This window comes from Bradyrhizobium sp., assembly GCF_035935975.1.
Classification (GTDB): Bacteria; Pseudomonadota; Alphaproteobacteria; order Rhizobiales; family Xanthobacteraceae; genus Bradyrhizobium.
The window spans coordinates 56,732-98,720 of the sequence record NZ_DASYWN010000012.1 but is presented as its reverse complement, the minus strand read 5'-3'; the positions used below and the strand labels follow the sequence as shown (position 1 = coordinate 98,720).

39 protein-coding genes and 1 riboswitch (1 of these 40 only partly in view) are annotated in these 41,989 nt (G+C 64.1%); of the genes, 8 read left to right on the top strand and 31 right to left on the bottom strand.

Going from position 1 to position 41,989, the window contains the following annotated elements; all coding sequences use genetic code 11:
• Window positions 1–803: 803 nt before the first annotated feature.
• Window positions 804–1,871 carry a Cj0069 family protein gene (locus VGR99_RS05635; RefSeq protein WP_326897322.1) on the top strand — a complete coding sequence of 356 codons (1,068 nt, stop codon included), beginning with the start codon at window positions 804–806 and terminating at the stop codon, window positions 1,869–1,871.
• 153 nt (window positions 1,872–2,024) lie between these two features.
• Here VGR99_RS05635 and VGR99_RS05630 read toward each other — a convergent pair whose 3' ends face one another.
• From VGR99_RS05630 to VGR99_RS05600, 7 genes are all read right to left on the bottom strand, one after another.
• On the bottom strand, window positions 2,025–2,606 hold the full coding sequence (locus VGR99_RS05630; protein ID WP_326897321.1) for a hypothetical protein: 582 nt from the start codon (window positions 2,604–2,606) through the stop codon (window positions 2,025–2,027).
• Window positions 2,607–2,668: 62 nt separating this feature from the next.
• Window positions 2,669–4,909 (bottom strand): TonB-dependent receptor, encoded by a 2,241-nt coding sequence (locus VGR99_RS05625; protein ID WP_326897320.1) that lies wholly within the window; start codon window positions 4,907–4,909, stop codon window positions 2,669–2,671.
• A 110-nt stretch (window positions 4,910–5,019) separates the two neighbouring features.
• A riboswitch (cobalamin riboswitch) is annotated at window positions 5,020–5,217 on the bottom strand.
• A gap of 75 nt (window positions 5,218–5,292) precedes the next feature.
• On the bottom strand, window positions 5,293–5,562 hold the full coding sequence (locus VGR99_RS05620) for a hypothetical protein (RefSeq protein ID WP_414645089.1): 270 nt from the start codon (window positions 5,560–5,562) through the stop codon (window positions 5,293–5,295).
• A 128-nt stretch (window positions 5,563–5,690) separates the two neighbouring features.
• Window positions 5,691–5,948 carry a hypothetical protein gene (locus VGR99_RS05615; RefSeq protein ID WP_326897319.1) on the bottom strand — a complete coding sequence of 86 codons (258 nt, stop codon included), beginning with the start codon at window positions 5,946–5,948 and terminating at the stop codon, window positions 5,691–5,693.
• Between the two features lie 92 nt (window positions 5,949–6,040).
• Window positions 6,041–6,253, bottom strand: coding sequence for a hypothetical protein (locus VGR99_RS05610; RefSeq protein ID WP_326897317.1), 213 nt, complete (start codon window positions 6,251–6,253; stop codon window positions 6,041–6,043).
• A 308-nt stretch (window positions 6,254–6,561) separates the two neighbouring features.
• Window positions 6,562–6,768: a hypothetical protein gene (locus tag VGR99_RS05605; protein ID WP_326897316.1), complete on the bottom strand. Its 207-nt coding sequence runs from the start codon at window positions 6,766–6,768 to the stop codon at window positions 6,562–6,564.
• 106 nt (window positions 6,769–6,874) lie between these two features.
• Complete coding sequence (locus VGR99_RS05600; RefSeq protein ID WP_326897315.1) at window positions 6,875–8,611, bottom strand: adenylate/guanylate cyclase domain-containing protein; 1,737 nt, start codon at window positions 8,609–8,611, stop codon at window positions 6,875–6,877.
• A gap of 334 nt (window positions 8,612–8,945) precedes the next feature.
• Between VGR99_RS05600 and VGR99_RS05595 the strand changes: the two genes are divergently transcribed.
• Window positions 8,946–11,132, top strand: coding sequence for a lytic transglycosylase domain-containing protein (locus VGR99_RS05595; RefSeq protein ID WP_326897314.1), 2,187 nt, complete (start codon window positions 8,946–8,948; stop codon window positions 11,130–11,132).
• 75 nt (window positions 11,133–11,207) lie between these two features.
• On the opposite strand, the gene VGR99_RS05590 is transcribed toward VGR99_RS05595, so the two are convergent.
• From VGR99_RS05590 to VGR99_RS05580, 3 genes are read right to left on the bottom strand one after another with little or no spacing between them, the layout of a single operon-like run.
• On the bottom strand, window positions 11,208–11,561 hold the full coding sequence (locus VGR99_RS05590; RefSeq protein ID WP_326897313.1) for a hypothetical protein: 354 nt from the start codon (window positions 11,559–11,561) through the stop codon (window positions 11,208–11,210).
• Window positions 11,558–11,746 (bottom strand): hypothetical protein, encoded by a 189-nt coding sequence (locus VGR99_RS05585; RefSeq protein WP_326897312.1) that lies wholly within the window; start codon window positions 11,744–11,746, stop codon window positions 11,558–11,560. Before VGR99_RS05585 ends, VGR99_RS05590 begins: the two co-directional genes overlap by 4 nt.
• Complete coding sequence (locus VGR99_RS05580; protein ID WP_326897311.1) at window positions 11,743–12,135, bottom strand: hypothetical protein; 393 nt, start codon at window positions 12,133–12,135, stop codon at window positions 11,743–11,745. Before VGR99_RS05580 ends, VGR99_RS05585 begins: the two co-directional genes overlap by 4 nt.
• A gap of 798 nt (window positions 12,136–12,933) precedes the next feature.
• Here VGR99_RS05580 and VGR99_RS05575 point away from each other — a divergent pair.
• The 3 genes from VGR99_RS05575 to VGR99_RS05565 all read left to right on the top strand — a co-directional run bounded on the left by VGR99_RS05575 (window position 12,934) and on the right by VGR99_RS05565 (window position 16,067).
• Window positions 12,934–14,916, top strand: a complete 1,983-nt coding sequence (locus VGR99_RS05575) for a PAS domain S-box protein (protein WP_326897310.1) — start codon at window positions 12,934–12,936, stop codon at window positions 14,914–14,916.
• An 8-nt stretch (window positions 14,917–14,924) separates the two neighbouring features.
• The gene (locus tag VGR99_RS05570) at window positions 14,925–15,584 is read left to right on the top strand and encodes a response regulator transcription factor (RefSeq protein ID WP_414645090.1); all 660 of its coding nucleotides are present in this window, start codon (window positions 14,925–14,927) and stop codon (window positions 15,582–15,584) included.
• Window positions 15,585–15,680: 96 nt separating this feature from the next.
• Window positions 15,681–16,067: a response regulator transcription factor gene (locus VGR99_RS05565; protein WP_326897308.1), complete on the top strand. Its 387-nt coding sequence runs from the start codon at window positions 15,681–15,683 to the stop codon at window positions 16,065–16,067.
• A gap of 155 nt (window positions 16,068–16,222) precedes the next feature.
• Here VGR99_RS05565 and VGR99_RS05560 read toward each other — a convergent pair whose 3' ends face one another.
• The 3 genes from VGR99_RS05560 to VGR99_RS05550 form a co-directional block, all read right to left on the bottom strand.
• Window positions 16,223–17,455, bottom strand: a complete 1,233-nt coding sequence (locus tag VGR99_RS05560; protein WP_326897307.1) for a cyclopropane-fatty-acyl-phospholipid synthase family protein — start codon at window positions 17,453–17,455, stop codon at window positions 16,223–16,225.
• A 99-nt stretch (window positions 17,456–17,554) separates the two neighbouring features.
• A complete protein-coding gene (lpxD, locus tag VGR99_RS05555; RefSeq protein ID WP_326897306.1) occupies window positions 17,555–18,580 on the bottom strand; it encodes a UDP-3-O-(3-hydroxymyristoyl)glucosamine N-acyltransferase in 1,026 nt (341 codons plus the stop codon).
• 252 nt (window positions 18,581–18,832) lie between these two features.
• Entirely contained in the window at window positions 18,833–19,705 is an 873-nt protein-coding gene (locus VGR99_RS05550) for a transporter (protein WP_326897305.1), read from the bottom strand.
• 681 nt (window positions 19,706–20,386) lie between these two features.
• On the opposite strand from VGR99_RS05550, the gene VGR99_RS05545 reads away from it, so the two are divergent.
• Together VGR99_RS05545 and VGR99_RS05540 are read left to right on the top strand one after the other, a co-directional pair.
• A complete protein-coding gene (locus VGR99_RS05545; RefSeq protein ID WP_326897304.1) occupies window positions 20,387–20,707 on the top strand; it encodes a hypothetical protein in 321 nt (106 codons plus the stop codon).
• A 216-nt stretch (window positions 20,708–20,923) separates the two neighbouring features.
• Entirely contained in the window at window positions 20,924–22,453 is a 1,530-nt protein-coding gene (locus tag VGR99_RS05540; protein WP_414645088.1) for a DUF459 domain-containing protein, read from the top strand.
• On the opposite strand, the gene VGR99_RS05535 is transcribed toward VGR99_RS05540, so the two are convergent.
• The 16 genes from VGR99_RS05535 to VGR99_RS05460 all read right to left on the bottom strand — a co-directional run bounded on the left by VGR99_RS05535 (window position 22,440) and on the right by VGR99_RS05460 (window position 39,314).
• The gene (locus tag VGR99_RS05535; RefSeq protein ID WP_326897303.1) at window positions 22,440–23,411 is read right to left on the bottom strand and encodes a tripartite tricarboxylate transporter substrate binding protein BugD; all 972 of its coding nucleotides are present in this window, start codon (window positions 23,409–23,411) and stop codon (window positions 22,440–22,442) included. The genes VGR99_RS05540 and VGR99_RS05535 overlap by 14 nt on opposite strands.
• Window positions 23,412–23,498: 87 nt before the next feature.
• On the bottom strand, window positions 23,499–24,740 hold the full coding sequence (locus VGR99_RS05530) for a threonine synthase (protein WP_326897302.1): 1,242 nt from the start codon (window positions 24,738–24,740) through the stop codon (window positions 23,499–23,501).
• Window positions 24,741–24,879: 139 nt separating this feature from the next.
• Window positions 24,880–26,301, bottom strand: coding sequence for a dihydrolipoyl dehydrogenase (gene lpdA, locus VGR99_RS05525; RefSeq protein ID WP_326897301.1), 1,422 nt, complete (start codon window positions 26,299–26,301; stop codon window positions 24,880–24,882).
• A gap of 17 nt (window positions 26,302–26,318) precedes the next feature.
• Window positions 26,319–26,552, bottom strand: a complete 234-nt coding sequence (locus VGR99_RS05520) for a hypothetical protein (RefSeq protein ID WP_326897300.1) — start codon at window positions 26,550–26,552, stop codon at window positions 26,319–26,321.
• A gap of 8 nt (window positions 26,553–26,560) precedes the next feature.
• Window positions 26,561–27,901, bottom strand: a complete 1,341-nt coding sequence (locus VGR99_RS05515; protein ID WP_326897299.1) for a pyruvate dehydrogenase complex dihydrolipoamide acetyltransferase — start codon at window positions 27,899–27,901, stop codon at window positions 26,561–26,563.
• Window positions 27,902–27,963: 62 nt separating this feature from the next.
• Window positions 27,964–28,416: a nucleoside deaminase gene (locus VGR99_RS05510; RefSeq protein WP_326897298.1), complete on the bottom strand. Its 453-nt coding sequence runs from the start codon at window positions 28,414–28,416 to the stop codon at window positions 27,964–27,966.
• Between the two features lie 2 nt (window positions 28,417–28,418).
• On the bottom strand, window positions 28,419–28,721 hold the full coding sequence (locus VGR99_RS05505; protein ID WP_092181243.1) for a DUF5076 domain-containing protein: 303 nt from the start codon (window positions 28,719–28,721) through the stop codon (window positions 28,419–28,421).
• Between the two features lie 3 nt (window positions 28,722–28,724).
• Window positions 28,725–30,107 (bottom strand): pyruvate dehydrogenase complex E1 component subunit beta, encoded by a 1,383-nt coding sequence (locus VGR99_RS05500; protein WP_326897297.1) that lies wholly within the window; start codon window positions 30,105–30,107, stop codon window positions 28,725–28,727.
• Window positions 30,108–30,136: 29 nt separating this feature from the next.
• Window positions 30,137–31,159, bottom strand: a complete 1,023-nt coding sequence (gene pdhA / locus VGR99_RS05495) for a pyruvate dehydrogenase (acetyl-transferring) E1 component subunit alpha (protein WP_326897296.1) — start codon at window positions 31,157–31,159, stop codon at window positions 30,137–30,139.
• A gap of 253 nt (window positions 31,160–31,412) precedes the next feature.
• On the bottom strand, window positions 31,413–32,765 hold the full coding sequence (locus VGR99_RS05490) for a glycerophosphodiester phosphodiesterase family protein (RefSeq protein ID WP_326897295.1): 1,353 nt from the start codon (window positions 32,763–32,765) through the stop codon (window positions 31,413–31,415).
• Between the two features lie 173 nt (window positions 32,766–32,938).
• Window positions 32,939–34,456, bottom strand: a complete 1,518-nt coding sequence (gene adh / locus VGR99_RS05485) for an aldehyde dehydrogenase (RefSeq protein WP_326897294.1) — start codon at window positions 34,454–34,456, stop codon at window positions 32,939–32,941.
• Window positions 34,457–34,764: 308 nt separating this feature from the next.
• The gene (locus tag VGR99_RS05480; protein WP_326897293.1) at window positions 34,765–35,724 is read right to left on the bottom strand and encodes a helix-turn-helix domain-containing protein; all 960 of its coding nucleotides are present in this window, start codon (window positions 35,722–35,724) and stop codon (window positions 34,765–34,767) included.
• A gap of 219 nt (window positions 35,725–35,943) precedes the next feature.
• Window positions 35,944–36,261 carry a septum formation initiator family protein gene (locus tag VGR99_RS05475; RefSeq protein ID WP_326897292.1) on the bottom strand — a complete coding sequence of 106 codons (318 nt, stop codon included), beginning with the start codon at window positions 36,259–36,261 and terminating at the stop codon, window positions 35,944–35,946.
• A 155-nt stretch (window positions 36,262–36,416) separates the two neighbouring features.
• Window positions 36,417–36,968, bottom strand: coding sequence for an NAD(P)H-dependent oxidoreductase (locus VGR99_RS05470; protein WP_326897291.1), 552 nt, complete (start codon window positions 36,966–36,968; stop codon window positions 36,417–36,419).
• 287 nt (window positions 36,969–37,255) lie between these two features.
• Window positions 37,256–38,254: an MBL fold metallo-hydrolase gene (locus VGR99_RS05465; RefSeq protein WP_326897290.1), complete on the bottom strand. Its 999-nt coding sequence runs from the start codon at window positions 38,252–38,254 to the stop codon at window positions 37,256–37,258.
• Between the two features lie 109 nt (window positions 38,255–38,363).
• Window positions 38,364–39,314, bottom strand: coding sequence for an AraC family transcriptional regulator (locus VGR99_RS05460; RefSeq protein WP_414645087.1), 951 nt, complete (start codon window positions 39,312–39,314; stop codon window positions 38,364–38,366).
• Window positions 39,315–39,442: 128 nt separating this feature from the next.
• On the opposite strand from VGR99_RS05460, the gene VGR99_RS05455 reads away from it, so the two are divergent.
• Complete coding sequence (locus VGR99_RS05455; RefSeq protein WP_326897288.1) at window positions 39,443–40,180, top strand: SDR family oxidoreductase; 738 nt, start codon at window positions 39,443–39,445, stop codon at window positions 40,178–40,180.
• Between the two features lie 29 nt (window positions 40,181–40,209).
• Here VGR99_RS05455 and VGR99_RS05450 read toward each other — a convergent pair whose 3' ends face one another.
• Together VGR99_RS05450 and eno are read right to left on the bottom strand one after the other, a co-directional pair.
• A complete protein-coding gene (locus VGR99_RS05450) occupies window positions 40,210–41,349 on the bottom strand; it encodes a zinc-binding dehydrogenase (RefSeq protein ID WP_326897287.1) in 1,140 nt (379 codons plus the stop codon).
• A gap of 32 nt (window positions 41,350–41,381) precedes the next feature.
• Window positions 41,382–41,989 carry the final stretch of a phosphopyruvate hydratase gene (gene eno / locus VGR99_RS05445; RefSeq protein ID WP_326897286.1) on the bottom strand. 676 nt of this gene lie beyond the right edge of the window, so only the last 608 of its 1,284 coding nucleotides appear in the window; the start codon falls outside the window, past its right edge; the stop codon is at window positions 41,382–41,384.

Genomic DNA, 41,989 nt, shown 5'->3' with positions numbered 1-41,989 from the left:
AATTCACCCGAGCTTTGTTTGATCTCTTCACCCTCTTTCCCAGGAGGGCGCAGGGAAGGCCGGGTGCCGGCTGGCACCCACGGTCCGCTGTGCGACAGCACACGCAGAAGAACTGCACAGCGGCATACAGGTGAAGCCGCACACACGGCCTTCCCTGCGCGATGGTCGGACGGCTTATGCCGTGCTCTCCCGGGAGCCGAATTCCCTTTAGCCTCCCTCGCCTCCGCGGAAGTCGCCGGCGCCGCGCCGGTTGACGCGACTGCCGCATCCGCCAAGGCTTGACCGTAGCAACGACGGCCAGGACCACACGGTTTTGCCGTACGCACGGCTCGCTGTTCGCCGCAGTTTTCCCGGCCCTGTCGACGGAGCCGGAAACTTACGGGCGAAACGAACCTGACAGCGCCGCTCGTCGGCACGAAGTTTTGGACTCACGGAGAGCAATCCGCCCTGCCCTCAACTCTCGCGCCCGACGCTGCCGCGTCCACCGCAACCCGGCTCGCGCATCGTGACGACAACATGATCGCCCCTCAAGGATGAGCCGGGATGGGCGATACATACGACAAATCCGAATTTCGGTAAAGTGGAATATTTTCGCGCGAGCCGCTTGACGGCATCACGGGTGTTTTGCCCGTCAGGCAATGATGGAGCCGTAGCTCGGTTGGAAACTCGCCGTGCGGACGCCGCGTCTTCACGTCTTGCGATATCCGGACGATCCTGCGTAGAATGCCCCGGTGGGGACGAAGCAGACTCCCCGTGAGACTTCGGTCCAAGTCTGCGCAGCACGCAATACGTGGAGCTTGCGCATGGACACCGAACGACAGCCTTTCCGACCTTCCCTGGCCATCCTCTCACGCGGCGACGCCGTCACGCGCCGCGCGGCGACTCCGCAGAACAGCCGGTTCGTCCGCGTCTTCGAAGCGCTCGCGGCCGTCGGCATCGACGCGAGACCTGCCATCTACGACGAGAGTTTCCCCGACGCCGTCCGCAACCAATTGCTCGGCGTCGATGGCGTCCTCGTCTGGGTCGACCCGATCCATCAGGGCAAGACGCGCGCCGAGCTTGATGCGCTGCTGCGCGACGTCGCGGCGCGAGGCCCATGGGTGAGTGCGCACCCGGATGTCATCCTGAAAATGGGCGTCAAGGAGGTCCTCTATCGAACGCGTCATCTGGGCTGGGGCGCCGACACGCACCGCTACGACAGCGCCGCGGCCTTCCGGGCGGAATTTCCCCAGCGTGTCCGGGCCGATGGCCCCCGCGTGCTCAAGCAAAATCGCGGCAATGGCGGCCAGGGCGTCTGGAAGGTTGAATCGCTGCCGAATGCGGACGCGACGGTTCGCGTGCTGCATGCGCAACGCGGCAGCTTTCCCGAGGACATTCCGCTCGAAGCTCTCCTCGCGCGCTGCGAACCCTATTTCGGCTGGGGCGGCTGCATCATCGATCAGCCGTTTCAAGCACGCCTGCCCGACGGGATGATCCGCTGCTACATGAGTGGATCCAAGGTCGCGGGCTTCGGACATCAATTGATCAAGGCCTTGATCCCGCCGCCGCCGCAAGGACCGGACGCACCCGAGGCGCAACCGGGTCCACGGATCATGCACGGACCGGACGCGCCGCAATTCCAGGCGCTGCGCAGGCTGATGGAGGGCGAATGGACGCCGCAGATGATGAAGGTGCTGGCGATCGACGAGGCGTCGCTGCCGGTGATCTGGGACGCGGACTTCCTCTACGGGCCGCGCGATGCAGCGGGCGCCGACACCTACGTGCTCTGCGAGATCAACGCGAGCTCGTGCTTTGCGATCCCCGACGAGGCACCGGCGGCGATCGCACGGACGGTTCGCGACAGGCTCGTGGTTGCAAGCCCATTACGTTGAGCGCAGCACAACGAAAACGGCGCGGTATATCGTCGCCATGACCGGACTTCGATCTCGTAGCCCGGATGGAGGGAAGCGCAATCCGGGGTCCTTGTCACAAGCGAGACCGGTCCCGGATTTCGCTGCGCTTCATCCGGGCTACGGGACCTCCGCTCAGGCCGACATCGCGCCCTTGCGGCCGAACGGATCGAGCAGGCGGACGATCTCGCAGACGGCGACGAGGCCGGCGAGCCAGGCGGTGCTGGTCAGTCCGATCCGTGTCACGATGGCCGCGGTGAAGGCGCCCTCGCCGCCCAGGAACGGCGTCGCGGCAAGCAGCGCGAGCTCATAGGCCGCATAGGCGGCGACGAGCGTGATCGCCAGCATGAGCGGCGTGCGGCCCTGCGGCAGCGCGCGGAGCAACGCGGACGAGGCGGCGGTCGCCACCAGCGCAGCGGCGCCGATGACAAAGCCCCAGGCGATGGTGCTGCCATCGACGGGATAATGCAGCACGCCGAAGCCGATGCTCTGGTTCACCAGCCAGGCGCCGGTGACGACCAGCAGCGCCGGTCGCAGCGGCAGCATCGCGGCGGCGAGAACGGCGAAGGCCGCGAAAGGCGTTGCGCAGGCGAACGCAAAGCTTGCCAGCGCGCATGCCACCGTCAGCAGCGCAAAGCCGAACATCGGCGCAAGGCGCGGTGTCACCGGATGAAGCCGGAGGCGGTCGCCATGAGACGGCAGGATGTCGAGAGCCATTGATGATCTCCTTCTGTTTGAAGTCTAGTCGATTTGAGGGCCTGTGACAGCCCCGTCGGGTGTCAGAACGTGGCGCCGGCCTTGAGCAGGTAGGTGCGGCCCGGCAGCGGATAGGCGCTGAAGCGGCCGTCGGTGAACGTGCTGGCGATGGCGTAATCGTAGTAGAGCGCGTTCAGCGCATTGTTGACGCTGAGCGACCAGAAATAGCGATCGACCTGACCGCTGAGCTTGAGGTCGATCGTGCCGTCGGCGGGGATCGGCTTCTGGGTTCCGGCCTGGTCGTTGTCCATCCGCCGTTCGCTCCAGAAGCGCGCGGTGGCATCGAGCACGACGTAGTTCTGCCAGATGTTCCAGGTGACGCCGGCGCTGGCGGTGTAGCGCGACACCAGCGGCACGTCGTTGCCGGCCCAGACGCCTTCGCGGAACACGGCCCGCGTCACGGCCATGCCGGAGCGCAGCAGCAGCGCGTCATTGACGCGCAAGGACAGGCTGGTCTCCGAGCCGTAGCGGCGGGTCGGATCGAGATTGGTGTTGTAGAACAGGACCGGGTTGAAATGGATCTCGTTGGTGAGGTCCATCAGATAGAGGCTGCTCTGGAACTGCAGGCCGCCACCCTTGATGCGCAGTCCGCCCTCGACATCCTGCGAGGTCTGGGTCTTGAGCTGGAAGGTCTGCGGGAGCGATGCAAAGGTGACGGGATCGAACAACGGGCCCGACGACACGCGCTCGTCGACATCAGGCGTGCGGAAAGCGCGCGCGGCGCGGCCGAACAGCGAGAACATGTCGTTGAGGCGATGCTCGGCGCCGAGATGCAGCGCATATTGGGTCTCGCTGCTCGTGAGCGGGAGCGCGCCGATATCGGCGTTGAACGGCGCGGCTGCATCGAAATTGTCGCGTGCCGAAAGACTGACATTCTCGACCCGCGCGCCGTAGGAGATGTCGGTGGTGGGTGCAACACCCAGCGTATGCTGGAAATAGCCCGCGACCGTCTGCTGCCGGAGGTCGTAATTGTGCCAGGGCGCGAGCCCCTGCCCGGCGCCGCGGTTCTGCCGAAAGCTCGCGTCGTAATAGTCGATGCCGGTCAGGAGTTGCGACGGCATGCCGAAGGCAAAGCTCTTCACGCTGAGCCGCGGCGTGATCGACCATGTCGTGAGGTCGGCATCGACATAGGTCGAGGTGAAGAGCGCCGGGACCGGCGCCGGGCTCGAGAAGAACGCGCTTTGCTGCTTCTTGTCGCGCACGCCGCCATCGACGATGAGATCGACGCCGTTGACCAGCGACTTGGTAAAGCCCGCGGTCGCACTCCAGCCCTGCTGGTTGGCGTAGTCGAAGGGGGTGCTGGTCCCGCGTCGGTTGGTTGCGAGTTGGTCGACGCCGATCGACGGATCGACAAGGCGGCCGCCCGGCAGCCGCAGCTCCTGATTGTCGCCGGTGACGGTGAGGAAGGCGGTCAGACCGGGCGTGGTGTAATTGAGATTGCCGACACCGTTCTCCTGAACATAGCGATTGTTGTCGCGGTAGCCGTCGGTCCTGACGGTGTTGCCGTAGAACGAGGTCGACCACGGGCCGGAATTGAGCGAGGTCGAGACATTGCCGAGTCCAGTATTGAACGAGCCGAAGCCGGCCTCGATGCGCGCGGTCACGGGCGGTCCGCCGACGCCGTTTTTGGTGACGATGTTGATGACGCCGCCGACCGCGTTGTCGCCGTAGAGCACTGCACCGGAATTGCCGCGCGTGACCTCGATCCGCTCGATGGAATTGAGCGGGATGGTGGACAGATCCACCTGCGCCATGTCGATGTCGTTCAGCCGCCGTCCGTTGACCAGCACCAAGGTGTTGGCGGTGGCAAAGGCGCCGAAGCCGCGCAAATCCACGCTGGTCTTGGCGGCGACCGGACCGCCATAGAACGTCGTGATCTGGGCGCCCGGGACTTGCGCCGCAATGATCTCGGCAAGGGACTGCGATGGCGCATGTGCGATATCACCCGCCGTGATGACGGTCGTGGCGGCCCCGACGATGCCGCCATTGCCGATGGCAGCCTCACCGCCAGAGCCGGATGAACCGGATGCCGGTGCGCCGCCTGGGGCGGCACGCGGAGCCGCACGCCGCCTCGTCGCGTCACCCTCGCCCGTCGCCCTGGCGCGCGTACGGTTCTGGTCGTCAGGCCTGGTCACCTCGACCGGCGGCAATTGCTCCGCGTCGGGCTGCTGCGCATGGGTGCTGGAGAGATCGAGCGAAGAGAGCGAAACGGATGCAAGAAGGCCGGCGCTGAGGCGCCTGGCGGCAGAGACAAGACGGGACACGGTTAGAACCTCGGTATGACGTCAGTGGCACGTCACAGCGAACAAGGTTCTCGGAGCGATCGATTGCTCCGGTGAAACCAATGTCTGTACTCCCCGACCGACATCTTCGCGTGTGACCACGGCTGACGGCAGGTCTCCTGGCTCGCGGGTCGTTACCTCTCCGTCGCCTTCCCAGGACCGAGATTCCCAGTGGCATGAGACGAAGGATTCACCGCTTACAGTTGCGGGGGCAGCCGTGGTTTTGGGAAGATCCCGCACCACGTTCCCTTTTGATCTCCGTGAGGAGAACCGTCACGGGCCAATCTACGGGGCGAGCAAGCTGAGAGTCAATCGGCCGGTTGCATGGGCATCGAAGTGCCGCACCGAAGATTGCGCTGGCGCAATCAGGCCGGCTCCCTCTCGACGCGCGTCGTGATCATCGCCCGCTCGCCGGCATCGACGAGCTGGCCAATGCCGGTGCGCCCTGCGAGCGCGCAGCGGATGATGTTTTCGGCAACCGTTCTGCGGAAGCCGTGCTCCTCGCCGCCGGGGCGATTGCGGCAGACCCGGTCCAGCGCCAGCTTCATGTTGATCCGTGTGCGGGTGTCGAAATGCTCGCTGATCATTCGCACGGCCTCGGTCGCGTTGATGTCGAGGCGGAAACGCGCGGGCATCGGCTGGGTTCCAAAAACGGATCGGGCCATGCCCGCCCTGTTGATTTGGAGACGGGCGAGCTACGCCCGCCCTCTTGATTTTGAGACGGTCGGGCTACGCCCGCCCTCTTGATTTCGAGACGGGCGAGCTACGCCCGCCCTCTTGGCCGCTGCGCCTGGGCCCATGCCGCGGTGACGTCGTGCGGGGGAACGTCGATCCGCTTGATCGGGGTCAGCTCGCCGGAGGCGGAGACGATAGCGGTTTCCTCCCTGCGACAGCGCGGACAGACGAACCGGACTTCGTGCGGCTGCGCCGACCAGCTCGACCGTTTCACATTGGCCGCCATCGGCCATGCCTCGCATTGCGAGCATGACAGCAGAAACCGACCGGGATCGAGCATACCCATTCCAAAGGACTCCGCGTCCTGCCCGCCCCTTCAATGATCGACCCATGTGAATCGTTCCGGTGCCGGGACACCGTCAGCAAGGAACCACCCGCTCAGCGCGCGCCCTTGAGGGTGCAGGAGGTGGTGCAGGTCACGGTGGTGCCGTGGTCACACGCCTTGCAGGCTGCGACGCACTGGTTCATGTCGCGGGGATTGTAGGAGCTGTAGTTGCGCGCGGGGCAGGCAGCGGTGGAGCCGGTGATGTCCTGTCCCGGATTGCAGGCCGCCGTCATCAGCGCGAGGATGAGTACCGCAACAACACGCATGGGATCGCCCTGCAAGAAGTGCCGCCAAGGCGGCGACCACGAGGCACGTTGTGTTGCAACGGACCCCGGCATTCCCATCGCAAGGAACGATGCTACGCAGCGTGCCCTCGCATCCTCTGAAGATGCGCGCCAAACGTTAAAAACGGCTTTCGGCCGCGCAGCGCCCGCAAGCGCGCGATGGTTCTGCGCATCCTGCAGCGGTTTGCATGTCCGGGGCTTACGTCAGGCCGCGACCTCGCGCTCGCAGCCAGAAGCAACTACCGTTCAAGCGGCAGCCTCCAGGCATCGACCGTTTCAGCAGCAGCCATTCAAGCGGCAGCCGTTGCAGCAGCAGCCGTTGCAGCAGCAGCCTTGGACGCGACCGCGCGCCGCGTCTCGTTCGCCAGCTCGTAATAGTGCCCGGCGAGCTTGAGATAGAATTCCCGCTTGTTGCTGTCGGTGGCGAGCTTGGCGATCAACTCACATTCGGCCGTGAGCGTCTCAAACCGTTCCAGCCTGTCCTCAAGTTCTGTCATCGGCGTGTCCCCATTAAACGCCTTAAGGACACTCAACCTAAGCCCGGGAAATAGGTCACTGCAAACATCGTTATGGGGTAGTATCAATTATTCCGGAGTAGCCCGGCTATTTGCTGTCCATCCGCCAGGCCCCGTCCCAATCGGCTGCCGGCGGACTCGTCTCGAACTCCGCGATGCGGGCGAGCATGGTCCGCGACGGGCCATCGCCGGGCACGCTCTCCAGCGCGGCGCTGAAGGCCGCGCGGGCCTCGTCGAAGCGGCGGCCGCGATAGGCGGCGAGACCTTCTGTATAGTGCTTACGCAAAGCCTCCTGCGCCCCAGTCAGTGCGCCGGCCCTGCCCATCACCTCGAAGATCACCTGCGGCGCGCTCTGGCCGGCGACGGCCAGGCGGTCGATCTCGCGCAGCTCGAGATCCGCGCCGATCGCGTCGGCCGTCGCCTGCGCGATCAGGATCCGGGTGCCGTAGACCTTGTTGACCAGCTCGAGCCGCGAGGCGAGGTTCACGGCATCGCCCATCACGGTGAAGCTCATCATCAGCTCGGAGCCGATGCTGCCGGTCAGGACCTCGCCGGTTGCGATGCCGATGCGCAGATCGCAGGGAACGGGCATGGCGCGGATGCCGAGCAGGTCGGGCAATTGCTTCTGTAGCGCGGGCACCTGCTCGGCCATGTCGATGGCCGCATTGCCGGCAAGCAGCGCCGGCTCGCCCTCCTCGATGAAGGGCGGGCCCCAATAGGCCATGATCGCATCGCCGATATATTTGTCGATGACACCGCGATGGTTCCGGATCGGCGCGGACATCACCGTGAAATAGTGGTTCATCACCTTGACGAGGCCGCGCGGGGTCATGCCCTCGCTCATCGAGGTGAAGCCGCTCATGTCCGAGAACATGATGGTCATCACCCGGCGCTGGCCGTCGATGGCGACCTCCGGCCGATCGATCAGGCCCTGCACCACCTTCGGGTCGATGTAGCGGCCGAAGGTCTCGCGGATGCGCTCATTGTGCCTGAGCTGCTCGATCATGCGGTTGAAGGCGGCGGCGAGCTCGCCGATCTCGTCCTGGGTCGAGACGGTGATGGGCTTGTCGAAGCGACCGGCCTCGACCTCGCGGGTGCCGGCGAGCAGCAGGCGGACCGGCCGGGTGATGCCGCTCGAGACCAATAGCGCAAAGGCAAATCCGACCACCGCTGCGAGGATTGTGACGACAGCCGAGATGATGATCGCCTGATGCTGGCGGCCGATCACCGTCGAGGTTGAAGCGAAGACCTGCTTGAGCATGTCGGCGCGAACGCCGTCGATCCGCTGGTTGAACTGGTCGCGCAGGGCGTCGAGATGCTCCAGCGTGCCGCGCGCCTCCGGCATCTGCTTGGCATCGATCTGCTTGAGGAGTCTTGCGTGCGCCTCGTTCATGTCCCGGCGCAGCTCTGTAACGGCGGTCTCGATATGGGCATCGATCCGCGCCAGCGCGGCATTGTCCGAGGGCGTCCTGGAATCGTCGATGATCGCGTTGATGTGCTTGCGAGCCTCCGAGGTCTCCGCCTCGATCTTGCGGTCGGCTTCCTCGAACTCCTTCAGCCGCGCAGCGTACGCCTCCTCGTCCGGGGCTTCCTGCATCTTCATCATGACCATGCGCCGCAGCGCCACCGACCGCTCCAGCGAGCGGATATTGGCGCGCGCCAGATCGCCATAGGCCGGGATGTAGCGGTTCGTCAGCTCGTCCAGGAGGACGCCGACCTGGCTCGACATCACCATCGACAGGATCGAGGTGACCAGCATCAGGACGATCAATCCGAGGGCGATGCCGACGATCTTGCGCCGGATCGACTGGTTGAAAAGTGGCATGAGCGATGGGTAAAGGGCTGAAAGGACGCTTGGGAACTCAATACACCGGATTTCGCGGCGGGAACACGCGCAATCTGGCCCTCGCGGCGCTCCAGACCGCACACAACCGTCGCGCGAGCCCCATCCGTTAACAAAGGTTAAAATCGCTACCCTTCCGTTATTTCGGAAGTTCCCGGGTTCCCATCCGTTTTTTGCCGCATTGTTGAACGAGCGTGAGGAATGGGAAACGATGTCATGGCATCGTTTGGTGTCGTCGTTTGGTGTCGTCTTTTGATTCTCAAGCCGCATGTCGTCGCGGACCTTGGTTTGTAGTGGTTTCGCAGGGGGCCATCGAATGAACCAGTGCCTACGCTCGCTCGCGTGTGTCGTTGCCGTGGCCGCATTGGCCCTTCTTCCAACCGAGCTGGCAGCGAAGAGCAGTCACAGATCGTCCGCGTCGAAGAAAACGCATGAGACGAAAGCCGGCGGCAAGCAGCGTCACGCTGCCGCGAAGTCGCGCCACGGCAAGCATGCCGAGGCCAAGCGCAAGTCCAAGAAGGACGATGAAGATTCGGACAAGCCGAAGGCGCCGCCGCTCACCGGCGATCTCGCCGCGCTGAAGGACGCCATCGATCTCGCGCGCAAGGGCAAGAGCGACGATGCGAGCGCGGCGCGCGACCGCATCGCCGACCCCGCCGGCCAGAAGCTCGCCGACTGGTTCATGCTGCGCCATTCCGAGAGCACCGCGCCGTTCAAGCGCTACGCCGGCTTCCTGGCCGCCAATCCGGACTGGCCGAGCAGCGCCCTGCTCCGCCGCCGCGCCGAGGCGCGGCTGTGGCAGGAGAAGAGCGACGCAGCCACCGTGCACAAATTCACCATGGACCGGCCGATCAGCGCCAAGGGCAAGTTCGCGCTCGCCCGCGTGCTGCTGGGCGAAGGCGACAGCGACCGGGCCACCCGCCTCGTGCGCGAGGCCTGGCGCACGGAGGAATTGTCCGAGCGCAGCGAAGAGGATTCCTACGAAGCGTTCCGCGATCTCCTGACCGCTGACGATCACCGCGCCCGCATGGACAAGCGGCTCGGCGCCAAGGACTATGCCGGCGCTAGACGCGTGGCAAAGCGGCTCGGCGAGGATGCGCTCGCGATCGTCAAGGCCTGCGCGGCCGTCACCGGCAAGGCGAACAAGGCCGGGGACTATCTCGACGACGTCTCGACTGAAGCGCGCCGCGATCTCGGCTATGTCCTCTGCCGTGCGCAATGGCATATCCAGAAGGACCGCATCGACGACGCAGCCGAGGTGATCCTCGCCGCCGCGCCCGACATGATGGCGGCGCAGGACACCGACGCCTGGTGGCGCGAGCGCCGCCTGCTGGCGCGAAAGCTGCTCGACCAGGGCAAGTCCAGGACCGCCTACGACGTCGTGCGCACCGCAGCCGTGCCGGCGATGGAGGTCTATCGCGTCGACTATCATTTCATGTGCGGCTGGATCGCGCTGCGCTATCTCGACGATCCCAGGACGGCGATGATGCATTTCGCAGCCATCGACGAAGGCTCGGCCAACCCGATCGCGCTGTCGCGCGCCCATTACTGGCGCGGACGCGCCGCCGAAGCCATGGGCGCAACCGCCGACGCACGCATGAGCTACAAGGCCGCCGCGCGCTATTCGACCGCCTATTACGGCCAGCTCGCGCGGGCAAAGCTCGGCATCGACCGCATCGAGCTGCGCCCGCCCTCGCCGGTGCTGGCCGCAGCCGACACGCCGGCCTCGGATGAGCGCGTACGCGCCGCCGACATGCTCTACGGTATCGGCGAGCGCGACATGGTGTTCTATTACGCCGAGGATTTCGCCAAGGAGAGCACCGACGTCGCCGCGCTCGAAGCGCTCGGCGAGCTCGCCGGCCAGCGCAACGACGCGCGCGTCATGCTCGAGGTGGGCAAGTCCGCGCTGGCGCGCGGGCTCGCGCTCGACCATTACGCCTTCCCGACCATCGGCATCCCCGAGCACAAGCAGGTCGCGCCCGCGATCGAGACCAGCGTGATCTACTCGGTGGCGCGCACCGAGAGCTCGTTCGACCAGCGCGACAAGTCGCCGGCGAACGCGGTCGGCCTGATGCAGGTGACGCCGGAAGCCGGACGCGACACCGCAAAGCGCTTCGGCCTGACCTATGACTGGGACAAGATGGTCTCCGATCCCGTCTACAACACGCAGATGGGCGCAGCCGAGCTCAGCGCGCTGCTGTCGGAATATCGCGGCAACCAGATCATGACCTTCGCCGGCTACAATGCCGGCCGCGGCCGGGTACGCGAATGGGTCCAGGCGCGCGGCGATCCGCGCGACCCCAATGTCGATCCGGTCGACTGGGTCGAGCGCATCCCGCTGTCGGAGACGCGCAACTACGTCCAGCGGGTGATGGAGAACGTGCTGGTCTATCGCGCGCGGTTCGAAGGCAGCAGCGTCATGGCCGGCAAGAGCGACCAGCGCGTGGTGACGCACGAAGTCAGCGCAACGGCACCCGTGGCAGCCGCAGCACCCGCTCCCTAGTCGATGCCGCCGGGGCTGGACGCGGCGTCTGCCAGGTTACGTTGCTGCGGCTTCCGCGCGGGTACGATCGCGCAGCTAGGTGTCACCTCCTTCCGTCGTGATCAGATCGCGACCGTCCAGGTATGCGCCGGTCAAAACTCTCGCGAAGCTCCAGACCTGTATCGTGTAGCTCCAGCACGAGACGGCACTCAGCACCGCCAACATCTCGATCATGTTTCCGGTGGCGTTCCAGTCAGCCGGCTCTCTGCGCCCAGGCATCGACCACGGCATCCACAGCGTCACGAGCTCGCCCCGGCGGTAGCAGTCATAGTCACAGTAGCGGCGCTGTGTCCGCACATGCCGGACATAGCCGGACCGGATCGATCGCGAGCATGTGCTGCACGTCGACGCGTTTAGCGGGGGCTCGTGATTGACCAGCACGAACTTCATGAAGCCGCCCTCACGCGATCTTGCGCGAGGGACTCGCAGAACAAGGTGTAGCAGTGATAGTCGCAGTACGGCAGACGGGTCGCCATCTCGCGAAGATAGCTGCCGCTGATCGGCTCGCAGCACTGCATGCACCACGCCTGCCGGAACGGGGTCCGGCCGTTCACCAGCACGAACGCGAATCTCATGTGGCACCTCCCAAAGCGAAGCAATAAACGCCGTCCAACGGAGACAGTGCTGGCGGTGGAGCGCAAAGATGGTTTCGGCCGTCCGGGTTGTCCCTGTTTCGCTCCACTTTTTGCGGCGGGACCGGAATGTATTTTCCGTCCTCCCTGCGCCGCGCATGAATCTGGCCGTCGATGTACTTGATGTCGGTCGGATAGCAGTCAGCGCTGTTGCAGCAGCTGAGGCTCGGATTATCCGGCATGTGCCAGGTCGAATAGAATTTTTCGTGCAGCCTCTGGTCCTGGGGCGGATGCTGGCGATGAACGGCGCCGTGTCCGGTCTCCTGCGCCTGGACCGTCGCGGTGGAGCAGAACAGAACGATCGCGCACAAGAGCTTGCATGGGCGGTTCAAGACACGGCTCCCGGATCAGCGCTTCGGAACGATATCAGCTCTCCAATTCAGGCTCGCGCGAACTGAGTCCGAAACAACCACCGGCGGTCGCGTTCGCGGCGTGTGCGGAAGCGATCGACACATTTCTTGGAGCAGAGCGCCGTGCGCCACGAGTAGTAGCGGATCAAACCAAATTTGCCGCCACACATCGCGCAGTCGTTGGCTGAAGAGCACCCTTTCGACTCGGATAGGCCACGCTCAGGAAGTACGGATGCATCACACATTGCGGTCTCCCACTGTTGCTTGCGCTCTTGCCGGTTCGTTCCGTTCGACCTCTCGCAGGTCGCGAATTGCGACGATCGCGGTTGCGTGTCGAGAATTGCAGAGGCTTCGTCCTTGATCGTGCCTGTCGGCAAGACCTCGACCGCAAGCTTCAGAGCGGCTCTCGTGCACTCGCTGCGATTGGCTGGTCGACACTCCCGATTGGTCGTGAGGGTAGTCTGCCCGGCACGAAGCGCTCAATTGTACGGAGGTAAAATGGCCGACATGACTAGGATTACGGGAGCTATACCTAGGTTTGTCCGTATTCGACCGGGGCTCCCGCCCTCGTGATGTTCAACGAGACCGCGCACGATGCTCCCGCTGCACGGGCACGGTGAAAACTCTGCGGAGAAGCGATGTTGCCGCGCCGCGATCGCCAAGGTGGCGAATGGTCAATCCAGAGGCGACCATCACCCCATCCGACTTTGCACGGAATTGCTCCTCTCGCGGCAACGTGCTCTACTCGCGTTCACGCAGGGAGTTCTTGGAGCGTCTGCGATGAAGCCTGGCCGGGCAGCGACGTTCGGGAAGTCAGCCGCGCAATTCCTCGCCGGCTGCGTCAGGCAAACTGTCGCCCTCAAGCCGAACACCGAGCCCGACGGCGGCTTGCTCGAAGCGGTCAAGCAATGGCAGCAAGTCTTCGAGCACAATCCGGTCATGTACTTCATGGTCGATCCGGCCGGAACCGTGATCAACGTGAACACGTTCGGCGCCGCGCAACTGGGCTATACCGCCGCAGAGTTGATCGGCCGATCGGTGCTGGATGTCTTCTTCGCCGAGGATCGCGACTTTGTCCGCGCGTGTGTTGCACTGTGCCTTGAGACCGTCAATCAGTCCCACACCTGGGAGATCCGCAAGGTACGCAAGGACGGCTCGGTGCTATGGGTGCGCGAGAATGCCAAGACCATGCTGCGGGCCGATGGCGGCCCGATCGTGCTGGTCGCCTGCGAGAACATCACCGAGCGCAAGGAAGCGGAGAATGCTCTGCGACAGAGCGAGGCTTATCTCGCCCAGGCGCAGGAATTGAGCCACACCGGCAGTTTCGGCTGGAGGGCCGCAACCGGCGAGATCACATGGTCCAAGGAGACCTATCGCATCTTCCAATGCGACGAAGGGAGCAAGCCGCGGATCCCGGTCATGCTCCAGCGGATCCACCCCGAGGACCGGCTCGCGGTGGAACGGACCACGGGTCGGGCGGCGCGCGAGGGCAAGGACTACGACCACGAATATCGGCTCGTGATGCCCGACGGCTCCATCAAATACGTCCGAGCGGTGGCCCGCGCCACGCGAGATTCCGCCGGTTGCGTGGAGTTCGTCGGATCGGTGACTGACATCACGGCGACCAAGGAGGCGGAGCGAAGGCTGCGCGAGAGCGAGCAGCGCTTTCGCGACTATGCCGAAACCGCGTCCGACTGGTTTTGGGAGACGGGGCCCGACCACCGCGTGACCCTGATATCGGAGCACTCCGATACCGCCCCCGCCCCCGTTGGCATTATCGGGCTCACGCGCTGGGACATTACTCCAGACGCCGATCTCGAACCGGAAAAATGGCGACAACATCGGGCGGCGCTCGACGCCCATGTTCCATTCCGCGACCTGGTGTATCGCAGCAAGGACCGCAACGGGCAGCCGATCTATGTTCGGACCAGCGGCAAGCCGTTCTTCGATGCCGACGGGAATTTTCTCGGCTATCGCGGCGTCTGCACCGACGTGACCGCAGCCATCCGGGCCGATCAGGCCGAAGACGCATTGCGCAGGGCCCAATCCGAACTCGCCCATGTGACGCGCGTCACGACACTGGGCGAGCTGACGGCTTCAATCGCCCATGAAATCAACCAGCCTCTCGCTGCAGTGATCGCAAACGCCGACGCCTGCCTTGCGTGGCTGCAGCGCAGTCCGCCCGATCTCAAGGCGGCGCGCCGCTCCGTGGAGTGGATCACCGAGGACGGCAAGCGTGCCAGCGACGTGATCCGTCACGTGCGGGCGCTCGCCAAACGCAGCGAAATCGAGATGGTCCCGCTCGACGCAAACCTGGTCGTGCGCGAGGCCGTCGCGCTCGTTCAGCGCGAAATGGCCAGCCACGCCGTGTCGGTGCGCCTGGAGCTGTCATCGGCCCTGCCCAAAATCTTTGGCGATCGGATCCAGCTTCAGCAGGTCCTGATCAACCTGATCATGAACGGGATCGAGGCCATGGAAGACGTCCATGACCGCCCGCGCGAGCTGGCGATCCGCTCGGCAGCGGATGGCGAGGGCGCGATGCTGGTGAGCGTCGCCGATCGCGGCGTTGGCATCAGTGAACAGGCGATAGATCGCCTGTTCACGCCATTCTTCACCACGAAGTCCGGCGGCATGGGCATGGGGCTGTCGATCTGCCGCTCCATCATCGAGACCCATGGCGGACGACTTTCCGCCGCTCCGAACCAGTCGGGCGGCGCGACGTTTCAGATCACCCTGCCCCTCCATCGAGAGGAAGCATCGTGACCGAGCGCATGGAGCCTTCGCCACCGCAGGAGAACGCCGATCAGCCGATCGTCTTCGTCGTCGACGATGACGCCTCCATGCGCCGTGCGCTCACCAACCTCTTCGAGTCGGTCGGTCTCAAGGTGGAAGCGTTCGGCTCGGCGCCGCAGCTCCTCCAGGCCAAGCCGCCGCAAGTACCCAGTTGCCTGGTGCTCGACATCCGCCTGCCCGGAGCCAGCGGCCTTGACCTGCAGTCCGATCTTGCCAAGGCGAATATCCACACGCCTATTATCTTCATTACCGGTCATGCCGATATTCCCATGACCGTTCGGGCGATGAAAGGCGGCGCGATCGATTTCCTGACCAAGCCGGTCCGCGACCAGGACATCCTGGACGCAGTCCAGGCCGCGATCGAGCGGGATCGCAAGCGCCGCGATCTCAACAAGACGGTCTCGGACGTCAGATCACGCTTCGAGTCACTCAGCTCGCGGGAGCGCGACGTTTTGGCGCTGGTGACGTCCGGCCTGATGAACAAGCAGGTGGCCGCCGAACTCGGATTGGCGGAAATCACCGTCAAGATCTATCGCGGCCATATCATGCGCAAAATGGGCGCGAAGTCCCTGGCCGACCTCGTGAGAATGAGTGAGGCGCTGGGGATTCGACCCAGCGGGTCCGACGTACAAACCTAAGTATGAGTTTGCAACGACGAGTGGCAGGTCCACCCTGCGTGTTCAGGTTGGGCCGTCGCGACGGCAAGCGCAATCCCCGGGCGAGGAGCGGACGTCTTGTCAGCGGCTTCGGTCATTTCGGTGCTCGATGATGACCCTTACGTGCGGGCGGCGATCAACAACCTTCTGGAATCGCGCGGGTATGTCGTGCGCACATTCGCCTCCGCCGAAGAATTTCTGAGCTCGAGCGATTCCAGCCGTACCTCGTGCGTCGTCGCCGACGTGCAGATGCCGTTCAAGACCGGAATCGATCTGTTGGCGCAGATGCGCGCGCAGGGTTCGGCGACGCCCTTCATCTTGATCACAGCTTTCCCGGATGAGAGCCTGCGCATACGTGCGCTCAGGGCCGGAGCAACCTGCTTTCTCGGCAAGCCGTTCGCCGCCGCGGACCTGATGCAATGCCTGGAGCGGGCGCTGGCAACAGGCGACAAAATCATGGAGTGATTGTCCGGCGGTCACCGAAGGCGATGCAGAGCAGGAACGGCTGCCTCGCCGCTCCACCCCCTGCCTATGCGGGCCGATTGGTCACCGACAAGATCGTCGCGGTCATATTGCTCGTTTCCACGAACACGCGTGGCCGAATGTCGGATCGGCGTCGTTTATCCGGTCATCTTCGCCCATGACGCCCGCTCGGAGTCGACCATAAAATCGCGCGTGATCGGCACCGCATCGCGTTTGGTCGACAGCAGCATTTGAAACACCATGTGAGAGCCATGAAGGAATTCGAGTTCGACGGCGGCAAGATAGAATTCCCACATCCGGCAGAACCGTTCGTCATACATCGCAGCAGCCCGGGCTCTATTTTTGGCGAAGCGCTCCCGCCAGTGCTTCACTGTGTAGCGATAATGCAACCGCAGCACTTCCATGTCGTCGCACCACAGACCGCAGCGCTCCGTGGCCGCGAAGGTCTCGGATAGCGCCGGAACATAGGCACCAGGAAAGATGTATTTGCGGATGAAGGGGCCGGTGGTGCCGGGCTGCGACATCCGGCCGATGCAATGGATGAAGGCATAGCCGTCAGGCGTGAGAAGCTCGCGGATCTTGAGGAAATACTCGTCAAAATGTCCAGTGCCGACATGCTCCATCATGCCGACCGAAACAACCCGGTCAAACTGGCCGGTGAGTTGGCGGTAATCCAACTCGCGAAAGACGACGCGATCGGAAACGCCAGCGGCCTCGGCATGAATGCGTGCTGCCTTGATCTGCTCGGGCGAAACATTGACCGCGGTGACTTGGGCACCGGTCTCGCGCGCCAGATGAATGGCGAAGCCGCCCCAACCTGAGCCGATCTCGGCGACAGTCATGCCGGGCCTTAATTGTAGCTTGCTGGTGGCATGGATAAGCTTGTTGCACTGCGCCTGTTCCAGCGTTTCACGCTCGGGGGCGCGAAAATATGCGCAGGAGTACTGCATCTGATCGTCAAGGAACAGACGGTAAAGTTCGGTCGAGATGTCGTAGTGGTGGCGGGCATGAGCGGCGGCGAGCCCGATCGGATTGGCCTGATGCCAGCGGCGCATGCCACGCCACAACCGCCGCATCAGCTTTTGTGAGCCATAGGAGTAAAGCCCGGCGCGGTTGACCGAGAACAGCAGCAGAAAATCATGGATCGCGGCACCGTTTTCCAGGGTCAGTCTGCCGTCCATGTAGGCCTCGGCAGCATATAACTCCGGATTGATGAATAGCTTGGTATAGAGCCTGCGATCGTGGAGGTGAATGGCGACGTCGGGCCCGGGCAGGAGTTCGCCGAAGACATGGACCCTCCCCTCGGCGTCGCGCACGCGTAGGGTGCCCAGACGGATGAAGCGTCGGAGCAGATTGGACAATAAACGCACCTGGCAGCCCTCCATGCTCGCCGCGAGTGTTGTAAGAAGGAGGTTCCACGGCGCCCGTCTCGGGTTTTCAACGGGCGTTGGGTTACGTCTAAAGACGTCCTATCCCTCTCTCTTGGTCAGCTTCTTGAGCGTGGCAATTTGTCGGAAGAAGTCTTTCATCGGCTGAGCAGGGCTTCCAAGAATTTTAGCACCCGGAGCCACATCCGAAATGACGCCCGCTTGCGCTCCGATCTCCGCACCTTGACCGATCCGAAGATGCCCGGCCATGCCCGCTTGCCCCCCGACGCGCACGAAATCATCAAGCACAGTCGAACCCGAAATGCCGACTTGGGCGACAATCACACAACACCGGCCGAGGATCACGTTGTGGCCAATCTGCACCAAGTTATCGAGACGGGAGCCCGCGCCGATCACCGTATCTCGAGATGATCCTCGATCAATTGTCGTATTGGCCCCAACTTCAACATCGTCTTCTAGAATTGCCCTGCCAAGCTGCGGAACCGATACAAATCCATCCGTTGTGGAGGCGAATCCGAACCCCTCCTGACCGACTCGCGCGCCGGGATAGACGCAGACTCGTGCTCCTAGAATCGCATGGCTCAAGCTCACATGTGCGCCGATCCGACAGTCACGCCCCACGATCACGCCGCTTCCGATCAGCGCGCAGGGGCCGATCCGGGAGTTGGGTCCTATCTCTGCTCCGGCTTCGATGACAGACAGCGGTCCAATCTCCGCCGACGGATCGACGATAGCTCCCTCTGCGACTATGGCGGATGGGTGGATACCGGGAGAAGCCGGCGGAACGGGATAGAACAGTGCAGCGACACGCGCCCAAGCAGCGTACGGGTCTGTCGTTACGATCGCCACCGTCCTGACCGGCACTCGCCCTGCCATATCGGGATGCACAATTACGGCACCGGCCAATGTCCGACCGAGTGCCGATGCATAACGCCGATTGTCTAGAAAGCTTACTTCGTTGGGGCCAGCTGTCTGCAGGGGGGCCACGCCTTCGAAGATCAGATCGCGTTCGTCAGCAATTCCGCCTGCGACTCCCGCAACAACAGCAAGGGGATACGGCCCACTCCGGCGAAAGAATCTTGCGTTGCCCGCGGTTGCTTCGACCATATCCCATTCCTTGTCAGGGCTTCCTCGGGACATCTTCTGTTGTTTTTGGAACAGCGAGTCGCTCCGACCATTATTGACTTAGATCAAGCATAGGTAGGACCGCCAGGCGGCCCATCCTCGTCTATCCTCCTGCAGGCCGGGCGCTTATCGCCGAGTCGCCAGCACAGAGACCATCGAGCGTTGGGTGTCCATGGGCGTAAATCGAAGTCCCGCAGCGGGGGCGCCGAACGTCAACGACCATATGCGCCGGATCTAGTATCCTTCCCCCCAGCGATACTGCCAGGCCACGCCGACGGCGCTGAACTGGCTGCCGGTGCGGGTCGTGACTCCGGTGCTGGCCGAAAGCTTCAGCGAATTGTACCGGTCAATGGGCAGAGCGAGGGTAGCCCCGACCCGCGAATTTGCCTGCTCGTTGTCGCTCTTCACACCATTCAGGGCGGTGCGGCCGCCTGCAAAGTACAGCCCGTCCAGCGCCATCCATATGCCGGATTGAAAGTTATAGAGGATATGTCCTTGCACGGCATAGATCGGTGCCTGTGAGAAGGTATTGCCAACGAAGAAATCCCTATTGTCGGTGAAGAATGTCACGCTGGGCGCAATCTCGAAGGTCCATGGACCCCACGCCTTGGAGAGTCCCAGTTCTGGTTTGAATGACCAGCGATTGCTGCCGAGGTTGAGAAGCTTACTGTCGTCGTACTGCCCCACCGGCGCGAAAACCTGAAGGCTCACCCCGACGATCAGATCCTGCTTGTAGCTCGCGAACTCCTTCACCGAGAGCGCCGGCGCTCCAAGCAAATTGACCGAGACGCGAAATCGTGGATCGCCCAGCCCCGATATCTCACGCTCGCGAGGCTGGCCATCCACGAAACCTTGCGCCGAGAACGACGACGCTGGCACGGTGACATCGAATTTGGCCGACTTGCCCGCGAAATCAAACGACCTTTGATAGGCGAGAAGCCCGGTACTGGAACCGAAATTTGCGTCCGCGACCGCAAGGTTCGGGTCGAACGCCAGCTTACCCTGGGAATAGACGTAGCCCGCGACGAGGAAATTCATTCCGACAGGTGCGTTCGAGTACAGCCGTGGTTCCGCCTCCTGGGCGTTCGCATCTGCGCCCACCAGCACGCACGCGGAAACTCCAAGCGCGAAGTAGCCGGGCAACCGCCTCGGGATGATTGACTTTGGCGGAGTACGGAGCCTCTCACTCGTCATGGGTGCGCCACCGTCTATTGTTCACCGACCAGGCCATGCACCCAGAGCGGGGTGCTGCGAGATTGCAGGTAACAATGTCAACTCGTCTTACCCATACAACGGGTTTCATCTCGTCGGAAGGATATCACCTGCAAAGAGACGTGGGTGGCTACTCATCTCGCTGGTCGGCCAGCCAATCAAGAATGCAGTGTGCGGGATAAGCTGCCGCGGCAGATGCGGGTTGATGGTGCCCGCAAATACAGCCAGGCCCTCGTCCAGCTTGGCACGCGCACGTTCTGGTTTCGCGGGGGCTTCGCCTTCTCGGCAACCCGCCTCGTTCATGCACCGCGAAAGTGACATACCAAGTAGGCGGCATCTTCCACCCGGCCCGTCGCCCGAGAATGCTCGGCGTCAGCTTTCCTGTCTGGGAAGCTTCGGCTCGGCCGCCGCTCGGACATTGATCTAACTCAAAGGTTGAATGGCCAGCGGTGGCAGCGTGTTGGGGGCACTGTCTCCACAGCAGCGTCCGACCATCCACCAGCGGTGTGTCGCCGCCGCCGTACGGCTCAATGCCAGATGGCGCGCTGTCGGTAGGGAGGGAAAATGAGACGTGCCATGCTAGCGATTCTGATGTTTGGAATGTTCGGGGCGCGCGCCGAGGTCGTGGCCGCCCAGTGCTTGTCCCTATACATTTCCGAGATCAACATTGTGTCGGTGGCAGATACGGACGCTGGCAATGTTCAGACTTATGTCGGTTTCGGAAGCACGAAGGAAGAGGCGGAGAAGAACGCCTTGGGCGCCTGCTCGCATACCAGGTTCGACCTGGAGACTTGCTTGGAATCAGATCGCGTCTCGGGCAGCAACTCGAATTCCGCCGATAACTCGCTGCATCTCAAGTACATGAAGGCGGCGAAGCGCATCACCGGTTGCAGCTAGAACGTAAGTTCGTAGCAAGAACGAGGTTCCGCGGAACGCGCTTCCGAAGCTCGACGCACCGATGCTCTACGTCGAGAGGACGCGCCCGGCGCGAGCTTGTCGCCGCGCGGAGCCTGCATTGGCGTATCGCACTTCACGATGATCTGAAAGTCGTTGTGGAGACCTGGCGCTATACTCATGTCGGGGCAGGTCGTCCGTCATGTGCGGGCAAAGAACGTGTCCGACAAGCCAGGAAAGGGCATCTTTGCCGGAACTGGTCCGCTGATCGCGCTGGCGATCGCGGCGGGGATGTTGCTCAACATGGGCGATCCCACCTCGGCGCAGTTCTTCAGTTTCGGCGGATTTCAGCAGCGGCCGCAGCCACAACGCGGCGGCGGCTGGTTCGGCGGCGGCTGGTTTGGTAACGACATGTTCGATCCGTACCAGCAGCGCGCGCCTCGGTGGGAAAGGCGGCAACCCCCACCGCCCGTGCGCGAGGATTTCTCCAGGGCGCCGGCGCCGGCGAAGCGCGACACCATCCCGGAGCGCAATGTGCTGGTGCTCGGCGACGCCATGGCCGACTGGCTCGCCTATGGACTTGAGGACGCCTACTCCGAGCAGCCCGAGATGGGGGTGATCCGCAAGCACAAGACAATCTCTGGCCTTATCAGATATCAGCCCAAGGGGGAGCCGGCTGACTGGGTCGCGGCCGCCAAGGGCATTGTTGCGACCGCGAAGGTCGACGCGATCGTCGTCATGCTCGGCATCAGCGACCGCGTCCCTATCCGCGAGCCTGTGATCGAAAACAAGGACGACAAGAAGGGCGAGAAGAAAGGCGACGAGAAGCACGCGCTCCCAAAGCCCGACGCCAAACACGGCAAGGCTGGCGCGGCCAAGGCAGACGACAAGGCAGACGACAAGTCCGTCGCTGGCGAATTGTCGCCCGATGACGCAGACGCGCCTGCGGCGCCCGAGAAGACCGCGCGTTCGGCGAACGGCCTCCATGAATTCCATGACCAACGTTGGATCGAGCTCTACACCAAGAAAATCGAGGAGTTGAGCAGCGTCCTGAAGAGCAAGGGCGTACCGGTGTTGTGGGTCGGGCTGCCCGCGATCCGTGGCCAAAAAGGCACCGCGGACATGCTGTTCCTGGATGCGCTGTACCGGCAAGGTGCCGCTAAGGCCGGCCTCACCTATGTCGACGTCTGGGACGGCTTTGTCGACGAGGCGGGCTTCTTCCTGCAGAAAGGTCCAGACTTTGAAGGCCAGATCCGCCAGCTACGCACCGCTGACGGCGTCTATTTCACCAAGGCCGGCGCGCGCAAGCTCGCGCATTATGTCGAGCGCGAGATTACGCTGCTCTTGGCCCCGCCGTCGGCGCCGATCGCGCTACCGAGCGAGCCGGCGACGCCGGACGCGAATGCCGTGCCCGGCCAAGCGGGGCCGCGGCCGCTGGCGGGTCCGATCGTGCCGCTGGCGGCGCCGTCGTTCGACACAGATCAATTGCTCGGCGGTCCGGGAACGCGGCCTGCGGCGGTCGACGCGCTCGCCGCGCGCATTCTCGTGAAGGGCGAAGCCCTCAATCCTCCGCCCGGCCGCGCTGACGATTTTACCTGGCCGCGCCGCGAGGTCGGACGCGACCAGGTCGATGGTGAGACGCCAGTGGCATCGGCATCGCCCAATGGCTCGCGCGACGCTTACGCCCAAGCGGCAGCGCCGGCCTCGCTAAAGTTGAAAAAGCATCGGCCTCGCTTCAATCGACCTTGATGTTCGCGGCCTTGATGATCGGCCACCATTTGGCGATCTCGGCCTTCTGGCGGCTGCCGAGCGCTTCGGGCGTGAGCTGGTCCTGCGGCGTCATCTCCAGGCCCTGGCTTTCGAGCTGCTTCTTCACGGCGGGATCGTTCAGCGCCTCCACGGCCGCGGCGTTGAGCTTGGTGACGATCTCCTTCGGCGTGCCCTTCGGCACCCATAGGCCCGACCACAGCGTCATGTTGAAGCCCTTCAGGCCCGCCTCCTCCGCGGTCGGAATCTCCGGCGCCGAGGCGAGGCGCTTGTCGTCGGTGATGGCGTAAGCGCGGATCGTGCCGGCGCGGACCTGGTTGATGGAGTTGGAGGTCTGGTCGACGATGACGTCGATCTGACCGGCGATGAGATCGTTCAGCGCCGGCGCGGTGCCGCGATACGGCACGTATTGCAGCTTGATGCCGGAGACGCTCTCGAAATAAACGCCGGCGATGTGGCTGCCTGAGCCCGCACCGGCGGTCCCGGCGGTCGGCGGCGACGGCCGCGACTTCAGCCATTCGATCAGCTCTTTCAGCGAGGTCGCGGGCACCGCGTTCTTGCTGACGACGATCATCGGATTGCTCGGCAGCAGCACCACCGGCTCGAGGTCGGCGACGAGATCGTATTTGAGCTTGTAGACGGCGCCGTTGGCGACGTGGGTGCCGAGATGGCCGAAGGAGATGGTGTATCCATCCGGCGCCGATTGCACGGCGCGGCCGACACCGATCGAGCCGCCGGCGCCGGTGACGTTCTCGATCACCAGGGGCTGGCCGAGCGTGACGCGCATCCGCTCGGCGAGCACGCGCGCCATCGCATCCGACGGGCCGCCGGCCGCGAACGGCACGATGATGGTGACGGGGTGCGAGGGATAGTCCTCGGCGCGCGCGGCGCCGGTGACAGCGAGAATACCGATCAGCCCGGCCCAGATGGCCTTCTTCATTGTCTTCTCCCCAACGATGTCGTTTTTGTTTTTGTCTCTTCTCGCGTACGGGAAGAGGGCTCGTTCGTGAAGAGACGAAATGACGCGCTAGAACTGCGAAAAATCGATCGGCTTGTGGCGATCCAGCGTGCGGGTGACCGGCGGCAGCGGATATTTCAGGCCGGTGGCGCAGTTGAACAGCATCACGCGGTCGGTCTTGCTGACGCGGCCGTCGGCGAGGCTGTCCTTGTAGGCGGCGTAGGTCGCGGCGCCCTCAGGGCAGAGCAGCAGCCCCTCCTCGCGCGCGACCTCGTTCAGCGCCGCCGAGATCTTGTCGTCGTCGACCGCGATCGCAAAACCCTTGCTCTCGCGCACGGCGCGCAGGATCAGGAAGTCGCCGATCGCCTGCGGCACGCGGATGCCCGAGGCGATGGTGTGGGCGTCCTCCCAGCGCGTCGCATGCTCGGTGCCAGCGTCGTAGGCCCGCACCATCGGCGCACAGCCCGCGGCCTGCACCGCGACCATGCGCGGGCGCTTGCTTCCGATGAAGCCGATCTTCTCGAGCTCGTCGAACGCCTTCCACATGCCGATCAGGCCGGTGCCGCCGCCGGTTGGATAGAAGATCACGTCGGGCACGTCCCAGCCGAGCTGCTCGGCGAGTTCGAGGCCCATCGTCTTCTTGCCTTCGATCCGGTACGGCTCCTTCAGCGTCGAGGTGTCGAACCAGCCGACTTTTGCTTTCCCCTCGCCGACGATCTTGCCGCAATCGTCGATATAGCCGTTGACGCGGTAGACGGTGGCGCCCTGCAGCTCGATCTCGCTGACATTCACCTCGGGCGTGTCGGCCGGGCAGAAGATCGTGGTCTTGATGCCGCAGGACGTGGCATAGGCCGCGAGCGCCGCACCGGCATTGCCGTTGGTCGGCATCGCCATGTGCTTGATGCCGAGCGCCTTGCCCATCGACACCGCCATCACGAGGCCGCGCGCCTTGAACGAGCCGGTCGGCAGCCGTCCCTCGTCCTTCACGATGATCTCGCCGCCGCCGAGCTTCTTGCCGAGCTTGGGCAGCCGGATCAGCGGCGTCGTGACTTCACCGAGCGAGACGATGTCCTTGCATTTGCGCACTGGCAACAGCTCGCGGTAGCGCCACATGTCGCCGGGCCGCTGGCTAAGCGCATCCTTGGTCAGCGCCTTCTTCACGCCGGCGAGGTCGTAACGGACCAGCAGCGGCTTGCCGGCCTTGGAGAGGTTGTGGACCTGGTCGGCGGCATAATGATCGCCCTCCATCGCGCATTCGAGATGGGTGACGAAGGTCGGGCGCTCGATGGTCAGGTTGTCGTTGTCGTGCATGGGTTCATTCCCTCTTGTTGTTGTGGTTTCTGCTTCAAACCGCGGTTCGCCTCGTCATTGCGAGGAGCGAAGCGACGAAGCAACTGTTTCCGCGGATAAATTCTGGATTGCTTCGCTTCGCTCGCAATGACGGCGGCGGTCAGATGTTCAAGACGCGTCCATACGCATCCAGCACGGCTTCCTTCATCATTTCCGACAGGGTCGGATGCGGGAACACGGTGTGCATCAGTTCCTCTTCCGTCGTCTCCAGGTTCATGGCGACGACATAGCCCTGGATCAGCTCGGTCACCTCAGCGCCGACCATGTGGGCGCCGAGCAGCTGGCCGGTCTTCTTGTCGAAGATGACCTTGACCAGGCCCTGGTCCTCGCCGAGCGCGATCGCCTTGCCGTTGCCGACGAAGGGGAAGCGGCCGACGCGGATCTCGCGGCCGTTCTCCTTGGCCTTGGCTTCGGTGAGACCCACTGAAGCAACCTGCGGATGGCAATAGGTGCAGCCCGGGATCATGTTCTTGTCCATGGGATGCGGATGCAGGCCTTTGATCGCCTCGATGCAGATCACGCCCTCATGCTCGGCCTTGTGCGCGAGCATCGGGGGTCCCGCGACGTCGCCGATCGCGTAGATGCCGGGAACGTTGGTCTTGCCGTAGCCGTCGATCACGATGCAGCCGCGGTCGGTCTTCACGCCGAGCTTTTCGAGGCCGAGATTCTCGATATTGCCGACGACGCCGACCGCCGAGATCACACGCTCGAACTCGGTGGTGACGGGCTTGCCCTTGCCGTCGTCGATGGTGGCGACGACGCTGTCGGCCTTCTTCTCGAGCTTCGTCACCTTGGTCGAGGACATGATCTTGATGCCCTGCTTCTCCAGGCGCTTGCGGGCAAGGCCCGCGATCTCGGCGTCCTCGACGGGCAGGATCTGCGGCAGCACCTCGACGACGGTGACGTCGGAGCCCATGGTGTGGAAGAACGAGGCGAATTCGATGCCGATCGCGCCGGAGCCGACCACCAGCAGCGACTTCGGCATCCGCTCCGGGACCATCGCTTCGAAATAAGTCCAGATCAGCTTCTTGTCGGGCTCGAGGCCGGGCAGCACGCGCGGCCGCGCGCCGGTCGCCACGATGATGTGTTTGGCCTGATAAGCCCCCTCGCCCAGCGCGCCCTTCGGCGCCTCGACGTCGGACTTCTTCACGGTGATCTTGCCGGGGGCGTCGATCGAGGCGGCGCCCCAGATCACGCTCACCTTGTTCTTCTTCATCAGGAAGCCGACGCCGTCGTTCAGCCGCTTGGAGACGCCGCGCGAGCGCTGCACCACGGCCTTCGGATCGAACGAGACGTTGTCGGCCGACAGGCCGTAATCCTTGGCGTGCTGCATGTAGTGATAGATCTCGGCCGAGCGCAGCAACGCTTTCGTCGGGATGCAGCCCCAGTTCAGGCAGATGCCGCCGAGATAGGATTTCTCGACGATCGCGGTCTTGAAGCCTAGCTGGGCGGCGCGGATCGCGGTGACATAGCCGCCGGGACCGGAGCCGATGATGATGACGTCGAAGGATGTATCGGCCATGGCGGCTCCCGTTCAACTCAAGCGGTCGTTGCGCCGCGGGCGCGGCGATTGAGGATATAAGTTCTGATCAGCCATTCCGCGAGAATGACCGCTGCCATGACGGCGAAGATGATGAGCGCGATCGGCGCCCAGATGTTGCGCGACAGCGCCTCACCGGCAAAGAAGGCGGAATAGACGATGTCGCGGCCGAGCGGACTGAGCGTGAGGATCAGCGAAACCAGCATCGAGATCCAGGGCCAGCGCGTCGTCATGCGCCATCTCAGACCATCATCATGACGGGATTTTCGATGAGCTGCTTGAACGCACCGATCAGCTCGGCGCCGAGCGCGCCGTCGATGGCGCGGTGATCGCAGGACAGGGTCACGCTCATCATGTGCGCGATCTCGATCTTGCCGCCGCGCACGACGGGCCTCTCCTCGCTGGTGCCGACCGCAAGGATGGTCGCATGCGGCGGGTTGATCACGGCGGTGAAGTGGCTGATGCCGTACATGCCCAGGTTGGACACGGCAGTGGTGCCGCCCTGATACTCTTCCGGCTTCAGCTTGCGCGAACGGGCGCGCGCGGCAAAATCCTTCATCTCGTTGGAGATGGTCGAGAGCGTCTTGGTCTCGGCCTTGCGGATGATCGGCGTGATCAGGCCGCCCGGCATCGCCACCGCGACGCCGACGTCGGAATGGTGGTGCTTCACCATGCCGGACTCGGTCCAGCTGACGTTGCAGTTCGGGATCTTCTGCAGCGCCACCGCCATCGCCTTGATGACGAAGTCGTTGACCGAGATCTTGTAGAGCGGCTTCTTCTCCTTGTCCTTCGGCGCGGCGGCGTTGATCTCCTCGCGCGCGGCGAGCAGCTTGCCGATGTCGCAGTCGATGGTCAGGTAGAAGTGCGGGACGTTCTGGATCGACGCGGTCAGGCGCTGCGCGATGGTGCGGCGCATGCCGTCATGCGGGACGATGTCGTAGGAGCCGGGCTCGAACAGCGACAGGATCTGCTTGTCCGACATGGTCGGCGCGATCGAGGGCGCGCCTGACGGCGCAGCAGCAGGCGCCTTGAGGCCCTTGCCGGACTTGGCCTGCTCGACGTCGCGCGCGACCACGCGGCCGTGCGGGCCGGTGCCGGTGACCATGCCGACGTCGATGCCGGCTTCCTTGGCGATGCGGCGCGCCAGCGGCGAGGAGAATACGCGGCCGGCATGGCCGTTGCTCTGCGCGGCCGGGGCTGCGGCCTGCGGCGCAGGCGCTGCGGCGGGAGGCGCAGCCTTGGGAGTAGCCGGCGCCGGAGCAGCAGCGGGAGCTTCAGCAGCCTTCGGCGGCGCAGCCGAAGCGCTGGGCTTGGCACTGCCTGCGGCTTTCACGTCCTCGCCTTCGCCGGCGAGCACCGCGATCACGTCATTGACCGGGACGTCCTGCGTGCCCTCGGGCACCAGGATCTTGGCGATCGTGCCCTCGTCGATGGCCTCGACCTCCATGGTGGCCTTGTCGGTCTCGATCTCGGCGATCACGTCGCCGGATTTGACCTTGTCGCCTTCCTTCTTCAGCCACTTGGCGAGGTTGCCCTTCTCCATCGTCGGCGAGAGAGCGGGCATCAGGATGTTGATGGGCATGCTGACCTCAAGAAGAACTTTGCAAGAATTCGTCTCCGACAGCGAAGACGAACAGACCAGGTTTAGTTGCCGATGTCGCCCTGCCACAGGCGCTCATTGGCAGGGATGGAACGCCAATTCTTCATCATGGCGATGGAGCGGTCGTCGGCAAGATCGATCCACGGGATGCCGAACTTGTCGAGGATGTCCTTGGATCCCTCGAAGGTGACGGATTCCCCGATCACCACCAGCTTCACCTTGAACAGACCGAGCGCGCCCGCGCACATCGAGCATGGCGATAACGTCGTGTACATGACGGTGTCGTGGAACGAGATCGCGCCGGCTTCGCGCAGGCAGCTCATCTCGCCATGCAGGATCGGATTGTTCTCTTGCACGCGGTTGTTGTGGCCGCGGGCGACGATCTTGTTGTCGCGCGTCAGCACGGCGCCGATCGGCAGGCCGCCCTGTGCGATCGAGGCCTCCGCTTCGCGGATCGCCTCGAGCATGAAATCGAAGTGATAGGATTCGATCGCCACAGTCAGTGCCCCTTCCCGCGCGGCGTCGTGGTGCCGGTATCGGTCGGACGCTCGATCTCGGCCTGGAACATCTCGAGGATCCGGTTCAGCGCGTCCTCCTCGGTATACTCGCTCTCGCGCGCATAGGCGCGCGCGGCGTGACGGGCGAGATCGACCAGCAGCAAGCCCCACATATCGGGCTCCTCGAAGGCCCGCTGGAACGCCATCGACAGCCCGCCGTCCAGCACGAACACGCGCAGGATCTCGACCGCGTCTTCGCGGGTCATGACGTCGGGCGGTAGTGGCTGCTCCTTGGGGCCCGCCATGATCTACCTGTAGCAGACGGCTTTGGCGGCCTCGACCACTTCAGCCGCCGAGGGCAGCGCGAGCTTCTCCAGGTTGGCCGCATAAGGCATCGGCACGTCCTTGCCGGAGACGCGCGCGACCGGCGCATCCAGATAGTCGAAGGCGTTCTCCATGATGCGCGCGGCGATCTCGGCGCCGACGCCGCTCTGGGCCCAGCCCTCTTCCACCGTGACGGCACGGCCGGTCTTCTTGACCGAGTTGACGATGGTCTCGGTGTCCATCGGACGCAGCGTCCGCAGGTCGATCACCTCGGCCTCGATACCCTCCTTGGCCAGCTCATCGGCGGCCTTGAGGGCATAGGTCATGCCGTTCGACCAGGAGATCAGGGTGACGTGGCTGCCGGAGCGCACGATGCGCGCCTTGCCGATCGGAATCACGAAATCGTCGAGCTTGGGCACCTCGCCGGTGTGACCGTAGAGCACCTCGTTCTCGAGGAAGATCACCGGATTGGGATCGCGGATCGCAGCCTTGAGCAGGCCCTTGTAATCGGCGGCCGAGAACGGCGCGACGACCTTGAGGCCCGGGATGTTCGAGTACCAGGCCGAGTAGTCCTGGCTGTGCTGGGCGGCAACGCGCGCAGCGGCACCGTTGGGCCCGCGGAACACGATCGAGCAGCCCATCTGGCCGCCGGACATGTAGAGCGTCTTGGCCGCGGAGTTGATGATCTGGTCGATCGCCTGCATGGCGAAGTTGAAGGTCATGAACTCGACGATCGGCTTCAGGCCCGTCATGGCAGCGCCGACGCCGACGCCGGCAAAGCCGTGCTCGGTGATCGGAGTGTCGATGACGCGCTTGGCGCCGAACTCCTGCAGCAGGCCCTGCGTGACCTTGTAGGCGCCCTGATATTCGGCGACCTCTTCGCCCATCACGAAGACGTCGGCGTCGCGGCGCATCTCTTCGGCCATCGCGTCGCGCAAGGCTTCGCGGATGGTCTGGGTGATCATCTCGGTGCCTACAGGCACTTCCGGATCGGGCTCGGCGACCGCCTGCGGTGCGGGCGCAGCCTTCGGCGCGGGCGCTTCGGCCTTTGCAGCGGCGGGCGCGGCAGCCTCAGCAGCCGGCTTCGCCGGCGCGGGCGCCTTGGCCAGATCCGCGGCGCTCTCGCCGTCGGCGAGAATGGTCGCGATCGGCGTGTTCACCGCAACGTCGGCGGTGCCCTCGGGGATCAGGATCTTGCCGAGCGTCCCCTCATCGGTCGCCTCGACCTCCATCGTCGCCTTGTCGGTCTCGATCTCGGCGATGACGTCGCCAGACTTGATCTGCTCGCCCTCTTTCTTCAGCCACTTGGCGAGGTTGCCCTTTTCCATCGTGGGCGACAGCGCGGGCATCAGCACTTGAATTGGCATATCGACTCCAAAAGAAAGCTTGCGCGCGTTCAGCGGTAAACGTCGGTCCAGAGCTCGGCGGCTTCCGGCTCGGGATCATGCTGGGCAAAGTCGGCAGACGCGTTGACGATGTCGCGCACCTCGGCGTCGATCGCCTTGAGATCGGCCTCGCTGACCTTGGCCGCCAGCAGGCGATTGCGCACCTGCTCGATCGGGTCCTGGTCGTGGCGAACCTTCTCGACCTCCTCGCGCGTGCGATATTTTGCCGGGTCGGACATCGAGTGGCCGCGATAGCGGTAGGTCTGCATTTCCAGGATGAAGGGGCCCTTGCCGGCGCGGCACCAGGCCGCCGCCTCCTCGCCCGCCGCCTTGACGGCGCGGACGTCCATGCCGTCGACCTGCTTGCCGGGAATGTTGAAGGACACGCCGCGTTTGGAGAAATCCTGCTGCGCCGAAGCGCGCGAGACGGCGGTGCCCATGGCGTAGCGGTTGTTCTCGATGACGTAGATCACCGGCAGTTTCCAGAGCTCCGCCATATTGAAGCTCTCATAGACCTGGCCCTGGTTGGCCGCGCCGTCGCCGAAATAGGTGACGCTGACATTGTCGTTACCACGATAGTGGTTGGCGAAGGCCAGACCCGTGCCGAGCGAGACCTGCGCACCGACGATGCCGTGGCCGCCGTAGAAGTGCTTCTCCTTGCTGAACATGTGCATGGAGCCGCCCTTGCCCTTGGAATAGCCGCCGCGGCGGCCCGTGAGCTCGGCCATGACGCCGTTGGCGTCCATGCCGGTGGCCAGCATATGGCCGTGATCGCGATAGCCGGTGATGATCTGATCGCCCTCCTTGAGGGCCATCTGCATGCCGACCACCACCGCTTCCTGGCCGATATAGAGATGGCAGAAGCCGCCGATCGCACCCATGCCGTAGAGCTGGCCGGCCTTTTCCTCGAACCGCCGGATCAGGAGCATCTCGCGGAGCGCCTTGAGCTCCTGCTCCTTGGTGAATTCCGGGGGCGAGCCGCCGTCGGTCTTGTCCTGTACAGCGCCTGCGGCGGCTTTCTTGGGTGCGGCCATGGGAATTCCGGGTCAGAGAAAACTTCAGCCCTCTCTAACCCAAGTCAAACGCCCTTGGAAAGCACCGCGGCGACATGGCACGACTTTCATTATGCCGCACTGCAACGTGATGGAAACTTTGCAAAACCTTTAGGCTTGATCAGGCAACTTTAGCTCACCCGCCAGCGATGGTGGCGCGCGCCGCCACCGCAACGAAATTCGGACACGGATATCGAGGGTCCAAAGACCCTGCGTGTCCGAATCGCCGTGCTGCCTACCAGCCCAGCTCGCGCAAATAAGCTGCGCGAGCGGCAACGCCGGTATGCGTGAAATCGCTGAAGACGCCGTCGACGCCAAGTCGGAAAAATTTGAGATATTCAAGGCTGGGGTCGCCGCGATAGTCGGCAGCGAGATATTTCATCTCGTTCCGGAACGTGAAGACGTGGACGAACAGGCCGAGCTTGTGCGCGTCGGTGACGAGGCTGGTCGCGTCCTGCGTCGAGGCCTCCGGCGTCGACCCCTTGTAGGGCGTGCCGTCGGCATTGCTGTCCTTCCACGGCGCGATCTTGAGCGGAACGATATAGGCCTTCCACGGACCGATGCCGTCGGCATAGGTCTTGATCTCGGCAAGCCCCTCCGGCGTCAGCATCGCATCGTAGAGGCGCGCATCGCCTGCAACCGTCCAATCGAACGGACGCGAGCTCGTGATGTTATTGAGCAGAACCTTGCCGGTTTTGAAGTCGATGCCGTTGCCGTCGATCAGCTGGACCTGCCGTGTCTGTAGGCCATGGCTGCGCATATATTTCAGGCTGCCGGGCTCGAAGCTCTGGACCAGGATGGGCGCGTCCTTGGTGTTGAGGCCGTTGTCGCCAATGATCTTGATGAGGGCATCTTCGAGCGGGCGGCTGCCGGGCGCGCCACAGCCATTGGCGATTGCCTGGGCATTGTTCCAGGTCGGGTTCTTGGTCTCGGGGTAGACGAGGATCGAACGCCCGGTCTCCTTGCTCCTGGCCTTGGCGATGTCGATGACGTCCTGGAAGCTGATGATCGGCAGCTTGCCGTTGAACACCTTCGGCCGTTCGTTGGCGGCGTCATAGGTGGTGCCGCCGATCAGGGTCTTCAGCTCGGCCATGGTGAAATCGGAGATCGACCAGTCGTTGGTGTGGTCCTCGCCGTCCACGATCAATGACTTCAGCACCGATTTCGGATCGGCGGGATCGGTGAGATCCGTCAGGTAATCGGCAGGTGCGCTCGGCGAAGCCGGCGCCTTGACGCGCACGCCGGGCACCGTGCGCTTGCGCGCAGCCACCGACGTATTGGTCTTCGCCACCTCGGCAATATTGGTGTTGTCGCTCAGCCAGGGATTATGGCGCACGACCAGGACGCAATCCTTGGTCAGGTGCAAATCCTCTTCGAGCGCGTCGGTCCCGACGGCAGCAGCAAGGTCATACGAAGCCTCGGTCTCCTCCGGCACCAGTCCCGGCAGGCCGCGATGTCCGAGGACCAGCGGCGCCTTGCCATCGACGGTCAGGAAGGGTTTTGCGCCTGTTGGCGCCGCAGCGGTCTGTGCGAAGGCCATCGACAGCGGGAGCACCGCGGCACCGAGCAGCATCGCTCCAATAGACATTGTCCGCCGCAAATGAATGTTCCGCATCGCCAAGCCTCCGTCTTTGGCTGGCATCGTCTCGAACGCCAGCAGCGCCGAACCCGAATGGGTGCGGCGCTGCCGTCTTGTCCGAAGACTCTGACAGATGGATGACGATGGAGCGGGCGCGCTCATCCGCCCGATCACATCTTCGATCAGAAGAAGCCGAGCTTCTTCGGGCTATAGCTGACCAGCAGGTTCTTGGTCTGCTGATAGTGATCGAGCATCATCTTGTGGGTCTCGCGGCCGACACCCGACTGCTTGTAGCCGCCGAACGCCGCATGTGCGGGATAGGCGTGGTAGCAATTGGTCCAGACCCGGCCGGCCTGGATGGCCCGGCCGAAGCGGTAGCAGCGGTTGGCATCGCGGCTCCAGACGCCGGCCCCGAGGCCGTAGAGCGTGTCGTTGGCGATCGCGAGCGCCTCGTCGTCGGTCTTGAAGGTCGTGACCGAGACGACGGGACCAAAGATCTCCTCCTGGAAAATCCGCATCTTGTTGTGGCCCTCGAACACCGTCGGCTGGACGTAGAAGCCGCCCGAGAGATCGCCGGCGAGCTCGGCGCGTCCGCCGCCCGCGAGCACCTTGGCGCCCTCCTGCTTGCCGATGTCGATATAGGAGAGGATTTTCGCGAGCTGCTCGCTGGACGCCTGCGCGCCGATCATGGTGTCGGCGACGCGCGGATCGCCCTGCTTGATGGCGGCGACGCGCTTGAGCGCCCGCTCCATGAAGCGGTCGTAGATGTCGGCATGGACCAGCGCCCGGCTCGGACAGGTGCAGACCTCGCCCTGGTTCAACGCGAACATGACGAAACCCTCGATCGCCTTGTCGAAGAAATCGTCGTCCTCGGCGGTGACGTCGCTGAAGAAGATGTTCGGCGATTTGCCGCCGAGCTCCAGCGTGACGGGAATGAGGTTCTGGCTGGCATATTGCATGATCAGCCGGCCCGTCGATGTCTCGCCGGTGAAGGCGATCTTGGCGATGCGCGGGCTGGAGGCGAGCGGCTTGCCGGCCTCCAGGCCAAAGCCGTTGACGATGTTGAGCACGCCGGGCGGAAGCAAGTCGCCGATGATCTCGGCCCAGACCATGATCGAGGCCGGGGTCTGTTCGGCCGGCTTGAGCACCACGCAATTGCCGGCGGCCAGCGCCGGGGCAAGCTTCCAGCACGCCATCAGCAGCGGGAAGTTCCAGGGGATGATCTGGCCGACCACGCCGAGCGGCTCGTGGAAATGATAGGCGATGGTGTCGTGGTCGATCTCGCCGATCGAGCCTTCCTGCGCGCGCACCACACCGGCGAAGTAGCGGAAGTGATCGATCGCGAGCGGCAGGTCGGCGGCGCGGGTCTCGCGGATCGGCTTGCCGTTGTCCCAGGTCTCGGCCACCGCGAGGCGCTCGAGGTTCTCCTCCATGCGATCGGCGATCCGGTTCAGGATAGCGGCGCGCTCGGCGACGCTGGTGCGTCCCCACGCGCCCTTGGCGGCATGCGCCGCGTCGAGCGCGGCCTCGACGTCCTGCGCGTCGGAGCGCGCGATCTTGCAGACGATCTGGCCGTTCACCGGCGAGGCGTTGTCGAAGTACTTGCCGGCGATCGGCGCGGTGAACTTGCCGCCGATGAAATTGTCATAGCGTTCGGCGAAGGGGCTTTGCGTGACGCCGAGGAATTCCACCTTGTTCATTGCTCACTCCCGATGTTGATGTTTGCGCGATCCGTCGTGTGTTCACGACTTGCGCCAACGATCTCGCGGGAGATGATTTCTGTCAGCCCTGGCGGGAGCGATGGCCGGGCGGGAGTGTCGCAGTTCTGCGACAGTCGATTGGGCGAGGCAGCAGCCAGATGGGATGTTCGGAGCATCCACATCGTCATTGCGAGCACAGCGAAGCAATCCAGACTGCCCCTGTGGAGAGATTCTGGATTGCTTCGTCGCCAGCGCAAAATTGCTTCGCAATTTTGTCGCGGGCTCCTCGCAATGACGGCTGGGGAGGCTCAGTGTCTGACGTCGAACCGCTTCAGCTTCCGGTGCAGCGTGGCGCGGCTGACGCCGAGCGCTTTTGCGGCGGCCGACACGTTGCCGCCGGCGCGGAGCAGCGCACGCTGCAGCACGGCACGCTGGCCGCCGGCAAGGTGGTCATGCGCGGTGTCGCCGCCGAGCAGGTCGGCCGCGGGCACCGGCTGCAGCGCCCTGCCCGGCGCGATCCCGAGACCCGCCCGCGCGGTGCGGGTCGCGCCGATCACGAGATCGTCCGCATCGACCGCGACGAGGCCGATGGACTGGCCGTCCGGGCCTTGCGTCAGCACGATGCGGGCATGGGCGAAGGCGCGGCGGAACAGGTCGGCCTCGATGCGCTTTGCCGCCTCGCCTGCCGCGAGCGCGATCAGATTGGCAAACGCGTCGGTGCGGTCGGCCCGGCAGGAGGAGACGTCGAGCACGCCGGTAAAGGCCGCCTCATGGTCGTAGATCGGAACCGCGGTGCAGCTCAGCAGCGTGTTGCGGGTGAAGAAGTGCTGGTCGCGGTCGATCGTCAGCGGCCGCTGCTCGACGACGCAGGTGCCGATGCCGTTGGTGCCCTCATGCTCCTCGCTCCAGAGCGCACCGGTCCACAGGCCCCAGGATTGGAACGTCGCATCGTCCGCCGGCGTGCCGCGACGGTCGACCGGAACCCCCTCGCCGTCGGCCAGCAGCACGCAGCAGCCCGCAGCACCGACCGCCTGATAGAGCCGGTCCATGGCGCCTTGCGCGGCTGCCAGCAGCGGCGCGATGCGGTCGCGGGCCGCGCGCAGTTCCACCTCGGTCAGCCGCTGCGGCAGGCCTCGGCCAGAGGGGTCGAGATGGTGCAATCGGGAGGAACGGCGCCACGAGGCCACGAGCGCGGACCGGGCCGCCTGGCCTGATGCAATGGCGGCCTCGACACGGGCCGCGTGATGCTGGGGGGCTTGCCCATTCATCACCGTTTCCTCCGGGTGGCAATCTAGGACGTGCCGGCGCCGCCCGATTGATCTCCGTCAATCCTGGGTGCAGCGCGCCCGACCAGCCATGCCCTCGCAGGCGCCGCGCCGTCAAGGCGGCACAGCGGCGGCGAGCTTGCAACCTTCGGCGTGACGACGAAAGCAGGCAGCCGGTCGCGACGCCGGCTTTCGGTCTCGGTTTCGAAACGCGCGGAAACGCTAGTTCTGGGGAATCATCCGGACGAGATCGCGCGGATTGACATAGTCGAGCTGGAACCGTGCGCGCTCGTCGAGCATGTCGGGATCGATCCGCGCGGAACGCAGCAGCGAGACGCGCTGCTCGCTCCGGGCGCGCTCGCGCTTGAGCTGCGCCAGCTCGCTGGTCAGCGCGATGATCTCCTGGTCGAGTTCCTGGCGGGCGTTGAGGCCGTATTTGCCGGTATAGGCGTTGACTCCGAAATAGCCGACGATGGCGGCCGCCATCGCATAGAGGGCAAGGCCGGTCAGGATCGATTTCAGGCGCGCGCGGGAGACCATCCTGGGAAGATGGGACAACTTGGTTAAGGGAGCGCTAACCCGCCTGCCACCAATCGTCATGCCCGGGCTTGTCCCGGGCATCCACGTTCTTCGCTACCGCGAGCCAAGACGTGGATGGCCGGGACAAGCCCGACCATGACGGAGTATTTTTGGCCTCAGCCGTGGTGCTTCGCGACGTGCGCCGCGAAGGCGTCGACATACGCCTGGAGCACGCCCTTCAGCGAATCCTTGGCGAGGTTGCCGTCCGCATCGAAGGCGTCGCCGACGGCGTTCAGGTAGGTCTCGGGCTGCTGCATGATCGGGCCGGTGATGCCCGGCAGGATGTTCTGCAGCGTCTTGGCGGCGCTGACGCCACCGAGCGGGCCCGGCGAATTCGAGATGATTCCGACCGGCTTGCCGTTGAACGAGCTCTTGCCATAGGGGCGCGAGGCGACGTCGATGGCGTTCTTCAGCGCGCCCGGGATGGCGCGGTTGTATTCGGGGGTCACGAAGATGACGCCGTCGGACTTCTGCAGCTTCTCGCGGAAGGCCAGCCAGTCGGCGGGCGGCGCGCCCTCGAGGTCCTGGTTGAAGAACGAGATGCCCGCGGGGGTGACGACCTCGAGCTTGAGCGAGGCCGGCGCGAGCTTTGCGAGCGCGTTGGCGATCTTCAGCGAAAAGCTGTCCTTGCGAAGGCTGCCGGCGATCACGACGATGTTGTAGGCCATGGAATGTCCTTGAGGGCTTGAGCGGGAGTGCCGGGCGGCACTTAAACGATCCGGATCAATGGATGCAAGTGCATGAACCGGTCCGGTTTGGAAACGCTGCGTTTCTGGAAAGCAGATGGTGGAGCCTGTAGCCCGGATGGAGCGCAGCGTAATCCGGGGTCGTGCCCCACGCCAGAGCGGCCCCGGATTACGCTTCGCTCCATCCGGGCTACGCCCCAAACCGACAGCACCGGAAACAATCAGGCCGCCCGAAGGCGGCCTGATCTTTCTTGCAAACTTGATCTGACTCAGATCGTCGGATTCCACGCCGACGGGATCAGGCGGTATTTCGCGCCGTCCTTCTCGACATGGCCGACCGAGGGGAAGGTGAAGTGGAAGCCGATCACGGTGGCCTTCTCGGCGGTTGCCATGTCGTAGAACTTGTGGCGCGTCTCCTGCGCCATCGCGGCATCGTTGTCGAACGCCACGTGCCAGTCCGGATTGCGCAGGAAGAACTCCGGAATGTTGGTGACGTCGGACTGGATCAGGACCTTCTTGTCGCCCGAGGCGACCGCGAACGAGGTGTGACCCGGCGTATGGCCCGGCGTCGCGATCGAGGTGATGCCCGGCGCGACCTCCTTGCCCCACTCGTACTTCGTCACCTTGGACTCGAGGCCCGCGAAGGTCTTCTTCACGTTGGCGAAGTAGTTCTTCATCATCGCGTTGGACTCGGCCTTGGCTGCATTGTCCTCGCTGGCCCAGAATTCCCAGTCCTTGACCGGCACCATGATCTCGGCGTTCGGGAAAGCGAGCGCGCCGTCGGCGAGACGGATGCCGTTGGTGTGATCGGGATGCAGATGCGAGAGCAGCACGACGTCGATGCTCTTGGGGTCAACGCCGGCGGCCTGAAGGTTCTGCAGGGTGCGGCCGACCGCGCCCTTGCTGGGCTCGAGATTGGCGACGCCGTTGCCGGCGTCGATCAGCACCAGCTTCGAGCCGGTGTTGATGAGCTGCGGGTTGAACGGCACGGTGACCATGCCCTTGGGCATGTAGGCGGCCTCGCCGGCGGCGAGCGCCTCATCCTTCGACAGGTTGGTGACGAACTTGTCCGGCATCGGGAAGGTGCGCGCACCGTCGTTGATCGAGGTGCATTCGAAGCTGCCGACCTTGTAGCGGTAGAAGCCCGGCGCCTGCGTGCCGGCTTGCGGCACTGCGGCATTGCTGGCGGTCGGCCGGAGCCCGGTGACGGCAGCCGCACCGATGGCGGCCGCGCCTGCGAGCAGATGACGGCGATTGAGATCGGTCATGGAGAGGTCCCCTTCTGAGCCATGCGGTTTTCCGCTTTCAATGGCGGCGGAATAATCCCCCGCTTCGCTCAGAAGGCAAGACCTTCTTTCGGTGACGTGCCGTCGCGGATCACGACAATTTATTCCGGGCGATGGGGAATTTTTCGCCGGTGGCCTGTTCACGCCAGTATCGCTTCGGTGCGTAGCCGTAGATTCGTTTGAAGGCATGTCCAAAGGCGCTCTCCGACGAATATCCCAGCTGCGCGGCGGTTGCCGAAACGGTCGCTCCACGTCGCAGCTGATCGCGTGCAAGCCGCATTCGCCATCGAAGGAGGTAGTCGAGCGGCGTCAACCCCACCAGCGACTTGAACCGCTTCGAAAACACGGATCGCGACATGGCGATCGCCCCGGCCAATGCGTCCAGGGTCCAAGGGTGAGCGGCGTCTTCGTGCATCAGCCTGATTGCCTTGCCGATCCTGGCATCGACCAGCGCATTGATCCAACCCAAACCCTCGCCGGCACGCTGATCCAGCGCGGCACGGAGCACCTGGACGAGCAGGACATCGGCGAGCCTGTCGGTGAGCACGGCCGCTCCGATTTCCGTCCCCCTGATTTCAAGGTCGAGAATCTGGAGCGTGGAATGAATGACGGGTGCTGACGAACTACGTGATGGTATGAGCAGAAAACGCGGCAGCGCATCGAGCAGCAATTCGGCGTCTGACGCTTCGAAACCGAAACTGCCGGCAAGCAGAACGGTATCGCTGCCTGCGTGACGCGCGACATCGGACCGGGTCCAATCGAACGCCGCCGTACCATCTTCCGGGACGAGGCGTTCGTCGTTGGCCAGAACATAGGCTGGTGCGTTGGCCAGAAGAAAGCAGTCACCGGTGGCAAGCCGATGCTGGGCTCCGTCGCCAAAATCGATCCAGCAATCGCCCCGGATCACCGCACCGAACTTCAGGGCTGGTTTCGCCGGAAATCGGTACGACCAATTGCCGCCCGCCTCGAACCTCGTGCAACGCGCAGCGCGAACGTCCAGGAGTGAGAAGACTTGAGACAGAGGGTCCAAGGTCTTGCGCAAGTGCAAGTGCTTTCCAGAGAGTTTGTCCAAGGCTTGATCCGATCTCGACGATTTTCGAGCGCATCGAGCATAGATCATCCTCGCTTCCGATGCGAAGTTCATCTCGCAACGAGCTGGACGGAACACCCATGACAGGCATCGCAGGCAAGGTCATCGCCATCACGGGCGCCAGCAGCGGAATTGGCGAAGCAACCGCCCGGCATCTCGCAGAACGTGGCGCCATCGTGATCCTCGGCGCCCGGCGTATCGACAGGCTGGAGATGCTGGCCGCGAGCATCGCGTCAAAGGGTGGAAAGGCATCGTATCTCGTCACCGACGTCAGGCAACGCGAGGATGTCGCCAGGCTCGTCGGACTCGCAACGGACAGATACGGGAAGCTGGACGTCATGATCAACAACGCCGGGATTGCCCCGATTTCCCGTCTGGACGATCTGAGGGTCGACGACTGGGACAACATGATCGACGTGAACGTGAAGGGCGTGCTCTACGGAATCGCCGCAGCCCTGCCCGTCTTCCGTCGTCAGGGCTTCGGACACTTCGTCAACACCCTGTCGACTGCCGGCCTCAAGATCGTTCCGACGATGGCCGTCTATGCGGGATCCAAGAATGCCGTCAGGGCGATTTCCGAAGGGCTTCGTCAGGAGGCCGGCCCGTCGCTTCGGGTGACGACCATCTCACCAGGTTATGTCGATACCGAACTGCCGTCCTCCATGACGGATTCCGCGCTACGGGAGCAAGGACAGGCAAGCATGAAGGCGCTGGCCATTCCGGGGCGCGCCATCGCGGAAGCGATGGCCTTCGCGATAGCGCAGCCGGATAATGTGGATGTCGGCGAGATCGTTATCCGTCCCACCGCTCAGGCCTGAATTCGATCAGGCCTGGACACCGTCGCACGTCACGACGCCTTACTCGGATTGATGAGGAATTTCTCGCCGGTGGCGCGTTTGGCGTAGACCGCGATGTTGGCGGGATCGAGCGCCTCGGGCAGCGACACCACCTTGGTGTAGTGGCTGGCGAAGGTGGTCTTCAGTTCGTTCACGACGCGCTGGCGCAGCCGTCCGATATCGGCCGGACCGATCTTCTGGAGGAACGGGGTCAGCAGCCAGCCGCCGACGCCCCAGGCCATGCCGAAGCCGCGCGGCAGCTCGATCGGACGGATGTCGAGCGCGCCGTAGACATAGACCTGCTTGTGCACGCTGGAGCCGTAGCGGCTGTATTCCTTGGCGGTCTTGTTGATCGCGATTTCCATGCAGTTGAGGATGTCGCCGGCGAGCTTGCCGCCGCCGATGGCATCGAAGGCGATCGTGGCGCCGGTCTCGACCAGCGCATTGGTGAGATCGTCCAGGAAAGTCGGCTTGCTGGAATCGACGACGTGTTTGGCGCCGATTTTCTTCAGGATGTCCGCCTGCTCCTGGCTGCGCACGATGTTCACCAGCGCGATGCCGTCGGCGAGGCAGATCTTGTTCAGCATCTGGCCGAGATTGGAGGCAGCCGCGGTGTGCACCAGGGCCTTGTGGCCTTCGCGCCGCATCGTCTCGGTCATGCCGAGCGCGGTGAGCGGGTTGACGAACCAGGACGCGCCCTCCGCCGCCGTCGTGCCCGCGGGCAACGGCTGGCAGTCCCTTGCCTTCAGGGTCCGGTATTGCGCGTACATGGCGCCGCCAATCATCGCGACCGTCTTGCCCATCAGCGCCTTCGCAGCGTCCGACGAGCCGGTCTTGATGACGACGCCGGCGCCTTCATTGCCGACCGGCAGGGACTGGTCGAGCCGCGCCCCCATCGCGCGCATCGCGCCGTCAGGCACCTTCGCGGTGATGACGGGCGCCTCTTTCGTGCCGGACGCCTTGGCCGTGCTCATGTCGGCGGCGCCGACGAGCAGGCCGAGGTCGGACGGGTTGATCGGCGCCGCTTCGACGCGGACGACGACCTCGTCGTCCGCAGGCTCGGGGGTCGGCACGTCCAGAAGCGAGATCTCGAGCTCACCGCTCTTCTTGATCAGCGAACGCAGTTGCAGTCCGGTCTTGCCGTCGCTCATGTCGATCCTCCCCTGTTTGTTGAAACGCTGGCTTATGCCAGCGCCTTCAGTGCCGCCTTGCCGCCATAGAGCGCCTGCTTGCCGAGCTGCTGCTCGATGCGGAGGAGCTGGTTGTATTTGGCGGTGCGATCGGAACGCGCAAGGGAGCCGGTCTTGATCTGCCCGCAATTGGTGGCGACCGCGAGATCGGCGATGGTGGAATCCTCGGTCTCGCCCGAGCGGTGCGACATGACAGAGGTGTAGCCCGACTTGTGCGCCATCTCGACGGCAGCCAGCGTCTCGGTCAGCGTGCCGATCTGGTTGACCTTGATCAGGATCGAGTTGGCGCGGCCGGCCTTGATGCCCTCGGCGAGGCGCTTGACGTTGGTGACGAACAGGTCGTCGCCGACGAGCTGGCACTTCTTGCCGATGAGGTCGGTGAGCTCCTTCCAGCCGTCCATGTCGTCTTCCGACATGCCGTCCTCGATGGTGACGATCGGATAGCGGCCGACGAGGTCCGCCAGGTACTTGGCCTGCTCGGAGATCGAGCGGGTCTTGCCCTCGCCTTCATAGACGTACTTGCCGTCCTTGAAGAACTCGGTCGAGGCGCAGTCGAGGCCGATCACGATGTCGGTGCCAGCCTTGTAGCCGGCCTTGCCGA

Bases quoted from the DNA above. Each gene is read 5' to 3' on its own strand.
- VGR99_RS05630 (WP_326897321.1), bottom strand. From the start codon at position 2,606: ATGGCTCTCGACATCCTGCCGTCTCATGGCGACCGCCTCCGGCTTCAT.
- pdhA (WP_326897296.1), bottom strand. From the start codon at position 31,159: ATGGCCGCACCCAAGAAAGCCGCCGCAGGCGCTGTACAGGACAAGACC.
- VGR99_RS05500 (WP_326897297.1), bottom strand. From the start codon at position 30,107: ATGCCAATTCAAGTGCTGATGCCCGCGCTGTCGCCCACGATGGAAAAG.
- VGR99_RS05505 (WP_092181243.1), bottom strand. From the start codon at position 28,721: ATGGCGGGCCCCAAGGAGCAGCCACTACCGCCCGACGTCATGACCCGC.
- VGR99_RS05585 (WP_326897312.1), bottom strand. From the start codon at position 11,746: ATGAGATTCGCGTTCGTGCTGGTGAACGGCCGGACCCCGTTCCGGCAG.
- VGR99_RS05520 (WP_326897300.1), bottom strand. From the start codon at position 26,552: ATGACGACGCGCTGGCCCTGGATCTCGATGCTGGTTTCGCTGATCCTC.
- VGR99_RS05465 (WP_326897290.1), bottom strand. From the start codon at position 38,254: ATGACCGATCTCAATCGCCGTCATCTGCTCGCAGGCGCGGCCGCCATC.
- VGR99_RS05470 (WP_326897291.1), bottom strand. From the start codon at position 36,968: ATGGCCTACAACATCGTCGTGATCGCCGGCAGCCTTCGCAAGGACAGC.
- VGR99_RS05455 (WP_326897288.1), top strand. From the start codon at position 39,443: ATGACAGGCATCGCAGGCAAGGTCATCGCCATCACGGGCGCCAGCAGC.
- VGR99_RS05635 (WP_326897322.1), top strand. From the start codon at position 804: ATGGACACCGAACGACAGCCTTTCCGACCTTCCCTGGCCATCCTCTCA.
- VGR99_RS05575 (WP_326897310.1), top strand. From the start codon at position 12,934: ATGAAGCCTGGCCGGGCAGCGACGTTCGGGAAGTCAGCCGCGCAATTC.
- VGR99_RS05605 (WP_326897316.1), bottom strand. From the start codon at position 6,768: ATGACAGAACTTGAGGACAGGCTGGAACGGTTTGAGACGCTCACGGCC.
- VGR99_RS05615 (WP_326897319.1), bottom strand. From the start codon at position 5,948: ATGGGTATGCTCGATCCCGGTCGGTTTCTGCTGTCATGCTCGCAATGC.
- lpdA (WP_326897301.1), bottom strand. From the start codon at position 26,301: ATGGCCGATACATCCTTCGACGTCATCATCATCGGCTCCGGTCCCGGC.
- VGR99_RS05535 (WP_326897303.1), bottom strand. From the start codon at position 23,411: ATGAAGAAGGCCATCTGGGCCGGGCTGATCGGTATTCTCGCTGTCACC.
- VGR99_RS05530 (WP_326897302.1), bottom strand. From the start codon at position 24,740: ATGCACGACAACGACAACCTGACCATCGAGCGCCCGACCTTCGTCACC.
- VGR99_RS05480 (WP_326897293.1), bottom strand. From the start codon at position 35,724: ATGAATGGGCAAGCCCCCCAGCATCACGCGGCCCGTGTCGAGGCCGCC.
- VGR99_RS05595 (WP_326897314.1), top strand. From the start codon at position 8,946: ATGAACCAGTGCCTACGCTCGCTCGCGTGTGTCGTTGCCGTGGCCGCA.
- VGR99_RS05450 (WP_326897287.1), bottom strand. From the start codon at position 41,349: ATGAGCGACGGCAAGACCGGACTGCAACTGCGTTCGCTGATCAAGAAG.
- VGR99_RS05490 (WP_326897295.1), bottom strand. From the start codon at position 32,765: ATGTCTATTGGAGCGATGCTGCTCGGTGCCGCGGTGCTCCCGCTGTCG.
- VGR99_RS05610 (WP_326897317.1), bottom strand. From the start codon at position 6,253: ATGCGTGTTGTTGCGGTACTCATCCTCGCGCTGATGACGGCGGCCTGC.
- VGR99_RS05515 (WP_326897299.1), bottom strand. From the start codon at position 27,901: ATGCCCATCAACATCCTGATGCCCGCTCTCTCGCCGACGATGGAGAAG.
- VGR99_RS05620 (WP_414645089.1), bottom strand. From the start codon at position 5,562: ATGCCCGCGCGTTTCCGCCTCGACATCAACGCGACCGAGGCCGTGCGA.
- lpxD (WP_326897306.1), bottom strand. From the start codon at position 18,580: ATGGTCGAAGCAACCGCGGGCAACGCAAGATTCTTTCGCCGGAGTGGG.
- VGR99_RS05570 (WP_414645090.1), top strand. From the start codon at position 14,925: ATGGAGCCTTCGCCACCGCAGGAGAACGCCGATCAGCCGATCGTCTTC.
- VGR99_RS05545 (WP_326897304.1), top strand. From the start codon at position 20,387: ATGCTAGCGATTCTGATGTTTGGAATGTTCGGGGCGCGCGCCGAGGTC.
- VGR99_RS05600 (WP_326897315.1), bottom strand. From the start codon at position 8,611: ATGCCACTTTTCAACCAGTCGATCCGGCGCAAGATCGTCGGCATCGCC.
- adh (WP_326897294.1), bottom strand. From the start codon at position 34,456: ATGAACAAGGTGGAATTCCTCGGCGTCACGCAAAGCCCCTTCGCCGAA.
- VGR99_RS05475 (WP_326897292.1), bottom strand. From the start codon at position 36,261: ATGGTCTCCCGCGCGCGCCTGAAATCGATCCTGACCGGCCTTGCCCTC.
- VGR99_RS05590 (WP_326897313.1), bottom strand. From the start codon at position 11,561: ATGAAGTTCGTGCTGGTCAATCACGAGCCCCCGCTAAACGCGTCGACG.